Source organism: Halalkalibacter nanhaiisediminis, assembly GCF_007830185.1.
Lineage (GTDB): Bacteria > Bacillota > Bacilli > Bacillales > Bacillaceae_D > Halalkalibacter > Halalkalibacter nanhaiisediminis.
Genome location: NZ_VLKZ01000001.1, coordinates 403,699 through 461,369, shown reverse-complemented (window position 1 = coordinate 461,369; position 57,671 = coordinate 403,699). Strand labels below are relative to the sequence as shown.

The following is a 57,671-nucleotide window of genomic DNA, read 5'->3' as shown; positions in this document are numbered from 1 at the left end:
ATCAATCGCATCCCATGCATCAAAATCAACAAATGCAGTCAATGAATCAAATGAATCAACCCCATCATACTCACCAGCACCACCCTTACCCCATGCACCCAAACTACGGGACAATCACTCGTTACAAGGATATCCCGATCTCTGTTCCTGAGCAAAGGCAGCTTCGTCATCCTGGTATCGAAGGAGCAATGGTGCCACGACCCATTATTGAAAATCCTAATTATAGAGGGAGCGGCAAATTAAACGGAAAGGTTGCACTCATTACAGGTGGAGATAGCGGGATTGGCGCAGCGACTGCGATCGCATTTGCGAAAGAAGGTGCGGATGTTGCGATTGCATATTTAGATGAGCATGAGGATGCACAAAGAACCAAAAGAAGAATCGAAGAACTCGGTCAACGTTGTCTTTTAATGCCTGGTGACTTACGTGATAAACAACAATGTATCAATATCGTTGAACAAACGATTCAAACATTCGGCTGCTTGGACATTCTCTGTAATCATGTGGGTATCCAATTCCAGCAATTAAGCTTACTTGATATTACGGATGAGCAGTTTGATGACACCTTTAAGGTCAATATCTACTCCCATTTTTACACAACAAGAGCCGCACTTCCTTATTTAAAGCCAGGTAGCTCGATTATAAATACTTCCTCTGTTGTTACTTATATTGGGGAAAAACAAATGATTGATTATACAGCGACAAAAGGAGCGAACATCGGCTTTACGCGCGCTTTAGCCAATAACCTCGTCAAACAAGGGATTAGGGTTAATGCTGTGGCCCCAGGTCGGATTTGGACTCCACTCATTCCATCAAGCTTTTCAGCTGACCAAGTGGCTGTATACGGGGCCTTTAATCCGATGGAACGAGTCGCGCAACCATTTGAGCTTGCGCCAACATATGTGTACCTTGCTTCTGATGATTCACGTTTTGTCACAGGGCAAACCCTTCACGTCAACGGCGGAGAATGGACATCATCTTAACTTTTTAAAATTAAAAGCGTAGGATAAAGCCGATTTCCTCTTAGTTATAGAGGGAAATCGGTTTTGGTTTGCATGTCATTTTATCGTAGCACCAATAAATATATGTTTATCCTTCTTCATTTTGAGGTATACGTTCTTGGTGCATGGATATTACAACTATGAAAAGGAGCAATGAAGTCATGAAAACATTCTTTCAAATAAGTTTTGCGTTTCTAACGTTTACGATTCTGCTATTTGCGTCACCAAAAGAAGGACAAGCCTATCCTCTTCTAAGGGAAGGTGATCAAAATGCTGAAGTAACTGAATTACAAGAGAAGCTAATTCAACTAGATTATTTAGATGAAGATACAACAGGAGTGTATGGACCATTAACGAAACAGGCAGTAATCGACTTTCAACATGATTTCGGATTAGCAGCTGATGGTCTAGCAGGAATCGCTACCCTCACTACATTAGAAGATGTACATACAATCGCAAAAGTTGTGTACGGGGAAGCACGAGGAGAATCATTTGAAGGACAAGTTGCTGTTGCGGCAGTTGTTCTTAATCGTGTCAAATCTCCTGACTTTCCTTCTACTGTGTCAGAAGTTGTTTTTCAAAGAAATGCCTTCACAGCTGTTCACGATGGTCAGTACGATCTAGAACCTAATGCGAACGCATACCAAGCCGTTAAGGAAGCTTGGACAGGCACTGATCCTACTGAAGGAGCGCATTATTATTTCAATCCTGACATTGCCACATCAACATGGATTCAAACGAGAACGGTGGAACGTCAAATTGGAAACCATGTTTTTGCTAACTAATCTTTGAAACTAGTAAGCATTCATTTTAAAAGAAGCTTGGGCATGTTTCCCAAGCTTCTTTTAAGCACATAAATAGAAGTTCTTCATTAGCGATTACATAAATAGGACTCAGGGAAAACATTTTGTATCGATCTTTTCCTTTCGCTTCACGTACTAAATCAAGGTACGTAGAGTCGTCCAAATGAGTTCAACTAAAAAAGCCTGTCGACATTCTCGTAGAACGAGACTTTGCCGACAAGCTAATCATATAACCTTATTGTTTTTCTGGTTCAGGATAGTCAATTCCTTTTGTATCAACTGTAACTGTTTTTATTCGTTGATCTTCAAGTGGTTTATCTGCAGCATCTCGCTCAACAGCAGCGATTGCATCAACTGTTTCCATTCCTTCAACCACTCGTCCAAAAGCCGCGTATTCATCATCAAGATCAGGTATATCCTCTACCATGATAAAGAATTGTGAGCCAGCTGAATTCGGATCCATCGTGCGGGCCATCGAAAGAACGCCACGTTCATGCTTTAACTCATTTTCAAATCCGTTTGAACTAAATTCACCAGCAATGGCATAGTCAGGTCCACCTAAGCCACTTCCTTCAGGATCTCCACCCTGAATCATGAACCCAGGAATCACACGATGAAAAATTAACCCATCATAAAAGCCTTCCTCGACTAATGACACAAAGTTTGCAACGGTATTCGGTGCAACGTCAGGATATAATTCAAGCACAATGGCTTCATCATTTTCCATAGTAATCGTGACAATTGGGTTCTCTTCATTTGTCACTTCTCCAGCTTGTTCGTTCGTTTGCTCTTCTGTTGACTCACCTGTTTCCTCTACAGGCTGCTCACCTGCTTGTCCATCATCAGACTGTGCTCCGCAGCCTGCTATGATGAATAACGTAGCAGCCAAAATGGCAAGAAATAATGTATTTTTTGATAAGATGCTTCTCATACTAATCCTCCAATATCCAACAATGATAGATGTCTGCCATTTAGTATATCATAGCACGCATCGTCGATGTAAGAGCGAGCAAATATCAGCTCTCTACCATTAATGCGTCCCCTATGTATAGACACAGCCCATCTTCTTCTCTAAGATGGACCGTATCTTTAAAATCAAATCTTCAGTTAAATCTTAGTAGCCGCCGTACATACCGTCTCTGCAGCACCAGCTAGCTCCTACAATAATGAGCAAGATGAATAAAACAACAAGTAACGCAAATCCTCTACCATGATCCATAATTACCCCTCCTAATTTAATTTGTGAAGCTTTCCTTCACTACTACAAGTTATGCGACATGATCATTTATAGATTGGACAAAGCTCCTACTACAATCGCTGAATTTTACCCTTCATTTTCATTTTATTCTCTGGGGGAAAGTTAATTAGTTGGTTAGGGGCTAGTTGGACAGGAAAAGAATACTTTTTCATCCTAGGTTGAGAGCAGAAGCTCATGAAAGTTATCTGTGCTAATGCTAAATAGATTCTTGTACCTAATGAAATCGCTTGTTTTCTTCTTTATTCCGCTATTAACTGACTCACTTATGTAATTTTTACATAAAATGTACTAGTCCTGACAATAGGAGAGTGCTTATTAATTAGAAGTTGTATCTAGCGATAAAGTCTATTCTGATCATCCTTTTAAGTTAATGGCTGAATCGTTAAAAAAAGATAACGATATTAATAGGGTTTTTATCTCCCATTGCAGATGACATCAAAGAAGTCATACCTTAATAGAAAGGAGGAACTTATAATGGGATACTACTGCGGTAGAGATTATGGATACGGGGCACCTGTTGCTGGTTATCAATATGCTCCTGTAGCTGGAGCTGGATACGACCGTAAATGTAGCAACTTCGCTTTAATTGTCGTCTTGTTCATTTTGTTAATCATCGTTGGAGCAGCGATGATGGGTGACAAATGCTAAAATATCTTAAGCCGAGCGTGATTATCACGCTCGGCTTTTTCATTTATTTGTTATACTCCTAACATTTTCTTGACCCTTAAGACATCTTATTCTCATTTAAACAAACGTTTATTTAAGACAAAAAAGAAGAAATTCCAAATATGAAACTCTTCCTTCTTTTGCTAAAAGTAACTAGTAACATAGTTTTATGACAAACTTTGTTACATTCTGTAATAAAAAACTATCATTTTGTTAAATGACTGTAACATTAAAAATAGGACATATATGTTACAGTATTCCCTGCAGGCAAGAAATTAAACCTAAATTTTGATTTTTTAGAAGGAGTGCATTATGTTTAAAAAATATATATTTTTACTACTTACAGCTTTGGTTACATATTCAGCTATTGGAACAGAGACGATATATGCGCAATCAACTGCGAATCAAATTATCTCAGCAGGAAAAGAACAAATAGGAACACCTTATCGCTGGGGTGGTACAACTACGTCAGGCTTTGATTGTTCAGGTTTTACTGGCTATGCATTTGCTCAAGCAGGTATTTCACTTCCAAGAACAGCAGCAGAGCAATATAGGGTAGGAACTTCAGTTTCACGAAATGACCTGCAGCCTGGTGATTTAGTCTTTTTTAGAACATATAATAGTGGTCCATCGCATAACGGTATTTACATTGGTAATAATCAGTTTATTCATTCTTCCTCATCACAGGGAATAACGATTTCAAGTCTAGGTAATTCATATTGGAACCCGCGTTACCTCGGAGCACGTCGTGTTATATCTGCTGCTCAATCACAACCAGATTCACAAGTGAAAGCAGCGTCTATGGCGTCACACCACAATAGTGTTACTGTAGAACTTAACGGAACGGCTCTTTCTTTTGATCAAAACCCTATCATCGTGAATGGAAGTACACTCGTTCCAATGAGAGCCATCTTCGAATCTCTTGGTGCAAACATTGAATGGGATGGAGCTAACAAACAAATTAACGGCGTTCGCAATGACCAATCTGTTTCTCTCATTATTGGTCAAACATCAGCACAGACTAATAATGGAAGTATTTCACTTAACGAACCTGCTCAAATCATCAACGGAAGAACGATCGTACCACTTCGCTTTATTAGCGAAGCACTTGGAGCAAATGTTGAATGGAATTCAAAAGAAAGTAAAGTCATAATCACCGATTAAATAGCAAACGGGGCTGTCCCATAAGGTCATTTTATGACCTTATGGGACAGCCCTCTTTTTTGTCATTTTAAATAAAAAAGTGCACAAAAAAATCGCCCTATCGTTTAAAATGAAGTCACCACAACAAACATTCAACAAGGAGCGATTTTTATGTGCAACCATCTGGCTACTTTTAAATATTATAACATGAACCAACTGATTCTTCCTATGGATTATTCAGATTTAATCCCAGAAAATCACGTTGCTCGTGTGGTAAACGACATGGTGAACAGTCTCGTTACACGAGACTACTTTTTTGTATTTATAGGCGCAGAATTTTGAAGAAATCGCAACTTTCTTAACGTTAATAAGAAATAACTGACTGCTTATAGTTGTAATGCTTTGTTTTCATTCAAATGCTATTCTTTTGTTAAAAGGGTTACTGATTGCATATAACCGATGTTTGTCGATCTTATTTCAAAGCCATATACAAATTGTTCACCAGACTTCTTTTTCCAAACGATTGTTCCTAATAAATAATTCTCTCTGCCGAACAACGATACTTCTAATGACAAAATCAATTCTTTCATAATTGGAAAATCCAAATCTGATCTTAAGCGAAGGCCTGTTAAACTTATATTTTCAACATGAAACAAAGCATACCGATCAGATACCAATTCGACATTTTCAAATTCAAATATTTTTGCCTTTGCCGCTATTGGAGGTTTTAAATTTATTCTTTTGTTTAATCGTCGATTGATCACATAAACACCGCCACATTAAGTTCTTTTTATACTTATATCGTCTTAAAATAGTAATCATTTATACGAATAGATCTCAAGTCCTAAATATTTTTTACTCAGTCAACCTGCTGGCTTCTTTGTACTTCGTAATCATTCTTACTTTTAAAAAATAAATAGCAGGAAGCATCTTTCATTTAGATGCTTCCTGCCTTGCTTTGGATGTTCAAAATGAAGTTCCGTATTTCTCTAGGAGTAAGCAAAACTTCCTGATTATTTAAAATGATTCTGTACGCTTTAAAATCAATGAGTAGATGACCAAATTTCTTAGTATCCCGATCTTCTTCTGTCTGACTCGTTCTTCTTAATACATTTACACGAGCAACGACTTCATCTACTCTGTAAGGCTTTGAAATGTAATCATAAGCGCCTTTATTCAACCCTGACAATGCAATATCATTTAAACAAACGTTTATTTAAATAATATTGCAAACAAAAAAAACAGCCGTCCTAGCTATTCGCTAAACGACTGTTCAGATTTCATTTCTTCTGGATGCTTAATTACTTGCATTGGATTTCCGCCGACAAATGCTCCAGCAGGGACATCTCGGTGGACGAGCGTACCAGCCGAGACAATCGCACCATCTCCAATTGTCACTCCTGGTAAGATCGTGGTGTTTGCTCCGATCATCACTTCATCCCCAATGATCACATCCCCAAGTCGGTACTCTTTTATTAAATACTCATGAGCAAGTATTGTTGTATTATAGCCGATGATCGTATTGCGCCCGATCGAAATCCGTTCTGGAAACATAATGTCCATCATCACCATTAATGCAACCGCCGTTTCATCACCAATCTTCATCCGTAAAAACGTACGATACAACCAGTTTTTCACTTTTAAAAGCGGGGTGTAACGCGCTATCTGGATGACGATAAAGTTTTTAACGACTTTAAAAAAGGGAACGGTACGGTAAATATGCCAGAGCGAATTCGCTGAATCTACAGGGAAACGCTCCGTTTTCCGACTCATGATTTGTCAGCTCCAACAATCGCAATCAAGTCACGCATATTGGAGAGAATGTAGTCAGCCTCGTAAGTACGAATTTTTTCTTCACCTTTAATCGACCAACCAACAACAGCTGTTGGAACACCCAGGTTCTTTCCAGCTAGCACATCAAATTGGCTATCACCAACCATCATGGCCGTTTCCTTCGTGGAACCAAGTGCAGCAAGTGCTTTTTCAAGCGGTTCAGGATCTGGTTTTGCGTTTTCGACATCATCAAGCCCAACAACGACATCAAAAAATTTATCAAGCCCTGTTAATTTAAGACCCATTAATGCTGTTTTACGAATTTTTGTTGTGACGATTGCCATTTTGAACCCTAGCTCGTGCAAACGTTCAATCGTTTCATAAACCCCTTCATACTCTTCAACAAGTTCATCATGCTTCTCATGGTTAAAGGTCCGGTACGTCTGAATCATATCTTCAACTCGGTTCGCATCAACTGTGATAAAGCTATCCGCAAGGGGTGGTCCAATAAATTCAATGACCTTTTCACGTGTGTATTCTCCTGGCTTATACTGATCAAGCGTATGAAGAAATGATGCGATAATTAATTCGTTCGTATTTATAAGTGTTCCATCAAGATCAAATAAAAGCGTATCAATGTTCATAGGTTGCTTCCTTTCTCTCTAGCTCTTGTTTCTTTTCAAGCCGTCTCCATACATAAGCGACAGCCATTGTAAGTAGTATTGCAGTAATAATTCGAATAATAAGCAGTGGCCAAACAGGAATGCCAAGAGGGATGAAAATCAACGTATCCTCGATAACCGCATGACAGGCGACAAGAAAGATAAAGACAAGATACAAATCCTTCTTTGATACGCCGTCTTCCTTCACAGCCTGAATCATCACACCTGCTCCGAATGCAAGGCCAAATAAAAGACCCGAGGCAAGTGTTGTCGAAGTATTCTCCTTAATTCCTAACATCTTCGTAACAGGCGCCATTCCATTTGAGACAACCTTCAGCCAGTTGCGCTCTTTCATAATTTGAACCCCAACCATCAATGGAATAACAATAATCGCAAGCTGAACGATACCAAGAGTTGCGCTTGTGACACCGCTCCAAGCAATAGCAAGCCAACCTTCTATTTCAGGCTGTGATACTTGGGATACGAAACCGTACTGAGCCGTTTCTTGTCCTCCTGACCAAAAAAGATGGATCAAGAATGCCGATAAAAGCGCTAAAAAGATGCGTACAGCAAGAACGACAGACATCCGAATACCGACCTTCGCAGCAACAGCTGATTCAATCAATAAACTATGCGAAAAAGAGAGCATCATCGCCAGAATAAATACTTCCTTGACCGTTAATTCTAGCGTTAAAATCGCCCCTATTCCCGCATATAAGTTCAGCACATTTCCGAGCACAAGTGGAATCGCAGCTTCCCCAGGCAATCCAATCACACCCATTATAGGAGCAAGAATACTCGCAATCCATCCAAGAACAGGAGTATGACCTAGAATTGTAACAAGAAACGTAATTGGAAAAATAATTTTCCCTAGCGTCCATGTCGTCTTTAAACCAACTAATAGTCCGCGCTTTAACATGCCCATGAATCCCTCCCCTCCTATCTCCTCCAAAGAGAAGGTTCAAAAAAGACCGTCTTTCCTTTTAAAATATCCCTTTTGAACTCCATTTCTCTATTTCTTTTTCTTCTTTTTCGTTGCTGCTGTTTTTTTTGTACTCTTCACTGGTAGAGCTAGATCATGATAGCGCGGTGTGTCTGGCTGCTTTCGGCGATAAATCCAGAGAATAACCGCTCCAACAATCAATACAATGGAGATCACTTGTGCAGTCTTTAACACACCACCAATAAGCAAATAATCTAGGCGAATGCCTTCGATCACGAACCGGCCAACTGAATACCAAATCACATACGTAAAGAAAATTTCACCTTGGCGAAGATTTAAGCGACGCAACCATAATAATATGGCCACACCGACTAAGCTCCAAAGCGATTCATATAAAAATGTCGGATGGTAATACGTCCCGTCAATATACATTTGATTAATAATAAATTCAGGTAAGAACAGACCTTCTAAATATTCTCTTGAAACAGATCTACCGTATACCTCTTGATTCATGAAGTTACCCCAACGACCAATTGCTTGCCCAAGTAAAATACTTGGCGCAGCTACATCAGCAAGCTGCCAAAATGATAGATTATGCTTTTTGGCAAAGAAATAAGCCGTCAACACGCCACCAATGAGCGCCCCATGAATCGCGATCCCACCTTCCCAAATATAGAAGACGCGAATGGGATCATCTGCAAATTGATCCCATCTAAAAATCACATAATAAATTCGGGCTGAAATAATCGAAATAGGAATCGCATATAAAAGTAAATCAGCAAATGTCTCCTTTGGCATGCCACGCTTAACAGATTCCCTTGATGCGAGCATGTATCCTAAAAAGACACCTAATCCAATAATGGCACCATACCAATAAATTGTAAATGGACCGATTTCGAGAAAGACTCGACTTAACGGTTCAATATTTCCCTCCATACTTTCACCTCACTTCATTTCTATTGAAATTCGTCGTGATCTCCTGCTTCGATCACACTCGTTAACCTTTCCGAAAACTCTTGTGCTGCATCAATACCAAGACGCTTTAAACGGAAATTCATCGCAGCGACTTCAATAATAACAGCTAAGTTCCGCCCAGGTCGGACAGGGACTGTTAGCTTTGTTATTTCGGAATCGATAATTTTCATTTTCTCTTCTTCCAAACCAAGTCGATCATAGGCTTTGTTTTGATCCCAAAGCTCAAGATTAATACAGAGTGAAATCCGTTTAAAAGGACGCACAGCTCCAGCACCAAATAGCGTCATGACATTGATAATTCCCAGTCCTCTAATCTCCAGTAAATGCTGGATCAGCTCTGGGGAACGTCCAACCAATGTACCTTCCTCTACTTGGCGAATCTCCACAGAGTCATCCGCTACAAGACGATGTCCACGTCTAACGAGATCAAGCGCTGTTTCACTTTTCCCGACTCCACTGTTCCCTGTTATTAAGACGCCAATCCCGTAAATATCAACGAGTACACCATGTACGGCCGTCATGGGGGCAAGATGGCTATCTAAAAAAGTCGTTATACTACTACTCAATCTTGTTGTCGTCATATTCGAACGCAGAAGGGGAACACCAACCTTCTCCGCTGCCGCCAGCAATTCTTTTGGCGCTTCTAAACCACGTGAAATGATAATCCCAGGTGTATCATATGTACACAACTTTTCCATTCGATCTTCTTTATCATAATTGCTTAGCTGCTCAAAAAAAGAAAGCTCCGTTCGTCCAAGCAGTTGCAATCGTTTAGCGGGATAATACGTGAAAAAACCAGCCATTTCAATTCCTGGTCTGGAAATATCACTCGTCGTAATCGGCCTGTATATTCCCTCTTCACCTGCTAAAATTTCTAGTTGAAACTCTTCTAACAAATCATTTGCTGTTACCTTTGCCACTTTATTAATCCCACCTTCACTGTCTCATCTAAACGTGTCAGTACGTTTTCCATTTTAGCACAAAAACGGATACGGACACGAATTTTCAAGATGAAGTGCTGCCATTTTTACAAAGCAAAAAGATCTGTCTCTTTCCTTGTAGAAAGACACAGATCTGATTCTCGCATTATCCATTTCGAATTGGCTTAACGATAAAGGTTTGAATCAGCGTGATCAGAATCGCAGCAACAATTGCCATTCCGAGCCCATCAATATCAAACGCACTGCCCATAAGTGCCGCTGTTAGCATCAATGTTAAAGCATTAATCACAAAAAGAAATAGTCCGAGTGTGAGGAGCGTAATCGGTAAGGTGAGCACAATCAAAATCGGTTTGACAATGGCATTTACAATCGATAGCAACAAACTCGCAATGATCGCTGCCAAAAATCCTGATAGATGAAAGCCGTCGAATAAATAAGCAATCCCCATCAGAATCACCGCATTAATCAGTAACCCAATGATCCATCTCACTCAGCGCTCACATCCTTTTCGTTTGGAATGATTGCAGCTGCAATCAGATAACCAACAATAACAGGGAATGCTGCCGTAAAGAGCGCTAATACAACGACAAGGATCCGAACGATCGTCGGGTTCATAGAGAAGTATTTTGCCAGTCCACCACAGACACCTGCTATTTTTCGCTCATATTGTGAACGGTATAACCGCTTCATTTCACTCACCTCATTCTGATCGATCTTTCACATTGACCGATCCAGTATTCGTCAATGCACTCAACTTAATCCGCGGTGATGAATGCTGATTGCCGATAAAGCTCAAAGACTTTTGCGCAAAGTCTTTTCTTTCTTCTAATACTTCATAATCCGTTAAATCAACGGAAAAGCTCCCAACATTAGTTTTCAACTTACCTTCCACACGAAGCGTTTTCGGAATAAGTAAGTGAATACTGCCTGTTGTTGCCTTTAAGTCTGCATAGCCCGATTCTGTTAATTGATCCATTTCATACGTAATCGAACCATTGACCGTTTCAGCGTCCACATCTTGAATTTGACCAGCTAGCGTGATCGCGCCATTAATCGTTTTGACATCTAAGACATCGACCTTAACGTCCTTATATTCAATCGCACCATTAACCGTTTCGGCCAACACTTTGTTCGCTTTGACAGACGAGAACGTGAGCGCCCCGTTCATCGCATTCACATCAAATGTATCGACATCAATCTGTTCCCCATTAATTTGACCATTAAACGTATAGAGCTTAATATGCTTAAAAGTTGTCCGTGGCACATAAACAGTCGCTTGAACCTTCATCGATTTTGTCTTTGTATGAAAAAGCAGCTTATTGTCATCAACGCGGAACACAGACTCCTGTGTAAAATAACGTCTCGCTTCCTCACTATCCTTGACCCTGTACACCTTTGCCTGACACTCAACTCGTACATCCGTTTCATCCCAAGGCTTAAACGTTATTGATCCATTCTCAAGCGAAACATCAAGAGACGTTGGTGATACATCGCGGTGTTGGAAAATATGATCAACTTCCACAGCAGCACCAAAATTAAAGTCTAAATCGACATCCTTGATTTTTTGAATTGTATTTTCAATAAAGGAAGTAAAGAAATTTGTTGCTGATACCTTCGTTTGACGCGTATGCTTGCGGTAGCTATCACCTTCATCCCAATTCACGTTCGTCGATACATTCGATGCTGGTTTTTCTACCTTCTCCGTTGATGAATCACTTTTTTCCATCGCTTCAAGAAGCTTGATTCCTTCCTCGGCCGTGATTTTTCCGTCCTCGATCATCTTCAATATCATTTTACGTTCTTCCATTCATCCCACTCCTTAATAAAGTTGATTTAGAAAAACTGTGACATAACCTAGCAAAAACGTATCTAACGCTTAAATGGACTACATGCTTCTTTCTTGTGTAAAAGTTGGTTCGTTCCTAGTTGGACAGAAAAAAAATACATCCTAAGTTGCGAGAAAAGACTCATGAACATTTTCTATCAATAAAAAGGGTACAATCGTTGAGAAATGTTTTCTACATTCATGTACCCTCTTCATCTATTCATATATACGTCTTGATGAAAAAGTACGTTTCATCTTTTTATAATGTTAATTCTTTTTCACGAATACGTTCATCCATTCGTGCTCGGTCTCGCTCGAGGATAGGCTTTAAATACGTTCCTGTATAAGATCCTTTCACTTCCGCTACTTGTTCTGGTGTACCTTCTGCCACAATCTGTCCGCCTTTATCTCCACCTTCAGGACCAAGGTCAATAATATGATCCACGGTTTTGATGACATCAAGATTGTGCTCAATCACAAGAACGGTATCGCCATTATCGACAAGACGCTGCAACACGTTTAAAAGACGGTCAATGTCATCAACGTGAAGCCCCGTTGTCGGCTCATCGAGAATGTAGAGTGTTTTTCCCGTCGCTCTCTTATGAAGCTGGGAGGCAAGCTTCACACGTTGTGCTTCCCCACCTGATAACGTAGTCGCTGGCTGACCTAAGCGAATATAACCAAGACCTACGTCGACAAGCGTTTGGATTTTTCGTTTAATCTTAGGAATGTTTTCAAAAAATTCAACGCCTTCTTCAACGGTCATCTCAAGTACATCAGCAATCGTCTTCCCTTTATACTTGATTTCAAGTGTTTCACGATTATAGCGTTTGCCTTCGCAAACCTCGCAAGGGACATAGACATCTGGGAGAAAGTGCATTTCAATTTTAATAATCCCATCACCACGACATGCCTCACAGCGTCCGCCTTTAACGTTAAAACTAAAACGGCCCTTCTTATAGCCACGCACCTTTGCTTCATTCGTCATCGCAAACACATCACGGATATCATCAAAGACACTCGTGTATGTCGCTGGATTCGAACGAGGCGTCCTACCAATTGGTGATTGGTCAATGTCAATCACTTTATCAATTTCCTCAAGCCCGACAATCTCCTTATGCTGACCTGGCTTCTCTTTTGCACGGTGCAGCTTTTGCGCAAGCGACTTGTAAACAATTTCATTAATCAGCGTACTTTTTCCTGATCCAGATACACCTGTGACCGCAATAAACTGGCCGAGTGGAAATGTCACAGATACGTTTTTAAGATTATTTTCACTTGCTTTTTTGACTGTAAACGAACGTCCATCAGACGAACGTCTCTCACTTGGAATGGAAATAAACTTTTTGCCTGATAAATATTGACCTGTTAGCGACTGGTCATTGTTCATAATCTCCTCAGGCGTTCCTTGCGCAATAATCTGTCCACCGTGAATCCCTGCACCTGGCCCGATATCAATAATATAATCAGCCGCCATCATCGTATCTTCATCATGCTCGACGACAATGAGCGTATTCCCAATGTTACGCATATGCTCAAGCGTTTCAATTAAGCGATCATTATCGCGCTGATGCAAGCCAATCGATGGTTCATCTAAAATGTAGAGCACACCCATTAATGAAGAACCAATTTGAGTTGCAAGTCGAATGCGCTGCGCTTCTCCACCCGACAGTGTTCCAGCTGGTCGTGCTAATGATAAATAATCAAGACCGACATTCATTAAAAAACCTAGTCGATCATTGATTTCTTTTAAAATAAGACGCGCAATGGCGAATTCCTTTTCCGTCAGCTCGACTTGATCAAAGAAACGAATCGCCTCTTTGACAGAAAGGGAAGCAACTTCTCCTAAATGCTTACTACCAACAAAAACAGCACGTGCTTCCCGTTTCAAACGAAATCCTTTACATGTTGGACAAGGCTTATGTGCCATGTACGTTTCCATTTGTTCCCGAATATAATCCGAGCTCGTTTCGTGGTACCGTCTCGCGACATTGTTCATGACACCTTCAAAGACGATATCATTTTCTCGAATTTGACCAAATTCATTCTCGTAACGGAAGAAAATCTTTTCTTTCCCAGTTCCGTATAACACTTTATCAAACAAAGCTTCTGGAATATTTTCCACTGGCATATCAAGATCAATGCCAAGATGAGCTGTCACAGCTGCAAGTAATTGCGGATAATACTGTGAGCTCGTTGGTTCCCAAGCAGCAATCGCATGATCACGTAATGATTTTGTTCGATCAGGAATGACTAAATCGATATCGACCTCAAGCTTTGCCCCAAGCCCGTCACAAGTAGGACATGCCCCGTACGGACTATTAAAGGAAAACATGCGTGGTTCTAGCTCAGGAATTGAAAATCCACATTCTGGGCAGGCATGATGCTGGCTAAATAAAAGCTCTTCCTCCCCAATCACGTCAACAAGCACACGACCATCTGCAAGTGCTAGAGCTGATTCAAGCGAGTCAGCCAAACGCGTTTCGATCCCTTCTTTGATCACGATTCGGTCAATCACGACTTCGATGCTATGCTTTTTGTTTTTCTCAAGCTCAATTTCCTCTGCGACTTCACGCATTTCACCGTCAACACGTACGCGCACATAACCTTGTTTCTTCATATCTTCAAGTACCTTCACATGCGTCCCTTTTCGGCCTGACACAAGCGGGGCAAGAATTTGCATTTTCGTGCGTTCTGGATACTCTATTAATCGGTCGACCATTTGTTGAATTGTTTGCGACGAAATTTCGATCCCGTGCGTCGGACAAACAGGACGTCCAACACGGGCATATAGTAATCGTAAATAATCAAAAATTTCCGTAACCGTCCCAACCGTTGACCGCGGGTTACGACTTGTTGTTTTCTGGTCGATGGATATGGCAGGAGACAAACCTTCAATGGCATCGACGTCTGGTTTATCCATCTGACCAAGAAATTGACGAGCGTATGCGGATAGCGACTCGACATAGCGTCGTTGACCTTCTGCATAAATCGTATCAAAAGCAAGCGACGATTTCCCTGATCCAGACAAACCAGTCAAAACAACTAGCTTATCTCGTGGAATTGTCACATCAATGTTTTTCAAGTTGTGGGAGCGCGCTCCTTTAACAACAATATTCTCTATTGCCAACGTCCTCACCCTTCCGCTTTCAATTCAAGGACAAGGTCACGAAGCTCAGCTGCACGCTCAAAATTAAGCTCACGCGCTGCATCCTTCATTTCCTTCTCCATTCGTTCGATCATCGCTTGCTTCTCCTTTTTGCTAAGCTTAGCTGCAGGTACGGCATACTTGTCATCAGCAGCATCTTCAGCCACTTGAGTCGCTTGAATGACCTCTGGAATCTTCTTCTGTATCGTTTTAGGTGTAATACCATGCTTTTTATTATGCTCTTCCTGAATCGAGCGACGACGCGCCGTTTCATCTATAGCAATTCTCATCGAATTCGTCATCTTATCGGCATACATAATGACATGACCGTTTTCATTACGAGCAGCACGCCCAATTGTCTGGATCAATGAACGCTCCGCACGTAGGAAGCCTTCTTTATCAGCATCCAAAATCGCCACTAGTGAAACTTCTGGTATATCAAGCCCTTCTCTAAGCATATTAATCCCGACTAACACATCGAACGTTCCCATCCGCAGCTGACGAATGATCTCAATCCGTTCTAATGTTTTGATTTCAGAGTGTAAATAACGGACTCTTATACCGATTTCCTTTAAATAATCAGTTAAATCCTCAGACATTTTTTTCGTCAATGTCGTCACAAGAACACGCTCATTACGCTCGGTTCGTGCATGGATTTCACCAATTAAATCATCAATTTGCCCTTCAATCGGACGAACATCAATCGTTGGATCAAGTAAGCCTGTTGGACGAATAATTTGTTGAATCATTTCTGGTGTATGTTCAAGCTCATACGGACCAGGTGTTGCGGATACGTAGACTGCTTGATTCACCTTTTTCTCAAATTCTTCAAAACGAAGCGGACGGTTATCCAAAGCAGAAGGAAGTCTAAAGCCATGATTAACCAAGACCTCTTTTCGCGCTCGGTCCCCGTTAAACATCCCTCTCACTTGCGGCAATGTCACATGCGACTCATCAGCAATTAAGAGAAAGTCTTCAGGAAAGAAATCCAGAAGCGTATATGGTGTGGCGCCTGCTTCACGCAATGTCAAATGACGAGAGTAGTTCTCAATCCCTGAACAAAATCCCATCTCACTCATCATCTCAATGTCATAGCGCGTTCGTTGCTCAAGCCTTTGTGCTTCAAGAAGCTTACCTGCTTCATGAAGCTCCTTCAAACGCTTCTCAAGCTCGATTTCAATATTTGCAATCGCCTTCTTTAACTTTTCCTCTCGTGTAACGAAGTGGGAAGCAGGAAAGATGGCCACATGATTACGTTCACCCTTAATCTCACCCGTTAAGGCATCGACCTCTGTCATCCGATCGATTTCATCCCCGAAAAACTCGACACGTATACACTGCTCATCACGTGAAGCTGGGAAAATTTCCACAACATCACCACGAACACGAAACGTTCCACGTGTGAAATTAACATCATTCCGGTCATATTGAATATCAACGAGACTACGCAACAGTTCATTACGATCCATTTCCATCCCAATACGTAAGGAAACAACCAAATCACGATATTCTTCCGGCGAACCTAATCCGTATATACACGAAACACTGGCTATAATAATGACATCACTTCGTTCAAACAAAGCGCTTGTCGCCGAGTGACGTAGCTTATCGATTTCATCATTAATACTTGCATCTTTTTCAATAAACGTATCTGAACTAGGCACATATGCCTCAGGTTGATAATAATCATAGTAACTAACAAAATACTCAACTGCATTATTTGGAAAGAACTCTTTGAACTCACTATATAATTGTCCAGCAAGTGTCTTATTGTGTGCCATAATTAACGTCGGCTTGTTCACGGCTTGAATGACATTTGACATCGTAAATGTCTTCCCCGTTCCAGTTGCTCCAAGCAAGGTTTGATGCTTCTCCCCTTTTTGGATTCCTTCGACGAGCTTACGTATAGCCTCAGGTTGATCCCCCTCTGGTTTATATGGCGAAACAAGCTCAAACGATTGACTCAACGACAAAACCTCCTCAACAACTGTTATCAGTATCCATTATTATATCACAGACAAACGCTAAAAACGCAAACAATACGAACAAACGTACGTTTAGATAAAGAAGAGAGCGGCCAATACAACCGCACTACGGGAGAAAACCTGTTTATTATCCGAAAAGACCGTTTATTAGCCTAATTCTCTTTATATTAGCTGAAGAGACGTCTTTAGTAACCAAACTCGTATTTTGCACCTTCTATTCATTTTTACCCCCTCCAAACGATCGCAAACCATGCCCCTCCTAAGAGGCTGTCACACTTGTCCTTTTGAAGACAGAAAAAAGAGCCGGTTTCCCGACTCTCACATCCCAGGTTTACGTTGTAGTCTCTTGCGTGCAACAACAAGACCTCCCGCAAATGATAAAAGAGCAACCACCCCGACCATCCATGATTGCTCATGGATTCCTAGTACAAAAAAGGCTACCATCCAAGTCACAATACAGGCCCCTATCAAACTGAAGGTTACGCGTGTAACGACAATCATCAAGAGAAACGGGATGACAAGTGCAAGTGCTATATCCATCATCCGTCTTTTCGAACTCCTTTATCCTATTTAGTTTTCTTGTTCAGGTTGAACACTCTTTATAATAGTACCATTAATTTTACTCTAAGCTATAGTTTGGTAAGATATAAACCTCAACCCTACGATTTTGTTCTCTTCCTTCGCTCGTTTCATTGGATGCAACGGGATGATATTCTCCGTAACTGGTTGCACTTAAATGACCAGGGTTTAGCTGATCGTTTTCCAGTAAGATTTTCATGAAATTAAGCGCCCGATCTGAACTTAAGTCCCAATTAGAACGGTATTCTTCATTGTTTATCGGAACATCATCTGTGTGTCCAGCCACAACGATTTGTCGCGGTGGATCTGATACAAGCAAGCCTGAAATGGCCTCAGCTAACCTTCTCGCTTCAGGATGCACTTCTGCACTTCCAGAATAAAAGATCGCATTGTCTAAAATCGTTAAAAGTAAACCATTTGATGATAAATTAGTCTGAAGCTCTGAGCCTAGGTTATTATCTTCAATATACTTATCGATTTCTACTTTTAGCTCTTCTAATTGTAGACGCTCTTGGGCTCTCATATTTTCAACATCACTATCTTCTGGATTCACAGTGCTCTCAGGCATAGGCTGTGGATATTCCATCACGCCTGTACCTCCTTGAAGATTTTGATTAAAGGAAATCATAACCTGTTGATATTTTTCTGCATCAACAGAGCTTACGGCAAATAAGACGATAAAAAGAGCGAGCAAAAGCGTTAACATATCAGCATAAGGAATGAGCCAAGTTTCATCGATATGATCCTCATGATGCTTTCCTCTTTTTCTAGCCATTATCCTTGTCTCCTTGGCCTAATGAGTCTTCTAATTTATATCTTTCTGTACTTGGTACATATACCTTTAACTTGTCTTCAATCGCTCGTGGAGACACACCAGACTGAATAGATAGCACACCTTCAATCATCAAACTTTTGATCATGATTTCTTGCTTAGATTTACGCTTTAATTTGTTCGCAAACGGATGCCACATTACATAACCAGTAAAGATACCGAAAAGAGTCGCAACAAAGGCAGCCGCAATCGCATATCCGAGAGCATCAATATCATTTAAATTTCCAAGAGCTGCAATTAATCCCAAAACAGCCCCGAGTACCCCAAGAGTTGGGGCATATGTACCCGCTTGACTAAAAATAGCCGCCCCTGATAAATGTCTTTCCTCCATGACTTCAAGCTCAACTTCCATGGTATCTCGAATAAAATCTGGATCTAGCCCATCGACCACCATTTTCATTCCTTGTTTTAAAAAAGGATCTTCAATGGAATCGACTTCCGCATCTAATGCCAAAATACCTTCTCTACGAGCAAGTGAGCTGAGGTTAACAAATAGCTTAATTAATTCTGCGACATCAGGAACCTTTTGGTTAAAAAATAAGACTTTCATTAACTTAGGAATCCTTTTCACTTCACTTGCAGGAAAACCAATTAAAATTGTCGCAGCCGTCCCTACTAAAATAATGATAATTGCCGCAGGATTAAGTAAAACCATTAAGCTCGTTCCTTTAAAGACCATCCCAATAATGATGGAAGCAACACCCAAAATAATACCTATTAATGACATCTTGTCCATAATCTCACCCATTTCTCAATCTAAATGACCTTAAAAACATAAAAAAACAAATCATTTTAGACTTATGTATCCATTTTTCTTGATTATATTTGATCATCCATCCCCCTAACATCTTACTGATTACCTATTTAATAGGTAATTAAAGGATAATTGTCGAAAAATGTATAAATTTAAAATGAGGTACTTGAGGCAAGGTTGGTGCTCTTAGCCACATACTATTGCTTTTTGCGGCCTCTACAAAGTTTGACCTACTAAAATAAAAAACACAGAAGAGCATGTAGCCCCTCTGTGTTAAATAATCGAATTTTGTAGCTCGACGTCATCTTTTACGAGTAACACACCGAGCTGATGATGTCCGCCATCATAGAGGGCCCCTTGAGCAAAACGAACTTCTCCGTCCGTATTAAGGACATCTAGTTTGCAAAAAGCCGAATTAAGCTGTAACGCTTCATAAAAGCCTTCCTCACTATTTACAGCTTGTCCATTAACCTTCGTGATCACCTCTCCAACCTCAATCTTCATCTTATCAGCTGGACTTCCTGGTAAAATTCCGAGAACGATACATCCCTTAGGTAGAGATGAGAAAAAGGCAGGCTGCCTCTCATCGCGAGCTTTCGCCAACACCCAAAGGAGCTCACGACTGACAATCGCTAATCCACCTAGCACAACGGCTAAAAATGGAACATAATAACTTCCAACTGCAAGTATGGCAAATAGGATTCCAAGAGCCATCACTCGAAGCCCCATTGTACGCATTGGGATCGTCGGCACAGTCGCACGCACTTGTTGCTGAAAACCAATGAGAAGCGGAAGCAATACTGGCTGCCATCCTCCTTCACCAACTGGAAAAATCGGCCAATATGATGCGGCAGGAATCATTCCTTCTGGCACAAAGAAAATAATGGGAACAATCCAAAGCCGCTTCGTCTCATGAAGTCCGATCCATTTCCCACGCTTGCTTCGCACAAGCTTCGGTGACGTATAGCTCACACCGTTCGTTCGAATTAATGTTCCTTCTGCGATGACCAATAATGCTAGTAAGCTAGCAATGACAAACAGTGGAACAGCAGAGAGCTCTTCATAGACTGGCGCAAAAAGCTCTACACCTCCAAGAAGTGGTTCGCTACCATAAAAAAGCAACAGAGCTCCGAGCACAAAGGCAGGAGTCATCCATCGAACTTGAAACGTCAGCACAACAAGTATAGACAATACACTTAAAATCAAAATCAATTCTAAGGTCAACACAATTCCTAATCCAACAGTTATAACAGACAATCCAAGTCCTGTTAAAAGTGCTGGAACAAACGGAATAACCCAATCAGATACTCGACCATATACTCTCGTATGAAAAGCTTCTCTCTCCTGCTTTACTCTTTGCGCCGAAAGCCAATAAATGACGGCAAAACCAAGATACAGGAGCGGATTTGCAAAAAAGTAGGCAAAAAATAATCCAATGCTTATGAAAATATCTATCATAGTTGATACTCCTTCAACTGTTCTGCACTTCCTTAACAAAAGGTACACCCATCGTGACACACGTAGGATGTACCTTATTTATTCGACACTCGTTATGCTTGTTCCTTTATTAAAATTCGTTTGCCTGTTTGATGACTAATTCAATGGCCGTTCGCAGCTGCTTATCGTTTGCCTGTTCTCGCACTTGCTCGACAATACGCTCTTGCAAAATCGAAGCCGTCTCCTCATCTAATTCTCCACTTGCTTGCAAGTCATTTGATTGCTGGAACGCAAGCACAGCTTGTTCTGTCTGCTCATCAAAGTAACCATCTGTTCGACCAGGCTCAAAACCAAGACCCTTTAGCATAATTTGAGCATTTTTAATGTGCTCACTCATCATATCTATTTTGAAAGGTTCTTCTACAGTAATTGGAGCACTGTAGAAATAATCAGGCTGTCTGACTTCGACAGTAGGCTTTACCCCTTCTCCATTAATATCATTTCCGTCTGAGGTTAACCATTTGAAAAGGGATAGCTTCAATTCACTACCATCCTCAAATGGAATCGTTTGTTGCACTGTTCCTTTTCCAAACGTCTGCTCACCGACAACATCATAATCACCTGCTTCAATTAATGCAGCAGCCAAAATTTCAGATGCCGATGCCGATGCCCCGTCAGTAATTCCAACGATAGGGTATGGCTTTGGCTCCTCTAGTGAAGACATGTAGCGAACTTTCTCCCCTGCTCGGTTTTCAATTTGAACAATCGGTTGACCACCAGGAATAATTAACTTACCAATATCTTCGACCGCATTCAAATAGCCACCAGGATTTCCACGCACATCAATAAGAAGCCCGTCAATATTTTGTGCTTCAAGCTCTTCTAAACCTTCCTGAAAACGAGCTGCTGTATCCTCAGAAAAAGAGGTAATCTCAAGCAACCCCACTTTCATTCCGTCACGTTCAATCACACTTGATCGAACCGTTTCAATCGGAATTTCATCACGCTCTACAGGAATTTGAAGAAATTCATTGACTCCAGCACGTTCAATTGTTAGGTGAACCGTTGTTCCTTGTTCACCACGAATTTTTAATACCGCTTCATACAAGGATAACCCTTCAATCGAATTTCCATCAATTTCAATAATCTTATCATTCGGTCTAAGTCCAGCACGTTCTGCTGGCGACTCACGGAACGGCGCAACAATTGTCACTTTCCCGTCCGTCATGCTCACTTCTGCGCCGATCCCTTCAAAATGTGAGCCTAAGGACTCCATAAACTGATTTGCTGTTTCTTGATCCATATAAACAGAATATGGATCATTTAGTGATTGAAGCATTCCTTCAATTGCACCTTGAAGAAGTTCTTCTTCGCTAACGTCTTCAACATATTGCTCTTGAATGATTTCCATCGCTTTCTCAAACTTGGCTAGTAGCTCCTCATCTGTCATTTCCGAGGATTCTGCCACCTCTCCGCTTCCTACCGAGGTAGATGCTTGGTTCGGAATCCTAGCCTGATCTGTTAGAAAGAAGAAACCATATGCTCCAACAGCAAGTACAACAATAATAAGCAACAGCATTTGTTTCTTATTCACCTGCATCAACTCCCATTCCGTCTCACAGAAAACAGCATATTTTTCAGGCACTCGCAACTGCCTGCTATTCCATTTTCTTCATTTAAGCCTACACGTTTAGACAATGTCTTTACTTCATGATCACACTAAATTCATCTACACCTATTCCCTTAACTTTATGACTAGCTTGGACATGTTATGTTTCTTTTCGAATACCCTCATTCTAGTCAAAGATTTACAATAAGTCAAAGAGATAAAAGAGCTTGATTGTTAACAGTTTCTGTTAGAAAAAACCCCATTGCTCATAAATACTTCTGAGAAAATGGGGTTTAAAAACATTATTATCGAGGTATATATCTTAATGGATCAACTGAATTTGATTTAGCGCCGTTCCAGCCACCTTCATGAACTTCAAAATGAAGATGTGCACCAAATGAACGTCCAGTATTACCCATTAATCCGATTGTTTGACCTTTAGAAACACGTTGTCCTTTTGAGACACCTAGATTTTCCATATGAGCAGACAATGTGGTAATGAGTTGACCGTCTACATAATGAGCAATGATAACCGTGTTACCGTATCCATTCATGTAACGTGCTTCAACGACAGTACCATCTTGAACCGCTACAATCGGCACGTCACCAGAACGTCCGTTTTTACCAATATCAATACCGTGATGCATGCGACCCCAACGTTGACCATATGTTGACGTAATCGACCCAGTAGCAGGACGCATAAATCCTGAATTCGTTACAGCTGGTGCACTATGCACTTGAGCACTGCCACCACCATTTCTTGAAGATGGTTGGTTTTGAGCTTGACGCTCCGCTTCCGCTGCTTGACGTTGACGTTCAGCTGCTTGACGCTCTGCTTCCGCTGCCGCTGCCGCTTCCTGACGTTGACGTTCTTCATATGCAGCTAGCTCTTCCTTTAATGCCGCTTCCTGAGAACGTAAGATTTCCTCTGCATTTTCAAGTTCACCTAAATCAGCATGTAAATCGTTTTCTTTTGACTCAAGACGAGACATTAAATCATCTTTCTGTGCTCTTTGTTCTTCCAAATCAGCCATTAAGCTTTCTAATTCAGCTTGCTGTACTTCAAGTGAAGCAAGCTCTGATTCGACTTTAGCTTTTGTCTCTTCAAGCTTTTCCTGATCCGCGAAATGAGCTTCTATAATATTGCGGTCTTGTTGAGCAATGACCGATAAGGCACTGACACGCTCAAGGAAATCACCAAAGCTTTTTGATCCAAGTACAACTTCTAAGTAATTAACCGAGCCTCCAGATTGATACATTGAACGTGCACGATCTTTTAACAAAGCATCGCGTTCTGCAATCCGTTTTTCTAGTACGACAATTTCCTCTTGTAATGTTTCAATATGCTCACGTACCTTTTTAATTTCAGCACGTTTTTCACGAATGTTTTGGTTTGTCGTTGCCACTTTATGGTCAATTTCGCGAATTTCCTCGTTTAATTGATTCATTTCTTTTTCTAGCTTTTCAATTTCCTCTTTCGTCTTTTGTGCCTCTTGTTGCTTTTGATTACGCTCTTGTTTGACATCAGAAATTCTATTTTCGATACTGTTTGCCGATGCCGTCTGATCAAATGAACCCAACCCTACAGAACTAGTGACAAGTAACAATGCTACCGCGACAAGTTTACACCTTTGCTTCATTCAAATGTTCCTCCTCATGTCCTTACCAAATAAATCTATTTTTTCTTTTTTAGTTTACTAGACTTAAACTTTTAAAAATTTCCGTACTGATACTAGGCTACCCCAGACCCCAATAAACGCACCGATTCCAATAAGTAATGCAGCAATCTGCCACATTGCAGGGAATACAGGTATTAGGGTGAAGAACGTAACTTCAAATCGTTGTCCAAAATTAGTCAACAGGTACGAATACCCGAATCCAATAATCAAAATTGGAATAAAAGATCCGATAACCCCTAGCAGCATCCCTTCTATAAAAAACGGCCAACGGATAAATCCATTTGTTGCACCGACAAGTTTCATAATTTGAATTTCACGTTTTCTTGCAACAATTGTCAGCTTAATCGTATTCGCAATCAAAAACATAGCTGTAAGCATCATTGCAACGACGAGGACAATTCCAACTGTACGAAACAGTTCGGTAAAGGCGAATAAACGTTCAACGACATCTTGTCCATAATTAATTCGTTCAACATAAGGCAAGTGTCCAAGATCCTCTGCTACTGTCTCTGTTAGCTGTGGACTATGTGCCCGGACAATGAAAACATCGTTCAATGGATTTTCTTCTCGGGTTGATTCAAACACCTGACCTTGATCACCTAAACTATTAATTAATTGATCTAACCCTTCTTCTTTACTCAAGAAAACGACCGATTCCACATTCTGTGTCGTTTCGATCTGGGTGCGTAGCTCGTCTTGTTGTTCTTGCGAAGCAGTTAGCTCAATGTACACACGAATCTCAACATCGTCTTCAATCGTTGATGCGAAATGATTCATATTCATAATTAATAATAAGAACGCTCCTACAACAAACAGCATCACAGCCACAGCACTGATTGATGCAAATGTCATCCAGCCGTTACGTCCTAAATTTTTACTTCCTTCTCGAACGTGACGTCCAAGGGTTCTAAGCTTCATAGCCGTAGCTCCCCCTTACTTCATCTCGAACTACTCGTCCACCTTCTATCGCCAAAACACGCTTTTTAATCGTATTAACAATATCTTTATTATGCGTTGCCATGACAATCGTTGTACCATTGTGGTTGATATCATCTAAGATGTTCATAATTTCCCATGCTGTATCTGGATCGAGATTCCCTGTCGGTTCATCAGCGATCAGCACTTCTGGCTTATTTACAATCGCTCTAGCAATTGCTACTCGCTGCTGTTCGCCTCCTGATAATTCACTCGGTAAAAATCTCGCCTTGTTTTTCAAACGAACAATTTCTAAAACATCCATCACTTTACGCTTAATTACAGTTGGGTCTTCTTCAATGACCTCTAATGCAAATGCAACATTTTCATAAACTGATAGAGTTGGAAGTAGTTTATAATCTTGGAAAACGACACCGATTCTTCTTCTTAAAAGAGGAATCTCCTTTTCCTTCATGTTCGACAAATTCACTTCATCAATTAAAATATCACCTTTTGTCGGTTTTTCCTCACGATACATCATCTTAATAAAAGTTGATTTTCCTGCCCCGCTCGGACCGACGACGTAAACAAATTCACCTTTTTTAATCTTTATGTTAATTCCATTAATCGCTTTAACATTATTGGAATAACTTTTCCAAACATCAATCATTTCGATCAAACAAAATCACTTCCTTACTAATCCGCTAGAGAATCCTGTAGAAATACTGAATTTTTTACATCATCCTGTCGCTTGCCTCATTCATTATACCATTTATTAAAAAGGATGGTGGGTCATTTATATTACAATTTGATTTCAAGGCTGTCATCTCAGTTGCAATTTTGTGAATATTTCCCTACTAACAAAAGCGTTAACTAGCGATTTTCTGCGTATTCGCCTTAACGGCTAATCATTTTTCGCAGCAATTACTGAAAATATTGGAAATGACTTTAATGATCAAAAGTTTCCATAACTAAAAACCCACTCTTTTGAGTGGGTCATGTCCATCCTAATTATTGAGCTTCAATCCAAGCAGCAAGATTTGCAGCTTCTTCATCAGGAAGATTTTGTGCAGGCATTGTACCTTTTCCATTATGAATGATGCTTTCAATCTCTTCAGCAGTTAAAGTACCGCCAGCTAGTGCAGGACCCATAGCACCTTCTAAGTTGCCACCGTGGCAGCCAATACAGCTAGCTTCGTATGTTGCACGTGCAGCTGTTGCATCAAAGTCACCTGCTGCTGCTTCTTCAGGAGCTTCAGCATCTTCTGCTGGTACTTCTGCTTCGTCAGCTGGAGCTTCCTCAGCTGGTACCTCTTCTTCAGGAGCCTCTTCTGCACCACCACAAGCTGTAAGTGCGACAACAGCACCTAAACCTAAAGCAAGTAGAAATTTCTTCATTCAAATACCCTCCATTCAAGATCGTTTTTTGTTGGAGTTTCCTCCAAGCATATTATAGCTGATTTTTCCATCTTTAGGCGCGCTTAAATCCTTCTCCAAGCACTTCAGTAGCATTTGTAACAATCACAAACGCCTGTGGGTCAACAGCTTTGACAATATGTTTCAATTTTGTGACCTCGCTTTGATTGACGACACACATTAGGACAGGACGTTCCTCATCTGTATATCCGCCATATCCACTCAACCTGGTCACACCACGATCGACATCTTGCAAAATACTTTGACGAACTTCTTCTTGATGATTGGAGATAATTAAAGCTACCTTTGCATATCCTACCCCCATTTGCACTAAATCAATCGTTTTTCCTGTCACAAATAATGCAATTAACGCATATAATGCTAATTCTATTCCAAAAACAACTGCAGACGTGATCACAATTAATCCATCTATTAAGAAGACACATACCCCAATCGAGATTCCGCTATACTTGTGAATGATTTGCGCAGCTAAATCCGTTCCACCTGTACTCGCGCTGGCCCGAAATACAATTCCAAGCCCAAGGCCGACCCCAATTCCACCAAATAAAGCTCCAAGTAATGGATCTTCAAAGCCAACTGACCAATCTCTCGTTAAAAAAACGACAAGCGGTAGAAAAACAGTACCAACAAGCGTTTTCACCCCATATTTAAACCCACCAAGAAGCAGCACACCAAGAATAAATAACGGAATATTAAATGCCCATTGAGTAAAAGCTGGTTCAATACCGATGACGTGATTGAGGATTGTACTAATCCCACTCACCCCACCTGAGGCAATTCTATTGGGCAGCAAAAACAAATTAAACGTAATGGCGACAATCGCCGAGCCAATCAAAATATATGTATAATCAATCAATAATTGCCTCACACTACTACGCGGCTCTCGCCTTTTACGAGGTCTTCCCATCAGCCTCTCATCCTTTCTCAACTAGAGTGCCCCAATAGCCCTCGCGTAGTATAGCATCGTGAAAAAAATATGTAAATGAGACCCCGTTAACGCGGTGAAGAGAGGATTCATCAGCTCTGAATCGCAGTAAAGAAACAGCGTGAGGCCTCGATTTAACTAACTGAAAGGGTTTTTTCGGTCAAAGGTGGAGGGTATTCGGTCTAATTCGGCATTAATTCGGTCTAACTCAACAATAATTCGGTCTAGCGCGATGGTTTTCGGTCTAACTCGGCATTAATTCGGTCTAGCGCAAGTTTTTTCGGTCTAGCTCGGCATTAATTCGGTCTAAGGCATAGATCGGTTTATCAACGGAGTGCAGTCTTTTATTAAGAGATTCATATAAAAAGAGAACCCTTGCTTTGATCAAAGCAAGGGTTCAAGAAAAGTTTATCCTAGTGATTGACGCAAGTAAGCATCAATGAAGCCGTCAAGGTCTCCGTCCATCACACCATTTGTATTTCCGATCTCATAATTTGTACGATGGTCCTTAACCATGCTGTACGGGTGGAATACATACGAACGAATTTGGCTTCCCCACCCAATGTCCTTTTGCTCACCACGAATTTCAGCAAGCTGTTTTTCTTGCTCTTCAATTTTTAATTGATAGAGCTTCGCCTTCATCATTTTCATAGCTTGTTCACGGTTCTTGATTTGCGAACGTTCACTTTGGCATGTGACGACTGTATTTGTCGGTAAATGCGTAATTCGTACCGCTGAGTCAGTCGTATTAATGTGCTGACCACCAGCCCCACTTGCCCGGTACGTATCAATTTTCAAATCTTCTGTTGAAATTTCAATTTCAACAGTATCATCAAGCTCTGGCATCACTTCACATGATACGAATGATGTATGACGTCGTCCAGATGAATCAAATGGCGAAATTCGCACAAGTCGATGGACGCCTTTTTCAGCTTTTAAATAGCCATATGCATTATGACCTTTGATTAGAAGTGTCACGCTCTTTACTCCAGCCTCGTCACCAGGCAAATAATCCATCGTTTCCACTTTAAACCCTTTACGCTCAGCCCAACGTGTGTACATTCGTAGCAACATGGATGCCCAGTCTTGTGATTCTGTCCCACCTGCTCCTGGATGAAGCTCAAGAATCGCATTATTTTTATCATATGGCTCACTTAATAATAGTTGAAGCTCGAATTCATTTAATGATTGAGACAACGACTTGACCCCAGCTTCAAGCTCCTTTTGCAATTCCTCATCTTCTTCTTCCTTCACCAAGTCATACAATACTTCCAAATCCTCAAACTCTGCTTCTAATTTAAGAAGAACATTCACTTGGTCCTTTAAAGCATTTGTTTCATTAATCACAACCTGTGCCGCATCTTGGTCATTCCAAAAATCAGGATCGGTCATCTTTTCTTCAAGCTCAGCTATTCGTTCCTGCTTCTCTTCTAAGTCAAAGAGACCCCCTAAAGTCTGTTAATCGCTTCGCCATCGACGAAAGTTCATGCTTAATCTCTACTAATTCCATCTTTTCACCTCATAATATTGGTTCCCCTCATCTAATGAAGAGAACCATACTTCAAATTAATTATTCATTTGCACCATGACAATTCTTATACTTCTTCCCACTGCCACAAGGACATGGATCATTTCGGCCAATTGTTTCACCTTTCACAATCGGCTTGCGCTTCTTCGGCTTGTCACCTGGTTCGCGTTGCTGAACCGCTTCACCTTCTGCAACCTTTTGACGCTCAAGGTTTTGCGCAACCTGTGCTTTGATGATGTACATCGACACCTCTTCTTCAATCGATGCAATCATCTCTTCAAACATGGCAAAGCCTTCAAAGCGATACTCACGCAACGGATCATTTTGACCATATGCACGAAGATGGATCCCTTGGCGCAGCTGATCCATTTGATCAATATGATTCATCCACTTACGGTCAACCGTACGTAGCATAATGACCTTTTCAAACTCACGCATATGCTCTGGTGTGAATTGCTCTTCCTTCTTATTATACTCAGCTAACACTTTCTCCGTCACTAGCTCAATCATCTCTTCAGAATCAAGACCACGTAGTTCTTTTTCTGTTAGCTCAGCTTCATCTAATAATTGAGCATTGATGTAATTCACTATTTTTGAAAGATCCCAATCCTCTGGAACCTCACTATCTGGCGTATGCAAACGAACCGTGCGATCAATCACAGATTTCATCATACTCTCTACGATTTCACGAAGATTTTCTGATTCAAGCACTTCCATACGCTGCTTGTAAATGATTTCACGTTGTTCACGCATAACATCATCATATTGAAGAATTTGTTTACGTGCATCAAAGTTATTTCCTTCCACACGCTTCTGAGCCGTTTCAACCGCACGCGAAACAAGCTTACTTTCAATTGGTTGATCTTCTTCCATGCCAAGACGTTCCATCATTGCTCGCATGTTATCAGAACCAAAGCGACGCATTAATTCATCTTCCATCGATAAATAAAACTGAGATGAACCTGGATCCCCTTGACGACCAGCACGACCACGCAGCTGATTATCAATTCGACGACTCTCATGTCGCTCTGTACCAAGTACGTGCAGGCCACCGACTTCTCTTACCCCTTCGCCAAGCTTAATGTCGGTACCACGACCAGCCATATTTGTCGCAATCGTAACCGCGCCTTTTTGTCCAGCATTTTCAATGATTTCCGCTTCACGCTCATGATTCTTCGCATTCAAAACGAAGTGAGGAACGCGGCGTTTATTTAACATTTTTGATACAAGTTCAGATGTCTCAACACTCACTGTACCAACAAGCACCGGCTGCCCTGTTTTATGTCTTTCTTCAATTTCCTTCACAACAGCTCTGAATTTCGCATCCATCGTCTTAAAAATAAGATCAGGTCGATCATCACGCGCAATTGGTTTATTTGTCGGAATCGCCATAACATCCATCCCGTAGATATTACGGAATTCTTCTTCTTCCGTTTTCGCTGTACCTGTCATCCCTGCCAGCTTTTGATACATCCGGAAGTAGTTTTGGAACGTAATGGAAGCAAGCGTCATGCTCTCACGTTGAATTTGCAAACCTTCCTTCGCTTCAATCGCTTGATGCAGACCATCACTATAGCGACGACCTTTCATTAAACGACCTGTAAAAGAATCAACAATTACGACTTCACCATCTTCAACAACATAATCAGCATCACGAATCATGACGACATGTGCCTTAAGAGACTGAGTTAAATGATGATTTAGTTGAACATGCTTTTGATCATATAAATTCTCAATACCAAAAGCACGCTCGGCCTTGTTCACGCCTTCTTCTGTTAACTGAACAGACTTCGTTTTCTCATCATACGTGTAATCTTCTTCCTTCTTTAACGTACGAATAAACGAGTTAGCCTGTTGATATAACTGAGTGGAACGCTCTACTGAACCAGAAATAATTAATGGTGTACGAGCTTCATCGACTAAGATCGAATCCACTTCATCGACTAGCGCAAAATGAAGCGGACGCTGAACCATTTGTTCTTTGTAAAGCACCATGTTATCACGTAAATAATCAAAACCAAGCTCATTATTTGTGCTATAAGTTACATCAGCGCGATACGCTTCTTGCTTTTCTTCTTTAGACAGTCCCGTCTCGTTTAACCCAACAGTTAAGCCAAGAAAACGATAAAGCTCTCCCATAATTTCGCAGTCACGACTAGCAAGGTAGTTATTGACTGTTACAACATGAACACCCTTCTCCGTTAAGGCATTCAAATAAACAGGCATCGTTCCAACAAGCGTTTTCCCTTCCCCTGTCTTCATCTCTGAAATATTTCCTTGATGCAGAGCAATCGCACCAAGAAGCTGAACACGATAAGGAGTCATATGCAAGACACGTGTTGCCGCTTCACTCACTACAGCATATGCCTCAACTAATAAGTCATCGAGCGATTCACCTTGCTGATGACGTTGCTTGAATTCTTCTGTTTTTTGACGAAGGTCATCATCTGAGAGCTTCTTCATCTCATCTGCTAACGCTTCAATTTGGTCAACGATTTTTTCATTCTTCTTTAATTGACGTTGACTCGGGTCACCGATCACTTTCTTCAATAAACCTAACATCGAATTCGTCCTCTCTTCTTTCAGCTCGTCAATCGTTTTTGACGGGCGTGAAGCATTTTCACACTTACGCTAATTTTAGCAGGTAACATGTGTGCTTACAAGTAAACCCCATGGCATCTTAACCTTCATTTGAGTCAAAAAAAGCAGAGATTCAATCGAAATTAAGCGTCGCCCTCTCCGCACTTGTCGCATACTGTATACGTAAGGAGGGATAATATGGCAATTTTGAATTGGGGTGTTGATTCCGCCGCCCGCGTAACAGAGGAGCTCTATCAATGTGTCGTCAGCCATTTTGGGCAACCAGACTTTTGGGGCCGTTACTTATCTCAAATTCCAAATGTTAGTGATGGATTAACAGTTGAGGAAATTCGTTTGATTCATAATAAGGGGATAAAGCTACTACTGATTTACAATAATTTTACACAAGCTACTGGAGCAAGAGAGGGGTCTGTTGCTGCTAGAAATGCCATTTTCAGAGCGCGAAGCTTAGGGATTGCTGAGGGCAGCTTTATTTTTGCCAATGTCGAAAACTTTTTTAATGTTGATGCGGACTGGATTATCTCTTGGGTAAATACCTTTTTTGATAGCCCATATCGACCTGGATTCTATGCTGATCCAGACAAGGGAACATTTAATGAAGCGTATTGCCAGGCCACAACAAGAAACAGCCGTGTTCGCGAGCAAGCTGTCATTTGGAGTGCTGAACCAGAGATTGGGCCTACCCCCAAACGAAGAATCCCACGTTATGCACCAAGCCGTCCAGATTGTGAAGCGAATGTTTGGGCATGGCAATACGGGCGTGATGCAGAGGCTTGCCCAATTGATACCGTGTTAATGCAACAACAGCTTTATCAGACATTAACATAAGTAAGAAAAGCGAAAGCGCCTTGAGAAGGCGCGACAAGTGGTGGAAGCCTGTCAATGAGTTTCCAGGTTTTAGGCAACCATTGACAGGATGAAGCAACCTCGAGCGGCTAGGCGCAGTAGCTAGACAAATAGAAAAGCGCAAGCACCTTGAGTAGGCGCTTGCGCTAGACGTCAGCGAATTTTATACTTTTCTTATCTTTTTAAAAAGGAGCACAGCATCTAAGCTGCACTCCTTTTATTTTCGGCTTAAGCCTCAGGCTCAATCAGTCCGTATTTTCCATCTTTTCGGCGATAGACAACATTTGTATTTCCATTTACCGCATCAGAGAAGACGAAGAAATTATGACCAAGCATATCCATTTGCAAAATTGCTTCCTCAGCATCCATCGGCTTCAAATTAAAACGTTTCGTCCGAACCACTTCAAGGTCGTCAGTAACAAGCGGCTCGTCCTCTAGAGGCTCAAGATCATTTTTAAACATGTATTTTAAGCTACCTTCTTGGCGGAACTTGCGATTCACCTTCGTTTTATGCTTACGAATTTGACGTTCAAGCTTTTCAATTACATTATCAATCGCTGCATACATATCAGAGTGAACTTCCTCTGCGCGCAATACAAGCTGCGGCATCGGGATTGTAATTTCAATAATATGCTGGTTATTTAACACCTGCATCTTTACGTTGACGTCGGCAACAGGAGTCGTATCAAAATAACGCTCTATTTTACCTACTTTCTTTTCAACGTAGTCTCTTAAAGCTGGAGTTACTTCAATGTTCTCACCACGGATATTATAATTCATTAAGAACTCCTCCTTTTCTATGTACTTGTATTCTATATACCCAATTGTAAATCCTTCTTAAACATTATGAAGAAACTTTACTTAATATGTGTCTTTATGCTTACTTTTTACGATGGGCATGATGACGTTTGAAATCCTTCCACCATGAAAAAGCCCACCTCGGTAACCGAGATGGACTTGAATAGTTATAGCTATGATTCATTTCCTACCCAGGAATGTGAATTAAAGCTTAACAACGTTCGCAGCTTGAGGACCACGAGCACCTTCAACAATTTCAAATTCAACGTCTTGACCTTCGTCTAATGACTTGAATCCATCAGAATTGATAGCTGAGAAGTGTACGAATACATCGTCCCCATCTTCGCGCTCGATGAAACCAAAACCTTTTTCTGCGTTAAACCATTTTACTTTTCCTTGCATGCTTTCACATTCCCTTCGTAACTAAAATACTGTGGATAATTTCCACACATTTACTATAACAGCGCTATCAATCAAAGTCAAACGCTTAAATTGTCTAAAAATGCGCGGAAATTGTACGATTTTGGCGAATTCTTTTTATTTAGTGATACCGCTTTCAAATTAATGTTAAAATAAACCTATAAATAAAGAGTTTTTACAGTTATACAATAAAAATAGAAATTAGTTTATTGTCGAAATAATTTAATTATTTTTATTTTTCCCTTGTATTATATCCATTTTCCTAATACAATAGAAACAAGAAATTACATATATCACCATTATTTTTACATATTCTTATAGATGAGTTAACTTTCTTTTATTCCATTCTAGTTTGTGGCTCTCCTTAACTTACATATCCCTCCAAAACATAAGCCGCGAACTAATTCACCTGTGTGAAGCGCCTCACCTCTTGAGGATTGTTTTTCCCCGCCTTCACACAATATAAACAAATGCGCACACTCACTTAGATATAAGAGAGGTGTGCATTTTTAATGTCTTTCGTTCACTATAATCAGCAACTGAATTCAAACTTGACTTCAGTGAATTTGAAGAAATGAACGGAGCTGAGTTAGGTGAGGTAGTGATGTAGTGCAGGAATAAGATGGGGAAGCGGGGTCTGGTTCTGCGCTGCTTTTTTTGATACAGATAGCCGCACATTGTTGATCTCTTAAAAGCTCTCAAAAACCATTCCCAAAAAAGAAAAAGCCAACCACTATGGTTGACTCTCGCTCCTTAAACACCGCGCTTATCAAAGAAAACCCCGTCCGTCGATGGACCGTCGTATGGGTTTTCATATTTACGACTTGTTGCTTTTTTAGCTTTTAGTTGATTCAAATTTCCTTGAATCTCCGTCCGCACCTGCTCCATTCGCTTTGTTAACTGTTGATTCAGCTTAATAAGCTCCTGACCAAGTTGCTTTTCTGCATCTGACAAAGAGTCTTCATCCACTTGCTTAATAAACGGTTCACGCTTTACAAGCCTTTCATCTAGCTGAGCTATATACTGATCACGTGCATCATCATCCTTTGGAAAAGGCTCATTGATAAAATCAAGTAGTTCCTTTGTTTGAAGATAAAGCTCCTTCACAGCAGACATTATGCTTGTCCGCCTGCCCCGTGACGTTGCTGACGATCGAGCTGAATCACCTGTTTCCATGTGTCACGAAACTCAATAACAAGCTGCTCTGCCTCTTCAAGAGCCTTAACATCATTTTGAACATTCGCATCAATCATCCGACTCAAAATAAAGTCATACATCCGCATCATATTCTCGCCCACTTCAGAATCAGTCTTCAACGTCACCATCAGCTCACGAATAATATTTTGCGCCTTCGTCATCGCTACACTACGACCCTGAATATCATTTGCCTCAATCGCTTGCTTTGCTTGCTTCAAAAACTTCAAACAACCATTATAAAGCATTAATGTTAACTCTCCAGGAGACGCTGTATTCATTGCATTTTGCTTATAAGCCGCTTGCATATTTGTCGCCATCGTGTCACCCTTCCCATTCATTTAAATCGATTATACTACAGGTCTGTTGTTATACATGAAAAATTTATTTTATTGACCTTGGTTCCCCATTAATTGCGAAAATAATGTCTCTGCTTGCTTGTTCGCTTGATTCACCGCGGCATCCATCGCATTAAATTGGCGCCAGTAACGATCCTCTACTTGTTGTAGGCGGCGCTCAAAATCGGAAATTCGGTTATTAATAGAATCTAAATTACGCCCAAGTGTAAACTGTTTATTTTGAACCTTACCCCGGAATCCACCAGCACGCTCCGCAAGCGAGTTAATCGCTCCGTCTAATGTCTCACGAACGCGTCGAGCAATTCCTTTCTCCTCAGAAGAAGCCCCGTCCGCTGAAAAAAGTTGAAAAACACCCTCAGCATCACTTTCAATCGCTGCACGAAGCTTGTCTTCATCAATGACTAGCTTCCCACGCTCCATAACATCACGTGAAGTCGTGATCCCAATCGTTGAGAGCTGACGGAATTCTGTATCAAGAGATCCACTTACAGCGCTATACATATCGACACGCATTCGATCAAATTGATTACGTAATACTGAATCATTTCGAAGCAAACCACTACGAGCACGCTCTTCCCAACGCTCTACTTCTTTTTCAGATAGCGCGTCTTTTTGCTCATCCGTTAGTGGACGGTAATCACGGTAACGCTCTTCCGTTAACTTTCCGTTTGTAAAATCTAGAAGCTCATTGTATTCGTCTATAAACTTTTTGATTGTGTCAAACACTTTGTCCGTGTCGGTAGAGGCGCTTAGCGTAATAACCTCAGCTCCCACTGTTTTCTCTTTTAACGTAACCGTCATTCCCGCTACCGTAAACGTATTAGACTGACGCGTTGTTTCCAGGCCATTTAACGTAAAGGTGGCATTCTTCGCTCCTCCGTCTCCTGTTCCATCCATCTTTAACACACTCTCGAAAAGCTGACCAGTAAACGTAATTTCACTTCCGCCTGCCGTTGGATTAAAAAGACCAGTGGCTGTTCGTGACATATTAATTTTATCAGCTGATTCATCGTAAAAGCCATTTACTCCGACCGACGACCGACTGATCTCCGTAAAAACGGTGTTCAAGGACTGATTCGCTGTGAAAATAAATTTATCACTGACTTCTTGCCCCTCAGCGTTATACGTAGACAGTCCAGTCGCTGTGTAACGTTGCTGATAGTCCACACTTACTTTCGACTGGACTTCAAAAAATTCAATCTGTCCTGTATCAAGATTGACAAAGACTTTACCAGCTGCTAACTGATCTCGATCAGTCACGAGATTATTTTCCGCATCGGAATACGTCGTCCCTCCAGCTTTAATCTCCAACGTATCAAGAGCCAACCCACTCTTTTGAACTTGGAAGTTCTTTCTCGCTGTCTCAACCTCAAAATTCTGCACAGCGTTTTTTGTCGTATAAACGGTTGATACCGTCGTACCTTGATTAATAGGGCTTTTAAACGTTAATGTCCCTCCTGCCGCATTCAAGAGCACTTGATCATCGGTAATCGTGTCAATCGTATTCGTTGCATCCTCCAGCACAACGTCATATACTTTTCCATTCGCTTTGACAACCATATCTTGGTGATTGGTAATATCTTTTTGGCCGAGCTGAACGATCTCTGACGTTGCTGATTGCCTTACATTTTCACGATGCACAATCCCTTTAGACCACGTAATACCTGTGCCAAATTCTTGAGACCCAAGTGATCCAGTTGATTTAATTTTAGTCGCACCAGAAATTTTTGCCGTACTACTATATGAAGCAGCTGTTGCTAATTCAGTCACATTGCTAATCCGTAGCGTCATATTTCCCGCATTCGCTGTTGCTGTTGCACTCACACGACTTTCATTCGTACTCGAAACCGTCTTCGCAAGCATATTCGCTTGACGAATAACAGAATCAAACGTATTGTTCCGAAACGTATCAAGCTTTCTGTTGATTTCTCGGTAATCCTCCATCTGCCATTGAATAACTTGACGATCCTGCATCATCTTATCAATCGGCAGACGTTGTGCTTTCATTAGATCGCTTACCATTTGATTGATATCCATACCCGTTGCGAGACCTGCGATTCTCATCTATACTACCCCTTTCGATTCACCTGCTTATTCAATCTATCAGTCCAAGTAATCGTTAAATTCTCTCATCTACAATTAATCCAGCATGCTTTAACATCGACGCGACCATGTCCAAAAACTTCTCTGGAGGAATCTCTTTGACGACTTCATCCGTTTCACGATTCACTACTTGAACATACGTACGCTTTAAATCCTCATGCACATTAAACTTCAATGAGGTCATGCTCGCATCAAGCAACTTATTCATGCTCTCTACTTGCTTATCAAGCATCTCCGTAGAATTCGTATCTTTACGCTGTTCTTTAGCTACCTCAATTCCCTTCTCAATAATTGAGCTAGGAGACTCTTCTTTCTTAGTAGTAGCCAAATCCTGCGTTTTCCCTTTAAACAATTCTGAAAGCCCTTGAGACGAAACACCCTTCACATCCATTTACGTGCACCCCCATATTTTCTTCTACTTCTTCTATCGGTCATGTGAACCTTTCCCTTTAGAAAAACAGTAAAAAAAGCCCTCAAAAGAGAGCTGTTATTTTACAATTTAATATCAATCGATCCACCCAGATGAGGCTGAGCCGCATGCTGAATCGCAGCAGCATCCGCTGAACTCATTAACTTCTGCAGAGCATCACCTTGCTGTTCAGCACTTCCCATCGCTTTCTTCATGACAGCCATACTTGCCTGTTGTTGTACTTGACCTTGACTAAGCGCCATTGACATTAATGCGATATCCATGTTAACGCCTCCTTAACTAGCTCTTATTATAAACATTATGAAACGATGTATGGAGCAAATGCTTCTGACAATGATTGTTCCATTTTTTGTAAATAAGGAAGCAATGTAAATTGAATCACTTCTTTTACCCGTCCATACTCCTTCTGCTCATATCCCGACACAACTAACTCTAACGGCTGAGCGAGCTTCTCAAATTGCGGTGTCACTTCATCCTCTTTCAGTTCTGTCAGCACTGGTGTTACTGAACGTTGCAATGCCGCATAAGCTGTCATCACATCTTGAAATAAAACAATGGACTGCTCAAACTGCCCTTCATTTAGCTGTGTCTGAATATGAGCGATCCCTTCCTGCATCGTCTTTACTAGCTCTACCGCTTGCTTCATTACATCAACATACCGTTCCACCAAATCACCCATTCCTAAAAAATTTTACTATCTTTTATATCGGCTAAAAATGCTAACATTTTAGGAATTAATGAATAACAGTCGAATGTAATTCACGTTGCAAGGAGGCAACCTCTTGCTGAAGCGTTTGAAACTGCTGATTTAAGTCATCTATTTCATGAGCTGACAATTCAACATCCTGCACATATTCAGCAATCTCTTTCATTTGATGGAGCTTGATTTCAATTTTCTCTAAAAGAATCGCTTGCTGTTTGCTCCACTCTAGTTGCTCTTTAAGAAAGGCTAGTTGTTCTTCGGTTTCCTTATCCATTTGAAACTCCTTTTTCAAGAAATTGTGATGCCTTTATCGTATCATAGCTTAGTGAAATACATGTTTAATTAATAGAGACTTTACCTATTTATCTAGATAAATAAAAATGAGCAACCTCAATTGGTTACTCCGTCTATCTCTTATTGAAGCAGCCTCAGCACCGATTGAGATTGCTGATTCGCTTGAGCAAGCATCGCTAATGCCACTTGTGAAAGAATAGAATGTTTTGTATATTCCATAAATATTCTTGCCATATCTACGTCGCGAATGCGAGATTCAGCTGCTTGGAGGTTTTCACTCGTATTGGCGAGATTTGACATCGTATGCTCTAATCGATTTTGATAGGCGCCCAATCGTGAACGATCAGAGGAAACACGCTCAATCGCTTTCGTCACTCGGTCGATGACAGCACCTGCCTTCACATGATCAGAAACATCAAGCCCATCCTCATTTTGATCACCTTTCAACCCCAACGCCTCTGAGCGCATGTCATGAAATTCAATCTTCATGCCCTGTCCAGCATTCGCCCCTATTTGCAGCGAAAGCGTCACCTTTCCATCTCCACCAGATCCATTTAACAGCTTGCGCGTATTAAATTCCGTCGTGTTCCCAATGCGATCAATTTCTTCTCGCAATTGATGGAGCTCATTTTGAATCGCTTGTCGCTCCGAAATAGTATTCGTATCATTCGCCGCCTGCACAGCTAATTCTCTCATTCTTTGCAAAATCGAATGCGTTTCTTCAATAATCTTTTGGTGTGTAGCAATGAAGGGCGAAGTATTAGGTGTATCTAAAACTGAAATAATCCATAGAAACCGTCCGAAGAGTAAGCAAAACGTGTTAAATGTAAAAACCCCGAAAATTTTCGGGGTTTTTTACAGTAAAGCAAATTATCCAAGTAACTGTAAAACAGCTTGTGGAGCTTGGTTAGCTTGTGCAAGCATAGCTTGAGAAGCTTGAGCTAAGATGTTGTTCTTAGTCATATCCATTACTTCACGAGCCATGTCAACGTCACGGATACGTGATTCTGCTGCTTGAAGATTCTCAGCCGCATTGCTTAAGTTAGAGATTGTGTGCTCCAAACGGTTTTGGAATGCACCAAGATTAGAACGTTGAGCAGAAACAGACTCAATTGCATTATTAATAACTTTGATTGCCGCTGCTGCACTCTTATGGTCACTCACATCAAGAGCATACTCTTCCTCTGAATTATTCGTACCATCAGTAGCAGTTTTAGTCGCTGTGAACTTCGCATCTTCAACACCTGTTGCTACTTTAGCATCGCCACCTGCAGAACCACTTACTTTTAAGGCTTGTGAACGCATATCCTTGATGTTGATATTAAAGCTCTGTCCTTGGTTTGCACCAATTTGCATTTGTAATGATCCATCTGTTACAGTACCGCTTACTTCAAGTGAAGCACTCCCTACTGAAAGAGTAGAACCAGTATGAACAGTTAATCCATTACCAAAATCAACTGCACTATTTGCAGAAAGAGTTTTACTAGAAACAGCTGTTCCACCAGAGTCTTTTAAAGTACCAGTAAACACATTAGTATCAGCTACAGTAAACGTTGCATCACCATCTGCAGCAGTCCCAACATCAAAATTCACACCGTTATTAAACGATACATTATTTTGATTATCTGAAAGAACAATTGTATTCGTTCCAGACACTTGAGTACCACCGGAATCTTGAAGAGTTGCTACTTTAGCAGTTCCTGAAGTCACATCAAACGTTGAAGTTTCTGTTGCAGTTGCACTATATGCACTTAAACTAGCTGCAGCATCAAACGCAACACCTGACCCTAAACTTACTCCAGTGTCATTAACATTGAATGTAACAGCAGAACCAATATTTGTTACTCCATCTGTGTCTTTTAATTGAGCTGAAATTGTGTTTTCAATTGTAAAGGCAGTAGATGTATCAGAAGCAATAGTACCAACATCCATTGTTCCGTTTGCTGCAGCAGTATTTCCACCATGCTCTAGTGCTAATGTTCCTGTACCATCTGTTACAGCATCAGTTAGAGCAATATTGGTTGTACCAGCAGCTGTTCCTGCTGCAATCGTTGCTGTTCCTACTGTATTTGAAGATGCATCCTTAACAGTTAAAGTTTGATCGACATCAAAAGTAAAATTATCCTCTTCAGCATCAGAAGCAGCAGTAGCAGCTCCTGCAGTTACATCAAAAGTAATACCCATATCAGTTCCAGCATTGTAAAATCTGTATGTTTGTACATTATCATCCAAAGTTACAGTATCAGATAATTGGGTTAAACCATCACTACTCCATAATGCAATTCCGCCTGCACCATCAGTTTTTATTTGTAGGTCAGCTCCACCAATACCTTGAGCTGCAAACAATCCTTGATCATCAATTGTAATACTTGATACTAAATTGGTACCACTAGTATTAGTTAATCCATTAGTTTTCGATGCAGTCTCAATTGTATAATTTCCACCTGTTAAACTTTGTGCATCGCCTGCTGTAAAAGTTGAAGCACCAGTTGCATTTAGTCCATTAGCAGCTGTAAAAGTACCAATTGCATCCGTACGAGTTACTTCTACTCCATATCCTGTACCTGCAGCTAAAGAGCTATTTGATGCAACTGAAAGATTTGTTACACCATCATCTAAATCTACTGTCGAAGAGTCTAAGCTTTTAGCTGTAGTTGTACTTACATTAATTTTATAATCACCAGCAGTTAGGCCAGAAGCATTTGCTGCATCGATATCAGTAATACCTGTACCTCCGTCAGCTTGTGCTGTAACACTTTTCTCAACACTTGAAGCCACATCTACTGTGTAATTTCCACTTACCAAAGAAGAATCAGCTTTAAGTGAAACTGCTGAAACTCCGCCACCTGCAACGAAACTACCTGCCTCTTTTTTAGTTGCAGTAGTTGAGATATCACCATTTAAAATTTTACGAGTATTGAACTCAGTTGTATTCCCGATACGATTAATTTCAGAAGTTAGCTCATTCATTTCTTTTTGAATTTCATCACGGTCAACTTCAACGTTTGTATCGTTTGCTGATTGTGTTGCAAGCTCACGCATACGTTGTAGAATGTTGTGTGTTTCTTGTAATGCACCCTCAGCTGTTTGAATCATCGAAATCCCATCTTGAGAGTTACGACTTGCTTGATCAAGACCACGGATTTGTGCTCTCATTTTTTCGGAAATTGCAAGACCTGCTGCATCATCACCAGCTTTGTTAATACGAAGTCCTGAAGCAAGCTTCTCCATAGAATTTTGTGCACCTGCTTGGTTAACGCCCATTTGACGGTACGTGTTTAAAGCTGGGATGTTATTGTTAATAATCATGTTTTATTACCTCCGTGTGAGTGTGTTTTTTTGAATGCACATCCATTTGCATTCGTTGCGATTCGGTGTATGGTTGCTTGCGGTTCGTTGCTGAATTGCGCGCTGATTCAAACAATCGATTGACAAGGTACATACTCCTCTCTTCCTTGACCCACACCACTCATCCTTAAGTGGAAGGTAATCTACTTGTATAAAAGTTAGTTTGTCAGTTCCTAGTTGGACAGAAAAAGAATAAGAGTTTTCCATCCTAGGTTGAGAACATAGTCTTATGAAAGTTTATGTGTGCTAATAGCCCTATTTTTTATTTTGCTTCTGCTGTTCTTCGTATAGCTCTCCCCGAACAATGGCAATATCCCGTGGTGCATCAATGGCTAGACGTAAGTGACCTTCATCACTTTTTACAACTTTCACAATGATATTGTCATCAATCACGATATATTCTCCTGGCTTCCTTCCGAGTACTAGCATGTATCTCATCTCCCTATGAGTTAGAATAAAAAAGGATGAGCAAACAAGCCGTTGCGCCTCTTCCTCCTGAAGATTGACAATCGACCTATCTGCTCATCCTTAAGCGTTCATATAAACTTGTTAGTTTCCCCGCATTTCTCCGCGTTCGATCTTGACCTCTTTTGGTGCTTGAATACCTAGCCGTAATTTCCCGTCTTGGGACTTCACAACACGAATTTCAATGTTCTGATCAATCAAAATCGATTCACCAGGTCTCCTCCCTATGACCAGCAATGTCACACTCTCCTCAGTTTGTATAATTCATCATTAAAATCTAGTAAATTACATAAATATAATACCATAGTTTTAATTAAAATAAGTGATTATATACCTATTTTTATGTGATAAAAAGTTAAGACAGCATATTATTCGTTTATAAAAAAGACGAGTAAATAAGCATAGTTACTTTCACATCCTAAATAAGTAACCATGCTTATTCACTCGTCCCTGAGTGTATAATGTATCCTTTGATTCTTATATCGACCATTTAAAGGAGATGTTTAGTGTTTTTTGAAGAAATTTGTGAAAAAAATAGTGCTAATTATATAGTTGAATCAAAGAAAGACTTCCTCTATTTTAAAGGAAGTCTTTCTCTATATTCACCCTAGGTTTTGGGTTCGCTTGTGCAAGCATTGCTTGAGAGATTAAATATTATATTTTGTAACCGCCATTATTTCCTGAGTATGCCGATAAGAAGAATTATTATTTTAAAATCCGCAGTGAATGTAACACCGAAAGGATTATAAATTCTATTTCCTTACTTCAGTAAATTGACTAAAAAAAAGACTCTGGAAAGCCCAGAGTCTTTGAGGAATAGAATTATCCAAGTAATTGTAATACTGATTGAGGTTTTTGGTTAGCTTGAGCAAGCATAGCTTGAGAAGCTTGACCTAGGATGTTAGCACGAGTCATTTCCATTACCTCTTTAGCCATGTCTACATCACGGATACGAGACTCAGCTGCTTGTAAGTTCTCAGCAGATGTATTTAGGTTACTAATAGTATGCTCTAAACGATTTTGATTAGCTCCTAATTTAGAACGCTCTTCAGATACTTTAGAAATTGCCTCATCTAAAACACTAATAGCTGTTGATGCTTGACTCTGAGTACCAACTTGTAGATTTCTTACACCAAGAGTATCAGCTCTCATATCACTAATAGATAGGTTAAGAGTTTGACCTTGGTTTGAACCAATTTGGAATTCTAAGCTACCATCTGCACGAGTATCAGCCGCAGCTGTAGTAGTATTGAAACCAGAAAGCGTGTTGGAAGCGGCTTCTTTTCTTACTCCAGTAGCTGATTTTACTTCAATAGAAAAACCATTGATTTGGTTAGTAGTTCCTGTACTTGCAGCTGTTAAGTTAATTTGACTAGTATCAGTTCCATCAAATGCCGCCCCAATAGTTGCATTTCCATCAAGTGCAGTCACTAAAGCTCCTAAATCTTGAGTAGTAGCATCAGTTACATTAAGTGTTACAGTTTGTTGTGTTCCATTTACAGACCATGTAGCAGTAATAGTATCACCAGTTGCAATTCCTACATTGTTTCCATTACTATCAACCAAGCCATCTAATTTAGTAGCTGTACCCATTGTACTGTGTAAATCATTTGCAGTCACATGAGCAGCTGCAGTTGAAGCTGAAGACACGTCTCCATTGATTAATTTTTTTGTATTAAATTCCGTTTGCTCACCGATACGTTGAATTTCGTTTCCGAGTTGATTAATTTCATCTTGAATATTACTACGGTCTTCAAGTGTGTTTGTGTCGTTAGAAGCTTGAACTGCTAACTCGCGCATACGTTGTAAAATACTATGTGTCTCGTTAAGAGCACCTTCTGCAGTCTGAATTAAAGAAATACCATCTTGACCATTACGAGAAGCTTGGTCTAAACCACGAACTTGTGCACGCATTTTTTCAGAGATTGCTAGACCTGCTGCATCGTCTCCTGCACGGTTAATACGAAGTCCTGAAGATAGCTTCTCCATTGCCTTTGCACCTGCATTGTTGTTCACACCCATTTGACGATACGTATTTAACGCAGGGATATTGTTGTTAATAATCATAAAAAACTTCCTCCTTGAAGTGTCGCCCACGTCCTTGTGGGCCAAATTAGTATTTTGTTAGTCAACCTCAACTTACCTGCACGGCCGTAGCAGGTTAAGCTGCGGCTTACATTATTATTATCGACAGAACTTTAGCGGATGTTTACTGTTTTGAAAAAATATTTTTTGACTTATTTTCTCCCGAAAAACGTTCATGAGCCAATGCTCTCAAACCTTGGTCACCGTATTATGTTTTTTCTTTGCTTTTTCTTTTCAACTAAGAACGAACCAGCTTTTACACACAAAAAATCTCCCCACTTAACAGAAGTCTATTAGCAAGGAGATCTCCTTTTATTGACTTTTTAGTTGGGCAATGTCCCGTTTGTTTGTTTGGATTTCTTGGAAGAGGAGGTTGATGTCTGTACTCATTTTGCGGTCGGCGAGTTCCAGTTTGTCAAAGCGCTGGTTTGTTTCGATTCTTAGTGCGGTCATGTCTTCGGGGTTTTTGGCAGTCGTTTTGATGAGTTGTTGTAAGAGTTCTTCATGACGACCGAGACATACTTCAATATTTCCAACTCTAGACTCAAGCTTTTCAACCTTCTCATTCATTTGCTTGAGAAGTGCCAAGATTTGATTTTCCATTTCCGTGTGACGTCACCTACTGCGTCTAGTATCAACTCATCTTAGTCAATGTCGAATCATAACGACTGTAAAGTAAATAATCGTTAATAATAGAGGGAGATAAAAGATACCTCCCCATGCATTAATCTTTCTTTGGAGGTTTTTGCAGAAATCCCTTCAGTGCATCAAGTGACACGGTTTTCGCAGCTTCACTATTTTCACTTTGGATCGCTAAAAAAACTTCTTTTCTATGGATATCGACATGCCGAGGGGCTTTTATACCGACCTTTACTTGGTCGCCTTCAATGGCAAGGATCGTTAGCTCAATGTCATCGCCAATTTGAATCGCTTCTTTTAATTTTCGTGAGAGGACGAGCATTTATTTCCCCTCCTTCGCAGCTGCTACTTCTTTAAAAATAGCGTGCTTCGTTTGGTAATGAGTGTCGCTCATAAGAAGTTGCTTACCTTTTTGCTTCGCTGCATTAATAATCACAGGTGCTTGAAGGTTTGCGGTCGTTCCAGCAAATGGCTCACGGACAGTTAGCATGACAAAGGTGGCAACCTCTTCTTGTTTTTGGATACCAAGCTCATCGATCGTTGAATCTGGTAGCTTCACTTGATAGTTCGGGACAAAGTCAAAAGGATTGACGACAACGAAAGCCACTTCAACCGTTTTCGTAGACTGAAGCACGAAAAAAGGCGTATTTTCTTCAAATGGTAGTAAGACAAAAGACGTTTCATCCTCAAATGCCGGTATCCCTTTGGCAAATGTGATGACACGTTGTTCATCAATTTCAATGTTTCCTTGGTACTTCGTTTCAATATTCATCGTTTCACTCACCTCATCCATCCAACTCTATTTTCCTCATTGTACCATATACCCTCGTGCCCACACGACGCGGGTACTTGGCGTTGCTTACAGGACGTAAGCGGTTTTAGCGAAGTTTCCTTACCCTTAGGAAGTGAAGCTTATCTTAGCTAAGTTTGGCTTCTTGACTAAAGCCGCTTTAGCAAAATTTCTCTCCAAAGAAAACTTTCATTAGCCTACGCTCTCAACGTAGAATAACAAGCCTCCTTCTTTTCCTCTCCAACTAACCAACTTTTATAAACAAAAAAGCCGCAATAGCGACTTTATTTTAATTATAAACTTCGATTAACATTTACCCCTACAGCTTGAAACGATATTTGATTCTTCTGCCTCATATACGCTTCCGTTTGCCATTTTGGAATCTCAATTTGCGGTGCTCGGCGATTAACGGTAATTTCCGCTTCTTTAAAAGGCGCATTAACCGATATCTCGCTCGGTTGATAATCAAATTTCACTGAAGACATGGAACGTGGCATATTGGCAAATGTTGTTTGGACAGGTGGTCGCTCACCTTTTGCCTTTGCTATCTGAGCCAGGGCACCGTTGCCGTTCTCAATTCTCATCATTTGATTACCTTGCTGTACCGTTTTAGCGAGATACTCGGCAACGTGGCTTTCTGTTTTCTTTAAAAAGTCACTTGCCATTCGCAGCGGTGTTTTTAAGTTTGCCTCGGCAAAAGCTTGTGTTTGATCAATAAAAAGCTTTGAAGCTGTTTTGCTTATTTCAATCAAGCCCACATGCTCTTGATGAATTTGGAGATCCGCACTCTGCTGCCTGATTCGCATGTCAGGACGAGTGGAACGAAGACCAATATAAGCATCAGTTGCTTGAATATCAAGAGACGGCAATCGCATCTCCATCCCCCCTCCCTGCCCACAGGACGTGGGTACTCGGCGTTACCCACACGACGTGGGTGATCTTAGCCTAGTCTCCTTCTCGTCTCGATGTGGGTGATCTTAGCCGAGTTTCATCCCCTCTCGACGTAAGCAATTTTAGCGAAGTTTCTTTATATGATATCTAAACAAACTTTCTTTTCATTAATTAACGAAGAAAATCCATCAATGAAGGCTGTACGATTCTCGCTCCAACAGCAAGCGCGGCACGGTGCACGCTTTCTTGAATCGTTAAATCAATAATAACCTGCTCGAGATCTGCATCTTCATTATCAGACATGATCCTGTTTGCCGTCACTTCCTGCTCCATCAATCTGTTTTCCATCATTTGTACACGATTGACACGGGCACCAAGCTCGGCACGTTCAGCGACAAATGAATCAATATGCGTAAACATATTATCAATGTAACCTGTTAAATCTTTACCATTGACCGTTGGATCCTTTAGCGCTTGCTCTAGGCGAAGAATATCACCGAATAACGCATTGTTAAACACATTACTTGGGTTAATGCTCACTGGGATCGTTACACCTTTTAACAGTTCAATTTCCACGGTTTGTGTGTTAATCGAGACCGCACCTTTATCTGCGACAATCACATCCTGAGATCGAACATCTTTTTTTACGGCTTTCTCACTTGTAGGATCATTCGAATTATACGCTCGATTCGGTTCCGAAAAAGTTACACGTCCACCTTCTTGAACGATTAGCTGTACTGCTTTATCATCAAAATCAGCCTCTCCATACACAGGAGATGTTTGACTGACATCTTGAAAAATTTGCTTATTGCCTTCTATACCGACTTGTTTAAAAATCTTGCCGTCGTACACAACTTCTATTGCATTAAAATCTGTTCCAGTAGCAAATAATTTATCGACGCCATACTCCATTGAATTAATATCAATGACTGGCGGCTTCGTCGTATCTGTCCCATTAAAGATATACTTGTTGCTATTTTTTGTGTTACCAAGTGACTGCAAATGTTCACGTAGCTGCTGAACCTCTTTAGCCATATTTGCGCGCTCACCGGCATTGTATGAATCATTCGCTGCCTGTGTCGCAATCTCTCGAATACGACGCAACGTTTCAGTTCCTTGATCAAGCGCGGCATCAGCTGTGTCCATCCAGTTGTACGCCTCACCTAAGTTTCGCTTAAACTGCTCAACCTCCGTCACCTGCGTACGATAACGCATTCCTTTCATCGCAACCACTGGATCTTGCGAAGCACGAGTGATCTTCTTCCCCGTCGCTAGTTGGTCTTGAATGGTAGCAAGACGATTATATCCCTGATTGATATGACTTAATGAACTGTTCGCTAGCATCGTTTGAGTAACGCGCATCTATTTTTCACCTATCCTTTATCTACCGACTACACCCATATTATTAATAATCCGATCAAGCATTTCATCTACCATCGTAATGTTTCGGGCAGCGGCATTATATGCGTGCTGGAATTGAATCATTAACGTCATTTCTTCATCAAGCGAGACGTTACTAACAGATTGACGTCTAAAATCAACACTATCTTTTAGAGATGATGAGCTAGCAAGCATTCGAGTTGCTTCTTGTGTATCAACAGCCATATCACCGATGACACTTTGGTAGTAACTGCCAATCGTACCAGAGCTTCCATTGAAATCCATGATGATGCCTTTCATATCAGCAAGTCGCTTCGCATTCGAGCCATCACCAGCAAATGCTTGAGGAAGAGCATTAAAGCTATCAACTGTTACTCCACCATCATCCTTTAGAGTACCCCTAAGAAGATCTTGAAGATTGGCGTATGCTGTAGCAGTTTTAGGAGACGTAGTGATCCACTTCTCGTAAGCCTCCCTAGGACTACCGTAGTTGACTCCGCCTAATGTAAAAGCACCGCTATCATTTAACGAATCCACATTCACACTCGCAACCGCGATGTTATCTCTACTTGCGATAATATTGTCATGAATTTTAATAGACTTCGCTGCATCACCAGAACCTAAATCAAAAAACAATCCACCATTTTTAACGTTTCCATTGTTATCTGCAAGCGTAAAACCAAGTTGATGAATATTGTTAATTTCTTTCGCAAAATTCTCTGCCATGACATTTAGCTCGGCAATCATGTCAGGGTAAGTCCCTTGTACAATAGCAATACCATTTGTATCTCGATACCCATACCCATATGCATCAACTAACGCTTTCATCTCTCCACGAGGCATCTGATCAAGATCAATTGTGTAAGCAACAGAGCCACTGTTATCTGTAAATGAAAACGTATCAACAAAGTTGAAGTTGTCAGTAGTGTCAAATCCTATTGACATCTTCATATGTTTGTCTGCACCTGTCCCATCAACGAGTTTTAATGGAGTCAAATTACCTGCACCATCATCCTTCATTAAAGGATTCCCCGCATCATCAACTAAATACACCGTCGCAGCTCCTTCTGCTGCTGAGTTAGGCTGACCTCCACTTTGTTCACGCTCTACTTTAATGTTTACAATACGAGACAATTGATCAATCAGGCGGTCTTGCTCGTCATATAAGTCATTTGTAACATAACCATGGGGCTCTGTTTTACGAATTTGTTCATTTACGTTATCAAGCTGATTTAAGAGTGCGTTAACTTCCTTTTGGGTCACTTCAATCTCATTTTTGTAATCATTTTTGATTTCAGAGAGCGAATCATGTAAGTAATTAAAGGTTTCAGCCACAAATCGACCACGCTCACGAACAACGGAACGCGCCCCAGAATCTTCTGGATCTACTGTTAAGTCTTGTAGTGATGACCAAAAGAGGTCGATTTGATTATTTAGTCCTTGTTCAGACGGCTCATTTAAAATATCCTCCATCTTTTGAAGCGCATTAAAACGCGCATCCCAGTAACCAACCTTATTTGCTTCATTTCGGTATTGAATATCAAGAAATTCTTCACGAACACGTTGAATGGAACCAGCTTTTACACCTGTTCCAAGGTGACCTGGAAGACGAGGCGCATTTTTGCCGATTGATGGGTAAGGTTCTGTTTGCGAAAAATTTACTCGCTGACGAGTATACCCTTCTGTATTCGCGTTTGAAATATTATGACCGACTGTATGCAGGGCATACTGCTGGGTCATCATGGCACGTCTAGCTGTTTCTAATCCGTGGAAAGTTGATTGCATGAATTTATCCTCCGTTTTGGCCTATGCCTTTGAATCAAAAAGCGAGTGTCCAGTGTCGTAGCGGCTATCATCCTGTTCATGTGGCCGTTTGTAGCTAATGTCTTCTTTATGGGGAACCATTAAATCAAGGGAAAGGTTCACAAATCGCAACGATTCCTCTATTAACAGCTGATTCAGTTCATTTTGCCTCTTAAGATTTTGTACCTGGTTTAGAAGCTCATTTTGAATCTGCTCAAGCTGCTGCTCTTCTTCTTTCGTTGCATATTTTCTTATATCCGTCATCGTCGCGTTCTCTGTTACCTCTCCCTTAGTCATCAAGAAATTCTTCACGACCTTTGTTCGCAGTCCTTCCGTGGCTTGAAGCTTTCGCACGAGCTTTGACTCTTCTCGTACAAGCACCTCTAGGGCAGACATATCTCCTTTTTTAATCGGCTCAACTTTTTGTTCTCCAAGCGTATACAGCTCTTTGTGAATCCCTGTTAAAGATTCGATAATTTCAACAATTGCCTTCATCGACATGTCTTTCCCTCCTTGCTTCCACGTGCTTTTGTGACTAAGTTAAATGATTACTCATTCCAAAAATCATAAAATTTATTCGCGACTGCCTGTGGGTTCACTTTGTATTCACCAGCTTCAATCTGTTGCTTTAAAGCCTCAACCTTTTCTTGGCGTTCATTCTCAATGCGTGTACCCTTTTGCATTTCAAGCGCTTCAGTGGAAATTTCAAGCTTGTCACTCTTCGCTTTTAGATCAGCTACCATTTCTGCTTTGTCGATTTGTTTACGATATGGATTTTGCTGAACTGGTTGAAATGGATTAATTTTCATATCATCACCCCTTCTCTTTTATGGTTCATACGAAAACGTACCGATACTCTTGTCAATTATATCGGCACGTTTATTAAAATTGTTAATTACTTTTTACTAATTCGATCATTAAGCGAGTGATAGGTACCCACTGATCGTTTTTTCTCAGCTTGCTCTGCTGCAGCTCTGCGCTCTGCGAAATCTTTTTCTTTCTCAAGCTGCTCAAGTCCACTTGTAATGTTATCCTTGCAGCTCTCACAAACGCGCCCTTCTTGAATAATCGTTCCACACGATTCACACGGATAACCGAGGTTCGGAAATTGGCTAACAAGTATTCGTTTTTCACGGATAAACTGATGAATTTGTTCAAGCGGAACCTTCGTTTCTTCGTGAACTTGGCGAAGTGTAGCCATTCGGTTCTGCCTCGTTCTCATAAACTTCGATACTTTATCAAAATTATCCTCTTGCTCCCTAGAGCAATGTTGGCAAATAGGTCGTAACGCTTTAACAAAAATCTTTCCACACCGCGGACAATTTGCTACATCCTTCATACTTATTCTCCTTCCACTATTCCTTTTCCACTATTATAGCTTGAATTAGAGAGAACACAACATCCCACCTACCGAGCTACGGTTATTGATGCTACTCTGTTTGCCCCGTGATCCTTTAGTACTCGCGCCGCCTGCCTAACTGTCGTGCCTGTCGTATAAATATCATCCACAAGAACGATATTTTTTCCAACAATGAGACTTTTCTTTTCCAATTTCATCTGAAAAGACTGATTTTCTACTTGAGCAATACGTTGTTTACGGTTTTTCTTGCTTTGCTTTTCACCTGAATGTCTCATGAGCAGCCCTGCTTCTTCGGCCCAGCCTTGCATAAGTAAGACAGATTGGTTGAAACCTCTTTGCAGCAATCTCTCTTTACTGAGCGGAATCTCAATGGGTATATACCCGTTAAATTCATTTTTGTATAAAATGGCAAACTTTTCAGCAAAAAACGATGCAATGATTGCATCTCCACGGTATTTATACGTCGCAAGCCACTCTTTTAAAAAAGAGTTGTACTGATAGAGGGAGACATTTCGTTCGAGTAGATCTCTCGTATAAGCCTGCTGTTTCCAATTCCAACAGTCGCTGCACTCATCCCCCTTCACATATTGTATCGGCAATGAATCGAGCGACCTTGAACACCCGTAGCAACGTTTGCCCCCAATTTCGACAAGTTTACTCTCACAATCTGAACATAGCTGCGCTGGTGGATCGAGCATGAGAAGCTTATGCCAGCTTGCCTTTTCAAAAAACGGTTCATGACAATGAAGACAACGACTCATTTTTTCATTCCTTCCTGATTCATTGCTTGGATGTGGCGACGGGCAGCACGCATCGCTTGTGAAATACCGTAATGAAAAAAGACGATATCACCGTTTGGTTCTTGTGCGCTCCGACCAACTCGTCCCGCAATTTGCACAAGTGCGGCCTCGGTGAAGACATCATTTTCTGCTCCTAGAACAGCAACCTGAACACCTTTAAATGTTACTCCGCGCTCTAGGATCGTTGTCGTGACAAGGAGCGGAATCTGCTGATCTCGAAACGATTGTATGACTTCATGCCGCTTTGGATCTTCTGCGTGAACATGAGCATGGGTTATCTTTTTATTTTGTAAGATGGACGAAACGGTTTTGAGAGTTGAAATCGACGGGACAAAAAGAAGGGCTGGCTTATTTTGGCTATGTTGGTGATCAAGCCAGGATTTTATCTGCTGGGGTAGGCGTTTTTTCTTGAGTGTCTTTGACCAGTTGCCACACCAGCTAAAACGCGGATCTGGTAAGGGAAAACCGTGATAACGAAGAGGGATTTTAATAATGTCGATAGCAGGGTCTCTGAGGAGGGCTCGACTTGGGGTTGCACTTAAATAAATCGTTGCGGATGGATCTTTTTTCGCCTGTGTTACAGCATATTGCAGACTTTTATCAAAGGAGAATGGAAAAGCATCGACTTCATCAATGATCACGACATCAAACGCCTTGTAAAAGCGCATCGTCTGGTGTGTCGTCGCAATGACAAATTGTGCACAAGGATGGCGCTCCTTGCTGCCACCATAAAGAGCCGATATCAGAACGGTGGGGAAACTCTTTTTCAAGCGCGGATAGAGCTCTTTGACAACATCTGTCCGCGGCGTCGCTAGTAAGACTCTCTGACCCTGTTCAAAAGCCCGTTCCAGTCCACGAAACAGCACCTCGGTCTTCCCCGCACCACATACCGCCCAGACGAGCAAGGACTTCTTTTGCCAAATCGCTGCGATCACCGCATCGGACGCCTTTTGTTGACCAACAGATAGCTCGCCCTGCCACATTAAGCTCTTTTTCACTTGAGGCATAGGTTGTTCTTTGCCAGTCCAGCGATAAAGCGACCCGCATTCACTGACCTTGCCAAGTGACAAGCAATGCCTGCAATAGGTGCACGTCTTTTGACATTTTGCACAAGGATGCTTCGCAAATAAAAAAGGATCATCGTTTCCGCAGCGCCGACACATCATCCTCCCTTTCACGTGAATAAGGCCATTTTCCTGCATTAAAAAACCTGCGTTAACAAGCTGCGTTACTTCTTCACTTGAATTAGAAAGTTCCGAGCGTAATAAGCGTTTACCATCAAATTGCTGCCATGTCGTTGTCATTTTTGAAGCACCTCTATTTCGGGGAATTTGTAGGAAGAGAATAAAAAAGAGCATAACAACACGATTTGATCTCGTTGTCATACTCTTTGTTGAGGAAATTAATTTGATTTTTTATACCAGCCAAGACCGAGGCTACCAGCTCCTAAATGTGTGCCAATCACTGGTCCGAAATAACTAATATCGACCTCTACATTGTCAAAGCGCTCACGAATCGTTGCTGCCAGTTGTTGTGCACCACTTAATTGGTTGCCATGAATGACTGTCGCAATAAACTGTCCGCCTTGTTGCACGTCTGCTTCAAGTAAGCTCAACATACGAGCGAGCGCCTTTTTCTCTGTGCGCACTTTTTCAAATGGAACAATACTCCCTTTCTCGAAATGAAGAATAGGCTTAATTTTGAGGAAAGTACCGACTATGAGTTGAGCACCATTTAAGCGCCCACCTCTATGTAGATGGTTTAGGTCATCCACCATGAAATAAGCTTTCTGGCTAAGCTTAATCTCGTCTAATCTAGAGAGAATCTCTTTTGCATGAGCACCTGTTTGGGCCATTGCAGCTGCTTCTTTAACGAAGTATCCTTGCGGCGAGCAGCTTATTTCACTATCAAATCCGTATACGTCAATGCCATCAACCATCTCACCTGCACTGACAGCCGACTGATAGGTTCCACTAATTTTACTCGACAAATGAATGGTGATGACCTCTTTATAGCCATCCTCTTTAAGCTTTGTAAATAGCTCAACAAATTGACCAATCGCTGGCTGTGATGTCGTCGGAAGCTTTTCGACTATCTTCATTTTCACATAAAAATCATCTTGTGAAATGTCGACTTCCTCTTGATACGATTCATCGCCAAAGACTACATTAAGTGGAACCATATATATATCAAGCTTATGACATACTTCTTTTGGTAAATAAGCCGTACTATCTGTTACGATCGCTACCGTTTTATTCATGAAATAAATCCTCACTGTTCTCTTCCTCACGAAAAGGAAGGTAATCCCTATCCAAATCTAGCAGTTGGACATTTCTCTTATTTAATGTACACGCAAATTCTTTTTCTTACAATAGAAAACCTTAGCTGAGTGAGTGGGTAGTTGCTAGGTGGATGTGTCGAAAAATGATGATTATTGTCGCTTGACCGATAAGTGGTCGAGTTAGACCGAATTATGTCGTTGTTAGACCGAATTATGCTCTCACTCGACCGAATTAAGTCATCGTTAGACCGAATTATGTCTGAATTAGACCGAATTATGTCGTTGTTAGACCGAATTAAGTCATCGTTAGACCGAATTATGCTTTCATGCACCTTAAAAAGATCAGATTATGCTCGCTCAGCCTCTGCTTCGGCTCACATATCAAGCTGTACTTCGCCTACATGCACCCCACCTCAGCCTTGATCACCGCATTTTGCTTAATAATCAGACTTCGCCACAACAACATGCAGCTCTTACCCCTGCCTAAGCTACAGAAACCACAAAAAAGAGAGACCCGCCCTCCTCAGGCGACCTCTCTCAAGCTTGTCCCTATCTCACAATGACATAACCCTTTTTGATCGCTTCAACAACCGCTTGTGTACGGTCATTGACGCTCATCTTTTGCAAAATGTTACTTACATGGTTCTTGACGGTCTTCTCACTAATAAAGAGTGATTCGCCAATCGTGCGGTTACTTTGTCCATCTGTCATAAGTTGCAGGACTTCACACTCACGACGAGTTAGAATATGAAGCGGTTTGCGATACTCGACTTCGCGATAGCCGATGGATTCTTCGTACTCATCATCCTCTGTTGCAAGACGACGATATTCTTTAATTAAATTATGCGTAACCTTCGGGTGAATGTAGGCACCACCTGAGGCAACAACTTTCACTGCTTCTACTAATGCAGCGGCGTCCATTTCTTTTAATAAATAACCCGATGCACCAGTCTTAAGGACATGTGTGACGTAAGACTCATCATCGTGAATCGATAAAATTAATACCTTCACATGTGGAAATGCCTGAACAAGCTCCCGAGTTGCCTCAACACCGTTCATTTGCGGCATATTAATATCCATTAAAACGACGTCAGGACGATGTTCCTTTACAAGCTCGATTGCCTCTGAGCCATCTTCCCCGTCTGCGACCACTTCTAAATCTGATTCCATAGCGAGAATACGCTTCACACCTTCTCGGAATAGCTGATGATCATCTATTATCACAATACTAATTTTTTTCTCATGTGTCTCATTCATAAAATCACCTCTCCGCTTACACGGTAATATAATTAGAGCAATAACGTATGTGCATTCTTAGGCTGCCGAACCGAAGGGAATATCAATCGTCAGCGTCGTTCCAACATTCAGCTTCGATTGAATCGTTAACTCTCCCTTTAGCACATTCACGCGCTCTTTCATTCCAATTAGTCCAAATGAACCTTCTTTTTTCATCGCTGGGTCAAACCCTTTGCCATCATCTTTAATTATCATTATAACCTTTGTCGCTCTTATTTCAATTTTCACTTGGATTTCAGTCGGATCAGCATGTTTATAGGCATTTTGAACCGCTTCTTGAACAAGACGAAACAGCGCAATTTCAAAATGCTGAGGCAAACGCCGATCCCGTCCTAAATGACGAAAAATGATTGAAACGTTATTACGTTCTTGAAATGTACTCAAATATTTTTCCAACGTTGGAACCAGCCCTAAATCATCAAGGGCCATCGGTCGTAAATCATAAATAATTCTTCTCACTTCTGCAAGTGATGATTTTACCATTTTTCGCAAATCACGTATTTCACTTAACGCCTCATCAATGCCTTTTTCTTGATAGATTCGTTCAATCAAATCAGATCGAAGCAACACATTCGCCATCATTTGTGCTGGTCCATCATGAATTTCGCGTGAAAGTCTTTTTCGTTCCTCTTCCTGAGCCTCAATAATTTGCAGACCGAATGCTTGTTTCTCACGCGCATCCTCCATTACCTGACCAACCTGCTTCAAATCATTCGCGAGAAAATTATACACAACTGCCATTTGGCTAGCAAGCTCCTCTGCACGCTCAACGGTATCCTGCACATCAACTAATCGCCTTTCAATCTGATCACGACGATTACGTAGCTGAATTTCCTCTTGTTCAAGGATAGCTAATTGAATTTGATAATCATTCGCCTGCTCATAAGCTGTTTTCACTTCATCACTCGTATAATTACCAAAGGCCTTACTCACTTCGACAAGACGACTACGGGAAAAACGAGCATATAGCTGAGTTTTATCCGTTTTTTCAATAAGCGCCGCTACTTTAAGCCTCACTTCACCCAGCTCCCGCTTAAGTGATTCAAGCTCTTGACGTGATTTCTCACCAATTTCAAAAATCTGTTCGCGACTGTCTCCTACCGTATTTAACGTATTATCGATAATTTTTTCTAACATACTATTGTCAGTCAAAGCCTTATCACCAACCTCTTAATCCATTCCATTATAGCGATATAAGGGGATGACCTCTACGCTTTGCGGCTTACTATTTGCCACATAACGAGGTTTTCGCTATCCTTATCTTACATGATCCCTACACTCAATCATAAAACACCCTTTAAATAATGACCTAAACCTTAAGTACCCTATGCGCTAAAAAAGAAACGCTAGCATCTTTATCGGCTTCTCGAGCTAGATTATAAACAAATATAATCATGACCTTTTACTATTATCGGTCAACTTCGCGCAAGTTTGTAGGGATAAAGACCATTTTATGCTTTCTGACGCTACTATCGTAACAGACCTATATTACATAAGGATGACTGACATTTGTAAAACTATGAAAAAAAGAAGGAGGAGTGATCATGGCTCTTTTAACCTATCAGACCGTAAAAGGATTTGGCGAGCACGAAATTGTGATCCAAAAGTCGAGATTTATTGCCCATTTTGCACGAGTGGAAACAGAAGAAGAAGCACAAGCCTTTATTGAAAAAATAAAAAAACAACATTGGAATGCCACACATAATTGCTCAGCTTATCTCATTGGTGAGACCGACCACATTCAAAAAGCAAATGATGACGGTGAACCAAGTGGAACGGCTGGTGTTCCCATGCTGGAGGTTCTAAAAAAGCGTGGCCTAAAAGACACAGCCGTCGTTGTAACCCGTTATTTTGGTGGGATTAAACTAGGCGCTGGAGGATTAATTCGCGCATATGGCGGAGCTGTTAGCGAAGGCTTAAATGCAATTGGCGTCGTCAAACGGACACTTATGCAAGTCATTCATACC

60 protein-coding genes (1 of these 60 running past the window's edge) are annotated in these 57,671 nt (G+C 40.9%); 6 read left to right on the top strand and 54 right to left on the bottom strand.

The window, feature by feature from the left end; all coding sequences use genetic code 11:
- Window positions 1-32 precede the first annotated feature (32 nt).
- Window positions 33-983: an SDR family oxidoreductase gene (locus IQ10_RS02045; protein WP_242009684.1), complete on the top strand. Its 951-nt coding sequence runs from the start codon at window positions 33-35 to the stop codon at window positions 981-983.
- A 179-nt stretch (window positions 984-1,162) separates the two neighbouring features.
- Window positions 1,163-1,786 carry a cell wall hydrolase gene (locus IQ10_RS02040; RefSeq protein ID WP_144448810.1) on the top strand — a complete coding sequence of 208 codons (624 nt, stop codon included), beginning with the start codon at window positions 1,163-1,165 and terminating at the stop codon, window positions 1,784-1,786.
- A 253-nt stretch (window positions 1,787-2,039) separates the two neighbouring features.
- On the opposite strand, the gene IQ10_RS02035 is transcribed toward IQ10_RS02040, so the two are convergent.
- Both IQ10_RS02035 and IQ10_RS02030 read right to left on the bottom strand, forming a co-directional pair.
- Window positions 2,040-2,735: a peptidylprolyl isomerase gene (locus tag IQ10_RS02035; protein WP_144448809.1), complete on the bottom strand. Its 696-nt coding sequence runs from the start codon at window positions 2,733-2,735 to the stop codon at window positions 2,040-2,042.
- 183 nt (window positions 2,736-2,918) lie between these two features.
- Entirely contained in the window at window positions 2,919-3,023 is a 105-nt protein-coding gene (locus IQ10_RS02030) for a YjcZ family sporulation protein (RefSeq protein WP_144448808.1), read from the bottom strand.
- Window positions 3,024-3,536: 513 nt separating this feature from the next.
- On the opposite strand from IQ10_RS02030, the gene IQ10_RS02025 reads away from it, so the two are divergent.
- Together IQ10_RS02025 and IQ10_RS02020 are read left to right on the top strand one after the other, a co-directional pair.
- Window positions 3,537-3,710 (top strand): YjcZ family sporulation protein, encoded by a 174-nt coding sequence (locus tag IQ10_RS02025; RefSeq protein ID WP_144448807.1) that lies wholly within the window; start codon window positions 3,537-3,539, stop codon window positions 3,708-3,710.
- A 330-nt stretch (window positions 3,711-4,040) separates the two neighbouring features.
- Window positions 4,041-4,892, top strand: coding sequence for an NlpC/P60 family protein (locus tag IQ10_RS02020; protein ID WP_144448806.1), 852 nt, complete (start codon window positions 4,041-4,043; stop codon window positions 4,890-4,892).
- Window positions 4,893-5,290: 398 nt separating this feature from the next.
- Here IQ10_RS02020 and IQ10_RS02015 read toward each other — a convergent pair whose 3' ends face one another.
- From IQ10_RS02015 to secA, 24 genes are all read right to left on the bottom strand, one after another.
- Window positions 5,291-5,635 carry a PilZ domain-containing protein gene (locus tag IQ10_RS02015; RefSeq protein WP_144448805.1) on the bottom strand — a complete coding sequence of 115 codons (345 nt, stop codon included), beginning with the start codon at window positions 5,633-5,635 and terminating at the stop codon, window positions 5,291-5,293.
- Between the two features lie 173 nt (window positions 5,636-5,808).
- Complete coding sequence (locus IQ10_RS02010) at window positions 5,809-6,060, bottom strand: response regulator transcription factor (RefSeq protein ID WP_144448804.1); 252 nt, start codon at window positions 6,058-6,060, stop codon at window positions 5,809-5,811.
- 65 nt (window positions 6,061-6,125) lie between these two features.
- Window positions 6,126-6,644: an acyltransferase gene (locus tag IQ10_RS02005; RefSeq protein ID WP_144448803.1), complete on the bottom strand. Its 519-nt coding sequence runs from the start codon at window positions 6,642-6,644 to the stop codon at window positions 6,126-6,128.
- Window positions 6,641-7,288: a pyrophosphatase PpaX gene (gene ppaX, locus IQ10_RS02000; RefSeq protein ID WP_144448802.1), complete on the bottom strand. Its 648-nt coding sequence runs from the start codon at window positions 7,286-7,288 to the stop codon at window positions 6,641-6,643. Before ppaX ends, IQ10_RS02005 begins: the two co-directional genes overlap by 4 nt.
- Window positions 7,278-8,231: a nucleoside recognition domain-containing protein gene (locus IQ10_RS01995; protein WP_144448801.1), complete on the bottom strand. Its 954-nt coding sequence runs from the start codon at window positions 8,229-8,231 to the stop codon at window positions 7,278-7,280. The genes ppaX and IQ10_RS01995 overlap by 11 nt, the downstream gene beginning before the upstream one ends.
- Before the next feature lie 87 nt (window positions 8,232-8,318).
- Entirely contained in the window at window positions 8,319-9,185 is an 867-nt protein-coding gene (gene lgt, locus IQ10_RS01990) for a prolipoprotein diacylglyceryl transferase (RefSeq protein WP_144448800.1), read from the bottom strand.
- Window positions 9,186-9,205: 20 nt separating this feature from the next.
- Window positions 9,206-10,144, bottom strand: a complete 939-nt coding sequence (hprK, locus tag IQ10_RS01985) for an HPr(Ser) kinase/phosphatase (protein WP_144448799.1) — start codon at window positions 10,142-10,144, stop codon at window positions 9,206-9,208.
- 166 nt (window positions 10,145-10,310) lie between these two features.
- Window positions 10,311-10,655, bottom strand: coding sequence for a phage holin family protein (locus IQ10_RS01980; RefSeq protein WP_144448798.1), 345 nt, complete (start codon window positions 10,653-10,655; stop codon window positions 10,311-10,313).
- Window positions 10,652-10,855, bottom strand: a complete 204-nt coding sequence (locus IQ10_RS01975) for a PspC domain-containing protein (RefSeq protein ID WP_144448797.1) — start codon at window positions 10,853-10,855, stop codon at window positions 10,652-10,654. Before IQ10_RS01975 ends, IQ10_RS01980 begins: the two co-directional genes overlap by 4 nt.
- A gap of 10 nt (window positions 10,856-10,865) precedes the next feature.
- Window positions 10,866-11,972, bottom strand: coding sequence for a DUF4097 family beta strand repeat-containing protein (locus IQ10_RS01970; RefSeq protein WP_144448796.1), 1,107 nt, complete (start codon window positions 11,970-11,972; stop codon window positions 10,866-10,868).
- Between the two features lie 277 nt (window positions 11,973-12,249).
- The gene (gene uvrA, locus IQ10_RS01965; RefSeq protein ID WP_144448795.1) at window positions 12,250-15,120 is read right to left on the bottom strand and encodes an excinuclease ABC subunit UvrA; all 2,871 of its coding nucleotides are present in this window, start codon (window positions 15,118-15,120) and stop codon (window positions 12,250-12,252) included.
- A 5-nt stretch (window positions 15,121-15,125) separates the two neighbouring features.
- Window positions 15,126-17,105 carry an excinuclease ABC subunit UvrB gene (gene uvrB / locus IQ10_RS01960; protein ID WP_144448794.1) on the bottom strand — a complete coding sequence of 660 codons (1,980 nt, stop codon included), beginning with the start codon at window positions 17,103-17,105 and terminating at the stop codon, window positions 15,126-15,128.
- 336 nt (window positions 17,106-17,441) lie between these two features.
- Window positions 17,442-17,666 carry a DUF2198 family protein gene (locus IQ10_RS01955; RefSeq protein WP_144448793.1) on the bottom strand — a complete coding sequence of 75 codons (225 nt, stop codon included), beginning with the start codon at window positions 17,664-17,666 and terminating at the stop codon, window positions 17,442-17,444.
- A gap of 76 nt (window positions 17,667-17,742) precedes the next feature.
- Window positions 17,743-18,477, bottom strand: a complete 735-nt coding sequence (gene motB, locus IQ10_RS01950) for a flagellar motor protein MotB (protein WP_144448792.1) — start codon at window positions 18,475-18,477, stop codon at window positions 17,743-17,745.
- Window positions 18,470-19,270, bottom strand: coding sequence for a flagellar motor stator protein MotA (gene motA, locus IQ10_RS01945; protein WP_144448791.1), 801 nt, complete (start codon window positions 19,268-19,270; stop codon window positions 18,470-18,472). Before motA ends, motB begins: the two co-directional genes overlap by 8 nt.
- 291 nt (window positions 19,271-19,561) lie before the next feature.
- Window positions 19,562-20,746 carry a PDZ domain-containing protein gene (locus IQ10_RS01940; RefSeq protein ID WP_144448790.1) on the bottom strand — a complete coding sequence of 395 codons (1,185 nt, stop codon included), beginning with the start codon at window positions 20,744-20,746 and terminating at the stop codon, window positions 19,562-19,564.
- Between the two features lie 109 nt (window positions 20,747-20,855).
- Window positions 20,856-22,325 (bottom strand): S41 family peptidase, encoded by a 1,470-nt coding sequence (locus IQ10_RS01935; RefSeq protein WP_144448935.1) that lies wholly within the window; start codon window positions 22,323-22,325, stop codon window positions 20,856-20,858.
- A 314-nt stretch (window positions 22,326-22,639) separates the two neighbouring features.
- Window positions 22,640-23,974: a murein hydrolase activator EnvC family protein gene (locus IQ10_RS01930; RefSeq protein WP_144448789.1), complete on the bottom strand. Its 1,335-nt coding sequence runs from the start codon at window positions 23,972-23,974 to the stop codon at window positions 22,640-22,642.
- 63 nt (window positions 23,975-24,037) lie between these two features.
- Entirely contained in the window at window positions 24,038-24,931 is an 894-nt protein-coding gene (gene ftsX, locus IQ10_RS01925; protein ID WP_144448788.1) for a permease-like cell division protein FtsX, read from the bottom strand.
- The gene (ftsE, locus tag IQ10_RS01920) at window positions 24,921-25,607 is read right to left on the bottom strand and encodes a cell division ATP-binding protein FtsE (RefSeq protein WP_144448787.1); all 687 of its coding nucleotides are present in this window, start codon (window positions 25,605-25,607) and stop codon (window positions 24,921-24,923) included. Before ftsE ends, ftsX begins: the two co-directional genes overlap by 11 nt.
- Window positions 25,608-25,939: 332 nt before the next feature.
- Window positions 25,940-26,326, bottom strand: coding sequence for a c-type cytochrome (locus IQ10_RS01915; RefSeq protein ID WP_144448786.1), 387 nt, complete (start codon window positions 26,324-26,326; stop codon window positions 25,940-25,942).
- Between the two features lie 73 nt (window positions 26,327-26,399).
- Complete coding sequence (locus IQ10_RS01910) at window positions 26,400-27,272, bottom strand: YitT family protein (protein ID WP_144448785.1); 873 nt, start codon at window positions 27,270-27,272, stop codon at window positions 26,400-26,402.
- A 426-nt stretch (window positions 27,273-27,698) separates the two neighbouring features.
- Window positions 27,699-28,800, bottom strand: a protein-coding gene (gene prfB / locus IQ10_RS01905; RefSeq protein WP_144448784.1) for a peptide chain release factor 2 whose coding sequence is annotated in 2 segments (ribosomal slippage) — window positions 27,699-28,727 and window positions 28,729-28,800 — 1,101 coding nt in all. Because the reading frame shifts where the segments join, the coding sequence is not laid out codon by codon here.
- A gap of 60 nt (window positions 28,801-28,860) precedes the next feature.
- Window positions 28,861-31,380 (bottom strand): preprotein translocase subunit SecA, encoded by a 2,520-nt coding sequence (gene secA, locus IQ10_RS01900; RefSeq protein WP_144448783.1) that lies wholly within the window; start codon window positions 31,378-31,380, stop codon window positions 28,861-28,863.
- Window positions 31,381-31,596: 216 nt separating this feature from the next.
- On the opposite strand from secA, the gene IQ10_RS01895 reads away from it, so the two are divergent.
- On the top strand, window positions 31,597-32,247 hold the full coding sequence (locus IQ10_RS01895; protein ID WP_144448782.1) for a glycoside hydrolase domain-containing protein: 651 nt from the start codon (window positions 31,597-31,599) through the stop codon (window positions 32,245-32,247).
- A gap of 246 nt (window positions 32,248-32,493) precedes the next feature.
- Here the strand turns inward: IQ10_RS01895 and hpf are convergent, their stop codons facing one another.
- From hpf to IQ10_RS01755, 28 genes are all read right to left on the bottom strand, one after another.
- Window positions 32,494-33,045: a ribosome hibernation-promoting factor, HPF/YfiA family gene (gene hpf / locus IQ10_RS01890; RefSeq protein WP_144448781.1), complete on the bottom strand. Its 552-nt coding sequence runs from the start codon at window positions 33,043-33,045 to the stop codon at window positions 32,494-32,496.
- A 222-nt stretch (window positions 33,046-33,267) separates the two neighbouring features.
- The gene (gene cspD, locus IQ10_RS01885) at window positions 33,268-33,465 is read right to left on the bottom strand and encodes a cold-shock protein CspD (protein WP_034634086.1); all 198 of its coding nucleotides are present in this window, start codon (window positions 33,463-33,465) and stop codon (window positions 33,268-33,270) included.
- Between the two features lie 771 nt (window positions 33,466-34,236).
- A complete protein-coding gene (fliT, locus tag IQ10_RS01880; RefSeq protein WP_144448780.1) occupies window positions 34,237-34,599 on the bottom strand; it encodes a flagellar protein FliT in 363 nt (120 codons plus the stop codon).
- Window positions 34,599-34,997, bottom strand: a complete 399-nt coding sequence (gene fliS / locus IQ10_RS01875) for a flagellar export chaperone FliS (RefSeq protein ID WP_144448779.1) — start codon at window positions 34,995-34,997, stop codon at window positions 34,599-34,601. Before fliS ends, fliT begins: the two co-directional genes overlap by 1 nt.
- Window positions 34,998-35,066: 69 nt before the next feature.
- On the bottom strand, window positions 35,067-37,100 hold the full coding sequence (fliD, locus tag IQ10_RS01870; protein ID WP_144448778.1) for a flagellar filament capping protein FliD: 2,034 nt from the start codon (window positions 37,098-37,100) through the stop codon (window positions 35,067-35,069).
- Window positions 37,101-37,155: 55 nt separating this feature from the next.
- Window positions 37,156-37,530 (bottom strand): flagellar protein FlaG, encoded by a 375-nt coding sequence (locus IQ10_RS01865; RefSeq protein ID WP_144448777.1) that lies wholly within the window; start codon window positions 37,528-37,530, stop codon window positions 37,156-37,158.
- A 101-nt stretch (window positions 37,531-37,631) separates the two neighbouring features.
- Window positions 37,632-37,832 (bottom strand): YjfB family protein, encoded by a 201-nt coding sequence (locus tag IQ10_RS01860; protein WP_144448776.1) that lies wholly within the window; start codon window positions 37,830-37,832, stop codon window positions 37,632-37,634.
- Window positions 37,833-37,867: 35 nt separating this feature from the next.
- Complete coding sequence (locus IQ10_RS01855) at window positions 37,868-38,236, bottom strand: DUF8042 domain-containing protein (protein ID WP_144448775.1); 369 nt, start codon at window positions 38,234-38,236, stop codon at window positions 37,868-37,870.
- A gap of 67 nt (window positions 38,237-38,303) precedes the next feature.
- Window positions 38,304-38,546, bottom strand: a complete 243-nt coding sequence (locus IQ10_RS01850; protein WP_144448774.1) for a V-type ATPase 116kDa subunit family protein — start codon at window positions 38,544-38,546, stop codon at window positions 38,304-38,306.
- Between the two features lie 140 nt (window positions 38,547-38,686).
- Window positions 38,687-39,262: a flagellin gene (locus IQ10_RS01845; protein ID WP_242009682.1), complete on the bottom strand. Its 576-nt coding sequence runs from the start codon at window positions 39,260-39,262 to the stop codon at window positions 38,687-38,689.
- Between the two features lie 174 nt (window positions 39,263-39,436).
- A complete protein-coding gene (locus IQ10_RS18845) occupies window positions 39,437-41,875 on the bottom strand; it encodes a flagellin N-terminal helical domain-containing protein (RefSeq protein ID WP_144448773.1) in 2,439 nt (812 codons plus the stop codon).
- A 294-nt stretch (window positions 41,876-42,169) separates the two neighbouring features.
- The gene (locus IQ10_RS01835; protein WP_144448772.1) at window positions 42,170-42,343 is read right to left on the bottom strand and encodes a carbon storage regulator; all 174 of its coding nucleotides are present in this window, start codon (window positions 42,341-42,343) and stop codon (window positions 42,170-42,172) included.
- Window positions 42,344-42,463: 120 nt separating this feature from the next.
- On the bottom strand, window positions 42,464-42,616 hold the full coding sequence (locus IQ10_RS01830; protein ID WP_144448771.1) for a carbon storage regulator: 153 nt from the start codon (window positions 42,614-42,616) through the stop codon (window positions 42,464-42,466).
- Between the two features lie 585 nt (window positions 42,617-43,201).
- Complete coding sequence (locus IQ10_RS01825) at window positions 43,202-44,446, bottom strand: flagellin N-terminal helical domain-containing protein (protein WP_144448770.1); 1,245 nt, start codon at window positions 44,444-44,446, stop codon at window positions 43,202-43,204.
- A 330-nt stretch (window positions 44,447-44,776) separates the two neighbouring features.
- Window positions 44,777-45,067 carry a hypothetical protein gene (locus IQ10_RS01820; RefSeq protein WP_144448769.1) on the bottom strand — a complete coding sequence of 97 codons (291 nt, stop codon included), beginning with the start codon at window positions 45,065-45,067 and terminating at the stop codon, window positions 44,777-44,779.
- Window positions 45,068-45,188: 121 nt separating this feature from the next.
- Window positions 45,189-45,425: a carbon storage regulator CsrA gene (gene csrA, locus IQ10_RS01815; protein ID WP_144448768.1), complete on the bottom strand. Its 237-nt coding sequence runs from the start codon at window positions 45,423-45,425 to the stop codon at window positions 45,189-45,191.
- The gene (gene fliW / locus IQ10_RS01810; protein ID WP_144448767.1) at window positions 45,426-45,875 is read right to left on the bottom strand and encodes a flagellar assembly protein FliW; all 450 of its coding nucleotides are present in this window, start codon (window positions 45,873-45,875) and stop codon (window positions 45,426-45,428) included.
- Window positions 45,876-46,186: 311 nt separating this feature from the next.
- A complete protein-coding gene (locus IQ10_RS01805; protein ID WP_144448766.1) occupies window positions 46,187-46,768 on the bottom strand; it encodes a DUF6470 family protein in 582 nt (193 codons plus the stop codon).
- 187 nt (window positions 46,769-46,955) lie between these two features.
- Window positions 46,956-48,146 (bottom strand): flagellar hook-associated protein FlgL, encoded by a 1,191-nt coding sequence (flgL, locus tag IQ10_RS01800; RefSeq protein WP_144448765.1) that lies wholly within the window; start codon window positions 48,144-48,146, stop codon window positions 46,956-46,958.
- Window positions 48,147-48,164: 18 nt separating this feature from the next.
- On the bottom strand, window positions 48,165-49,949 hold the full coding sequence (gene flgK / locus IQ10_RS01795; protein WP_144448764.1) for a flagellar hook-associated protein FlgK: 1,785 nt from the start codon (window positions 49,947-49,949) through the stop codon (window positions 48,165-48,167).
- 21 nt (window positions 49,950-49,970) lie between these two features.
- Entirely contained in the window at window positions 49,971-50,468 is a 498-nt protein-coding gene (locus tag IQ10_RS01790; protein WP_144448763.1) for a flagellar protein FlgN, read from the bottom strand.
- 47 nt (window positions 50,469-50,515) lie between these two features.
- Complete coding sequence (flgM, locus tag IQ10_RS01785; protein WP_144448762.1) at window positions 50,516-50,776, bottom strand: flagellar biosynthesis anti-sigma factor FlgM; 261 nt, start codon at window positions 50,774-50,776, stop codon at window positions 50,516-50,518.
- A gap of 86 nt (window positions 50,777-50,862) precedes the next feature.
- Window positions 50,863-51,306, bottom strand: a complete 444-nt coding sequence (locus IQ10_RS01780; RefSeq protein ID WP_144448761.1) for a TIGR03826 family flagellar region protein — start codon at window positions 51,304-51,306, stop codon at window positions 50,863-50,865.
- Window positions 51,307-51,374: 68 nt separating this feature from the next.
- A complete protein-coding gene (locus tag IQ10_RS01775; RefSeq protein ID WP_144448760.1) occupies window positions 51,375-52,088 on the bottom strand; it encodes a ComFC family protein in 714 nt (237 codons plus the stop codon).
- The gene (locus IQ10_RS01770) at window positions 52,085-53,512 is read right to left on the bottom strand and encodes an ATP-dependent helicase ComFA (protein WP_242009661.1); all 1,428 of its coding nucleotides are present in this window, start codon (window positions 53,510-53,512) and stop codon (window positions 52,085-52,087) included. Before IQ10_RS01770 ends, IQ10_RS01775 begins: the two co-directional genes overlap by 4 nt.
- A gap of 17 nt (window positions 53,513-53,529) precedes the next feature.
- Window positions 53,530-54,387, bottom strand: coding sequence for a DegV family protein (locus IQ10_RS01765; RefSeq protein ID WP_144448759.1), 858 nt, complete (start codon window positions 54,385-54,387; stop codon window positions 53,530-53,532).
- A 570-nt stretch (window positions 54,388-54,957) separates the two neighbouring features.
- Window positions 54,958-55,665 (bottom strand): response regulator transcription factor, encoded by a 708-nt coding sequence (locus IQ10_RS01760; protein WP_144448758.1) that lies wholly within the window; start codon window positions 55,663-55,665, stop codon window positions 54,958-54,960.
- 57 nt (window positions 55,666-55,722) lie between these two features.
- Window positions 55,723-56,856 (bottom strand): sensor histidine kinase, encoded by a 1,134-nt coding sequence (locus tag IQ10_RS01755; RefSeq protein WP_144448757.1) that lies wholly within the window; start codon window positions 56,854-56,856, stop codon window positions 55,723-55,725.
- 392 nt (window positions 56,857-57,248) lie between these two features.
- Here IQ10_RS01755 and IQ10_RS01750 point away from each other — a divergent pair, with 392 nt between their 5' ends.
- On the top strand, window positions 57,249-57,671 hold the 5' portion of the coding sequence (locus tag IQ10_RS01750) for a YigZ family protein (protein ID WP_144448756.1). Its footprint extends 213 nt past the window's final position; the window shows 423 of its 636 coding nt (coding positions 1-423); it begins with the start codon at window positions 57,249-57,251; the stop codon falls past the right edge of the window.

Bases quoted from the DNA above. Each gene is read 5' to 3' on its own strand.
- IQ10_RS02045 (WP_242009684.1), top strand. From the start codon at position 33: ATGCAGTCAATGAATCAAATGAATCAACCCCATCATACTCACCAGCAC.
- IQ10_RS02040 (WP_144448810.1), top strand. From the start codon at position 1,163: ATGAAAACATTCTTTCAAATAAGTTTTGCGTTTCTAACGTTTACGATT.
- IQ10_RS02035 (WP_144448809.1), bottom strand. From the start codon at position 2,735: ATGAGAAGCATCTTATCAAAAAATACATTATTTCTTGCCATTTTGGCT.
- IQ10_RS02030 (WP_144448808.1), bottom strand. From the start codon at position 3,023: ATGGATCATGGTAGAGGATTTGCGTTACTTGTTGTTTTATTCATCTTG.
- IQ10_RS02025 (WP_144448807.1), top strand. From the start codon at position 3,537: ATGGGATACTACTGCGGTAGAGATTATGGATACGGGGCACCTGTTGCT.
- IQ10_RS02020 (WP_144448806.1), top strand. From the start codon at position 4,041: ATGTTTAAAAAATATATATTTTTACTACTTACAGCTTTGGTTACATAT.
- IQ10_RS02005 (WP_144448803.1), bottom strand. From the start codon at position 6,644: ATGAGTCGGAAAACGGAGCGTTTCCCTGTAGATTCAGCGAATTCGCTC.
- ppaX (WP_144448802.1), bottom strand. From the start codon at position 7,288: ATGAACATTGATACGCTTTTATTTGATCTTGATGGAACACTTATAAAT.
- IQ10_RS01995 (WP_144448801.1), bottom strand. From the start codon at position 8,231: ATGGGCATGTTAAAGCGCGGACTATTAGTTGGTTTAAAGACGACATGG.
- lgt (WP_144448800.1), bottom strand. From the start codon at position 9,185: ATGGAGGGAAATATTGAACCGTTAAGTCGAGTCTTTCTCGAAATCGGT.
- IQ10_RS01975 (WP_144448797.1), bottom strand. From the start codon at position 10,855: ATGAAGCGGTTATACCGTTCACAATATGAGCGAAAAATAGCAGGTGTC.
- IQ10_RS01970 (WP_144448796.1), bottom strand. From the start codon at position 11,972: ATGGAAGAACGTAAAATGATATTGAAGATGATCGAGGACGGAAAAATC.
- IQ10_RS01955 (WP_144448793.1), bottom strand. From the start codon at position 17,666: ATGATGGATATAGCACTTGCACTTGTCATCCCGTTTCTCTTGATGATT.
- motB (WP_144448792.1), bottom strand. From the start codon at position 18,477: ATGGCTAGAAAAAGAGGAAAGCATCATGAGGATCATATCGATGAAACT.
- motA (WP_144448791.1), bottom strand. From the start codon at position 19,270: ATGGACAAGATGTCATTAATAGGTATTATTTTGGGTGTTGCTTCCATC.
- IQ10_RS01940 (WP_144448790.1), bottom strand. From the start codon at position 20,746: ATGATAGATATTTTCATAAGCATTGGATTATTTTTTGCCTACTTTTTT.
- IQ10_RS01935 (WP_144448935.1), bottom strand. From the start codon at position 22,325: ATGCAGGTGAATAAGAAACAAATGCTGTTGCTTATTATTGTTGTACTT.
- IQ10_RS01930 (WP_144448789.1), bottom strand. From the start codon at position 23,974: ATGAAGCAAAGGTGTAAACTTGTCGCGGTAGCATTGTTACTTGTCACT.
- ftsX (WP_144448788.1), bottom strand. From the start codon at position 24,931: ATGAAGCTTAGAACCCTTGGACGTCACGTTCGAGAAGGAAGTAAAAAT.
- IQ10_RS01915 (WP_144448786.1), bottom strand. From the start codon at position 26,326: ATGAAGAAATTTCTACTTGCTTTAGGTTTAGGTGCTGTTGTCGCACTT.
- IQ10_RS01910 (WP_144448785.1), bottom strand. From the start codon at position 27,272: ATGGGAAGACCTCGTAAAAGGCGAGAGCCGCGTAGTAGTGTGAGGCAA.
- secA (WP_144448783.1), bottom strand. From the start codon at position 31,380: ATGTTAGGTTTATTGAAGAAAGTGATCGGTGACCCGAGTCAACGTCAA.
- IQ10_RS01895 (WP_144448782.1), top strand. From the start codon at position 31,597: ATGGCAATTTTGAATTGGGGTGTTGATTCCGCCGCCCGCGTAACAGAG.
- hpf (WP_144448781.1), bottom strand. From the start codon at position 33,045: ATGAATTATAATATCCGTGGTGAGAACATTGAAGTAACTCCAGCTTTA.
- cspD (WP_034634086.1), bottom strand. From the start codon at position 33,465: ATGCAAGGAAAAGTAAAATGGTTTAACGCAGAAAAAGGTTTTGGTTTC.
- fliT (WP_144448780.1), bottom strand. From the start codon at position 34,599: ATGTCTGCTGTGAAGGAGCTTTATCTTCAAACAAAGGAACTACTTGAT.
- fliS (WP_144448779.1), bottom strand. From the start codon at position 34,997: ATGGCGACAAATATGCAAGCGGCTTATAAGCAAAATGCAATGAATACA.
- fliD (WP_144448778.1), bottom strand. From the start codon at position 37,100: ATGAGAATCGCAGGTCTCGCAACGGGTATGGATATCAATCAAATGGTA.
- IQ10_RS01865 (WP_144448777.1), bottom strand. From the start codon at position 37,530: ATGGATGTGAAGGGTGTTTCGTCTCAAGGGCTTTCAGAATTGTTTAAA.
- IQ10_RS01860 (WP_144448776.1), bottom strand. From the start codon at position 37,832: ATGGATATCGCATTAATGTCAATGGCGCTTAGTCAAGGTCAAGTACAA.
- IQ10_RS01850 (WP_144448774.1), bottom strand. From the start codon at position 38,546: ATGGATAAGGAAACCGAAGAACAACTAGCCTTTCTTAAAGAGCAACTA.
- IQ10_RS01845 (WP_242009682.1), bottom strand. From the start codon at position 39,262: ATGAGAGAATTAGCTGTGCAGGCGGCGAATGATACGAATACTATTTCG.
- IQ10_RS18845 (WP_144448773.1), bottom strand. From the start codon at position 41,875: ATGATTATTAACAATAACATCCCAGCTTTAAACACGTACCGTCAAATG.
- IQ10_RS01835 (WP_144448772.1), bottom strand. From the start codon at position 42,343: ATGCTAGTACTCGGAAGGAAGCCAGGAGAATATATCGTGATTGATGAC.
- IQ10_RS01825 (WP_144448770.1), bottom strand. From the start codon at position 44,446: ATGATTATTAACAACAATATCCCTGCGTTAAATACGTATCGTCAAATG.
- IQ10_RS01820 (WP_144448769.1), bottom strand. From the start codon at position 45,067: ATGGAAAATCAAATCTTGGCACTTCTCAAGCAAATGAATGAGAAGGTT.
- csrA (WP_144448768.1), bottom strand. From the start codon at position 45,425: ATGCTCGTCCTCTCACGAAAATTAAAAGAAGCGATTCAAATTGGCGAT.
- fliW (WP_144448767.1), bottom strand. From the start codon at position 45,875: ATGAATATTGAAACGAAGTACCAAGGAAACATTGAAATTGATGAACAA.
- IQ10_RS01805 (WP_144448766.1), bottom strand. From the start codon at position 46,768: ATGCGATTGCCGTCTCTTGATATTCAAGCAACTGATGCTTATATTGGT.
- flgL (WP_144448765.1), bottom strand. From the start codon at position 48,146: ATGCGCGTTACTCAAACGATGCTAGCGAACAGTTCATTAAGTCATATC.
- flgK (WP_144448764.1), bottom strand. From the start codon at position 49,949: ATGCAATCAACTTTCCACGGATTAGAAACAGCTAGACGTGCCATGATG.
- IQ10_RS01790 (WP_144448763.1), bottom strand. From the start codon at position 50,468: ATGTCGATGAAGGCAATTGTTGAAATTATCGAATCTTTAACAGGGATT.
- flgM (WP_144448762.1), bottom strand. From the start codon at position 50,776: ATGAAAATTAATCCATTTCAACCAGTTCAGCAAAATCCATATCGTAAA.
- IQ10_RS01780 (WP_144448761.1), bottom strand. From the start codon at position 51,306: ATGAAGGATGTAGCAAATTGTCCGCGGTGTGGAAAGATTTTTGTTAAA.
- IQ10_RS01775 (WP_144448760.1), bottom strand. From the start codon at position 52,088: ATGAGTCGTTGTCTTCATTGTCATGAACCGTTTTTTGAAAAGGCAAGC.
- IQ10_RS01770 (WP_242009661.1), bottom strand. From the start codon at position 53,512: ATGACAACGAGATCAAATCGTGTTGTTATGCTCTTTTTTATTCTCTTC.
- IQ10_RS01765 (WP_144448759.1), bottom strand. From the start codon at position 54,387: ATGAATAAAACGGTAGCGATCGTAACAGATAGTACGGCTTATTTACCA.
- IQ10_RS01760 (WP_144448758.1), bottom strand. From the start codon at position 55,665: ATGAATGAGACACATGAGAAAAAAATTAGTATTGTGATAATAGATGAT.